This window comes from Ramlibacter sp., from assembly GCF_036383835.1.
Classification (GTDB): domain Bacteria; phylum Pseudomonadota; class Gammaproteobacteria; order Burkholderiales; family Burkholderiaceae_C; genus Ramlibacter.
In genome coordinates, this window is record NZ_DASVNN010000143.1 from 1 (window position 1) to 56,841 (window position 56,841).

53 protein-coding genes (1 of these 53 only partly in view) are annotated in these 56,841 nt (G+C 69.6%); 37 read left to right on the top strand and 16 right to left on the bottom strand.

Translation table 11 applies throughout. The features are described from left to right. On the top strand, positions 1-2,659 hold a 2,659-nt coding region (gene secA, locus VF522_RS21970; protein ID WP_330910460.1), incomplete at its 5' end, for a preprotein translocase subunit SecA. A 134-nt stretch (positions 2,660-2,793) separates the two neighbouring features. After that, positions 2,794-4,044 (top strand): alpha-hydroxyketone-type quorum-sensing autoinducer synthase, encoded by a 1,251-nt coding sequence (gene cqsA, locus VF522_RS21975; RefSeq protein WP_330910461.1) that lies wholly within the window; start codon positions 2,794-2,796, stop codon positions 4,042-4,044. On the opposite strand, the gene VF522_RS21980 is transcribed toward cqsA, so the two are convergent. Further along, positions 4,041-5,018, bottom strand: a complete 978-nt coding sequence (locus VF522_RS21980; RefSeq protein ID WP_330910462.1) for a response regulator — start codon at positions 5,016-5,018, stop codon at positions 4,041-4,043. The two genes, cqsA and VF522_RS21980, sit on opposite strands and share 4 nt — an antisense overlap. Positions 5,019-5,042: 24 nt before the next feature. After that, entirely contained in the window at positions 5,043-6,374 is a 1,332-nt protein-coding gene (locus tag VF522_RS21985; protein WP_330910463.1) for a HAMP domain-containing sensor histidine kinase, read from the bottom strand. Between the two features lie 57 nt (positions 6,375-6,431). Here VF522_RS21985 and VF522_RS21990 point away from each other — a divergent pair, with 57 nt between their 5' ends. Next, complete coding sequence (locus tag VF522_RS21990) at positions 6,432-7,100, top strand: LuxR C-terminal-related transcriptional regulator (RefSeq protein WP_330910464.1); 669 nt, start codon at positions 6,432-6,434, stop codon at positions 7,098-7,100. Between the two features lie 41 nt (positions 7,101-7,141). Next, on the top strand, positions 7,142-7,915 hold the full coding sequence (locus VF522_RS21995; RefSeq protein WP_330910465.1) for a type III pantothenate kinase: 774 nt from the start codon (positions 7,142-7,144) through the stop codon (positions 7,913-7,915). Between the two features lie 69 nt (positions 7,916-7,984). On the opposite strand, the gene VF522_RS22000 is transcribed toward VF522_RS21995, so the two are convergent. Both VF522_RS22000 and VF522_RS22005 read right to left on the bottom strand, forming a co-directional pair. After that, a complete protein-coding gene (locus tag VF522_RS22000) occupies positions 7,985-9,085 on the bottom strand; it encodes a M14 family metallopeptidase (protein WP_330910525.1) in 1,101 nt (366 codons plus the stop codon). Beyond that, positions 9,085-10,278: a M20 aminoacylase family protein gene (locus VF522_RS22005; protein WP_330910466.1), complete on the bottom strand. Its 1,194-nt coding sequence runs from the start codon at positions 10,276-10,278 to the stop codon at positions 9,085-9,087. Before VF522_RS22005 ends, VF522_RS22000 begins: the two co-directional genes overlap by 1 nt. A gap of 87 nt (positions 10,279-10,365) precedes the next feature. Here VF522_RS22005 and argE point away from each other — a divergent pair, with 87 nt between their 5' ends. The 4 genes from argE (at position 10,366) to VF522_RS22025 (ending at position 15,187) form a co-directional block, all read left to right on the top strand. Next, a complete protein-coding gene (argE, locus tag VF522_RS22010; protein ID WP_330910467.1) occupies positions 10,366-11,535 on the top strand; it encodes an acetylornithine deacetylase in 1,170 nt (389 codons plus the stop codon). Positions 11,536-11,623: 88 nt separating this feature from the next. Beyond that, positions 11,624-13,678 (top strand): molybdopterin oxidoreductase family protein, encoded by a 2,055-nt coding sequence (locus VF522_RS22015; RefSeq protein WP_330910468.1) that lies wholly within the window; start codon positions 11,624-11,626, stop codon positions 13,676-13,678. A 17-nt stretch (positions 13,679-13,695) separates the two neighbouring features. Beyond that, a complete protein-coding gene (locus VF522_RS22020; protein ID WP_330910526.1) occupies positions 13,696-14,772 on the top strand; it encodes an aminopeptidase in 1,077 nt (358 codons plus the stop codon). Next, entirely contained in the window at positions 14,765-15,187 is a 423-nt protein-coding gene (locus VF522_RS22025) for a polyhydroxyalkanoic acid system family protein (protein ID WP_330910469.1), read from the top strand. Before VF522_RS22020 ends, VF522_RS22025 begins: the two co-directional genes overlap by 8 nt. A gap of 491 nt (positions 15,188-15,678) precedes the next feature. Here the strand turns inward: VF522_RS22025 and VF522_RS22030 are convergent, their stop codons facing one another. Then, on the bottom strand, positions 15,679-15,933 hold the full coding sequence (locus tag VF522_RS22030; protein ID WP_330910470.1) for an acyl-CoA-binding protein: 255 nt from the start codon (positions 15,931-15,933) through the stop codon (positions 15,679-15,681). 88 nt (positions 15,934-16,021) lie between these two features. Here VF522_RS22030 and VF522_RS22035 point away from each other — a divergent pair, with 88 nt between their 5' ends. After that, a complete protein-coding gene (locus tag VF522_RS22035) occupies positions 16,022-17,461 on the top strand; it encodes a wax ester/triacylglycerol synthase family O-acyltransferase (protein ID WP_330910471.1) in 1,440 nt (479 codons plus the stop codon). Here VF522_RS22035 and VF522_RS22040 read toward each other — a convergent pair. The 5 genes from VF522_RS22040 to VF522_RS22060 all read right to left on the bottom strand — a co-directional run bounded on the left by VF522_RS22040 (position 17,445) and on the right by VF522_RS22060 (position 21,014). Beyond that, on the bottom strand, positions 17,445-17,903 hold the full coding sequence (locus VF522_RS22040; RefSeq protein WP_330910472.1) for a hemerythrin domain-containing protein: 459 nt from the start codon (positions 17,901-17,903) through the stop codon (positions 17,445-17,447). The two genes, VF522_RS22035 and VF522_RS22040, sit on opposite strands and share 17 nt — an antisense overlap. A gap of 66 nt (positions 17,904-17,969) precedes the next feature. Next, complete coding sequence (locus VF522_RS22045) at positions 17,970-18,743, bottom strand: hypothetical protein (RefSeq protein ID WP_330910473.1); 774 nt, start codon at positions 18,741-18,743, stop codon at positions 17,970-17,972. A 28-nt stretch (positions 18,744-18,771) separates the two neighbouring features. Then, positions 18,772-19,431 carry a TetR/AcrR family transcriptional regulator gene (locus VF522_RS22050; RefSeq protein WP_330910474.1) on the bottom strand — a complete coding sequence of 220 codons (660 nt, stop codon included), beginning with the start codon at positions 19,429-19,431 and terminating at the stop codon, positions 18,772-18,774. A gap of 1 nt (position 19,432) precedes the next feature. Then, a complete protein-coding gene (locus tag VF522_RS22055) occupies positions 19,433-20,446 on the bottom strand; it encodes a patatin-like phospholipase family protein (RefSeq protein WP_330910475.1) in 1,014 nt (337 codons plus the stop codon). Between the two features lie 34 nt (positions 20,447-20,480). Continuing rightward, on the bottom strand, positions 20,481-21,014 hold the full coding sequence (locus VF522_RS22060; RefSeq protein ID WP_330910476.1) for a phasin family protein: 534 nt from the start codon (positions 21,012-21,014) through the stop codon (positions 20,481-20,483). A gap of 114 nt (positions 21,015-21,128) precedes the next feature. Here VF522_RS22060 and VF522_RS22065 point away from each other — a divergent pair, with 114 nt between their 5' ends. The 28 genes from VF522_RS22065 (at position 21,129) to VF522_RS22200 (ending at position 50,423) form a co-directional block, all read left to right on the top strand. After that, positions 21,129-23,114, top strand: a complete 1,986-nt coding sequence (locus tag VF522_RS22065) for an SDR family oxidoreductase (protein WP_330910477.1) — start codon at positions 21,129-21,131, stop codon at positions 23,112-23,114. A gap of 66 nt (positions 23,115-23,180) precedes the next feature. Further along, complete coding sequence (gene rfbB / locus VF522_RS22070) at positions 23,181-24,242, top strand: dTDP-glucose 4,6-dehydratase (protein WP_330910478.1); 1,062 nt, start codon at positions 23,181-23,183, stop codon at positions 24,240-24,242. Between the two features lie 4 nt (positions 24,243-24,246). Further along, the gene (gene rfbD / locus VF522_RS22075) at positions 24,247-25,155 is read left to right on the top strand and encodes a dTDP-4-dehydrorhamnose reductase (protein ID WP_330910479.1); all 909 of its coding nucleotides are present in this window, start codon (positions 24,247-24,249) and stop codon (positions 25,153-25,155) included. Further along, on the top strand, positions 25,152-26,039 hold the full coding sequence (gene rfbA, locus VF522_RS22080) for a glucose-1-phosphate thymidylyltransferase RfbA (protein WP_330910480.1): 888 nt from the start codon (positions 25,152-25,154) through the stop codon (positions 26,037-26,039). The genes rfbD and rfbA overlap by 4 nt, the downstream gene beginning before the upstream one ends. Continuing rightward, positions 26,036-26,593: a dTDP-4-dehydrorhamnose 3,5-epimerase gene (rfbC, locus tag VF522_RS22085; protein WP_330910481.1), complete on the top strand. Its 558-nt coding sequence runs from the start codon at positions 26,036-26,038 to the stop codon at positions 26,591-26,593. The genes rfbA and rfbC overlap by 4 nt, the downstream gene beginning before the upstream one ends. Positions 26,594-26,658: 65 nt before the next feature. Further along, entirely contained in the window at positions 26,659-27,942 is a 1,284-nt protein-coding gene (locus VF522_RS22090) for a nucleotide sugar dehydrogenase (RefSeq protein WP_330910482.1), read from the top strand. 12 nt (positions 27,943-27,954) lie between these two features. Continuing rightward, positions 27,955-29,010, top strand: a complete 1,056-nt coding sequence (locus tag VF522_RS22095; RefSeq protein ID WP_330910483.1) for a Gfo/Idh/MocA family oxidoreductase — start codon at positions 27,955-27,957, stop codon at positions 29,008-29,010. Next, the gene (locus VF522_RS22100; protein WP_330910484.1) at positions 29,010-29,588 is read left to right on the top strand and encodes an acyltransferase; all 579 of its coding nucleotides are present in this window, start codon (positions 29,010-29,012) and stop codon (positions 29,586-29,588) included. The genes VF522_RS22095 and VF522_RS22100 overlap by 1 nt, the downstream gene beginning before the upstream one ends. 46 nt (positions 29,589-29,634) lie before the next feature. Continuing rightward, the gene (locus VF522_RS22105) at positions 29,635-30,732 is read left to right on the top strand and encodes a DegT/DnrJ/EryC1/StrS family aminotransferase (protein WP_330910527.1); all 1,098 of its coding nucleotides are present in this window, start codon (positions 29,635-29,637) and stop codon (positions 30,730-30,732) included. A 10-nt stretch (positions 30,733-30,742) separates the two neighbouring features. Beyond that, on the top strand, positions 30,743-31,819 hold the full coding sequence (gene wecB / locus VF522_RS22110) for a non-hydrolyzing UDP-N-acetylglucosamine 2-epimerase (RefSeq protein WP_330910485.1): 1,077 nt from the start codon (positions 30,743-30,745) through the stop codon (positions 31,817-31,819). Position 31,820: 1 nt separating this feature from the next. After that, positions 31,821-33,251, top strand: coding sequence for an oligosaccharide flippase family protein (locus VF522_RS22115; RefSeq protein ID WP_330910486.1), 1,431 nt, complete (start codon positions 31,821-31,823; stop codon positions 33,249-33,251). Continuing rightward, positions 33,251-33,880 (top strand): imidazole glycerol phosphate synthase subunit HisH, encoded by a 630-nt coding sequence (gene hisH, locus VF522_RS22120; RefSeq protein ID WP_330910487.1) that lies wholly within the window; start codon positions 33,251-33,253, stop codon positions 33,878-33,880. The genes VF522_RS22115 and hisH overlap by 1 nt, the downstream gene beginning before the upstream one ends. Beyond that, a complete protein-coding gene (locus tag VF522_RS22125; RefSeq protein ID WP_330910488.1) occupies positions 33,874-34,647 on the top strand; it encodes an AglZ/HisF2 family acetamidino modification protein in 774 nt (257 codons plus the stop codon). Before hisH ends, VF522_RS22125 begins: the two co-directional genes overlap by 7 nt. Beyond that, a complete protein-coding gene (locus VF522_RS22130) occupies positions 34,644-35,768 on the top strand; it encodes an N-acetyl sugar amidotransferase (RefSeq protein ID WP_330910489.1) in 1,125 nt (374 codons plus the stop codon). The genes VF522_RS22125 and VF522_RS22130 overlap by 4 nt, the downstream gene beginning before the upstream one ends. After that, positions 35,765-37,030, top strand: a complete 1,266-nt coding sequence (locus tag VF522_RS22135) for a hypothetical protein (RefSeq protein ID WP_330910490.1) — start codon at positions 35,765-35,767, stop codon at positions 37,028-37,030. Before VF522_RS22130 ends, VF522_RS22135 begins: the two co-directional genes overlap by 4 nt. Position 37,031: 1 nt before the next feature. Further along, a complete protein-coding gene (locus tag VF522_RS22140; RefSeq protein ID WP_330910491.1) occupies positions 37,032-38,135 on the top strand; it encodes a glycosyltransferase family 4 protein in 1,104 nt (367 codons plus the stop codon). Positions 38,136-38,141: 6 nt separating this feature from the next. Beyond that, the gene (gene asnB / locus VF522_RS22145; protein WP_330910492.1) at positions 38,142-40,043 is read left to right on the top strand and encodes an asparagine synthase (glutamine-hydrolyzing); all 1,902 of its coding nucleotides are present in this window, start codon (positions 38,142-38,144) and stop codon (positions 40,041-40,043) included. Then, on the top strand, positions 40,040-41,272 hold the full coding sequence (locus VF522_RS22150) for a glycosyltransferase family 4 protein (RefSeq protein WP_330910493.1): 1,233 nt from the start codon (positions 40,040-40,042) through the stop codon (positions 41,270-41,272). The genes asnB and VF522_RS22150 overlap by 4 nt, the downstream gene beginning before the upstream one ends. Beyond that, the gene (locus VF522_RS22155; protein WP_330910494.1) at positions 41,269-42,189 is read left to right on the top strand and encodes an NAD-dependent epimerase/dehydratase family protein; all 921 of its coding nucleotides are present in this window, start codon (positions 41,269-41,271) and stop codon (positions 42,187-42,189) included. Before VF522_RS22150 ends, VF522_RS22155 begins: the two co-directional genes overlap by 4 nt. Before the next feature lie 120 nt (positions 42,190-42,309). Then, positions 42,310-42,924, top strand: a complete 615-nt coding sequence (locus tag VF522_RS22160; protein WP_330910495.1) for a sugar transferase — start codon at positions 42,310-42,312, stop codon at positions 42,922-42,924. A 35-nt stretch (positions 42,925-42,959) separates the two neighbouring features. Next, a complete protein-coding gene (locus tag VF522_RS22165) occupies positions 42,960-44,936 on the top strand; it encodes a nucleoside-diphosphate sugar epimerase/dehydratase (protein WP_330910496.1) in 1,977 nt (658 codons plus the stop codon). 56 nt (positions 44,937-44,992) lie between these two features. Next, the gene (gene argB / locus VF522_RS22170) at positions 44,993-45,883 is read left to right on the top strand and encodes an acetylglutamate kinase (protein WP_330910497.1); all 891 of its coding nucleotides are present in this window, start codon (positions 44,993-44,995) and stop codon (positions 45,881-45,883) included. Positions 45,884-45,890: 7 nt separating this feature from the next. Continuing rightward, positions 45,891-46,592 carry a response regulator transcription factor gene (locus tag VF522_RS22175; RefSeq protein WP_330910498.1) on the top strand — a complete coding sequence of 234 codons (702 nt, stop codon included), beginning with the start codon at positions 45,891-45,893 and terminating at the stop codon, positions 46,590-46,592. Positions 46,593-46,684: 92 nt separating this feature from the next. Further along, positions 46,685-48,016, top strand: coding sequence for an ATP-binding protein (locus VF522_RS22180; protein WP_330910528.1), 1,332 nt, complete (start codon positions 46,685-46,687; stop codon positions 48,014-48,016). A 101-nt stretch (positions 48,017-48,117) separates the two neighbouring features. After that, entirely contained in the window at positions 48,118-48,756 is a 639-nt protein-coding gene (slmA, locus tag VF522_RS22185) for a nucleoid occlusion factor SlmA (protein WP_330910499.1), read from the top strand. A gap of 92 nt (positions 48,757-48,848) precedes the next feature. Beyond that, positions 48,849-49,535: a ligase-associated DNA damage response endonuclease PdeM gene (pdeM, locus tag VF522_RS22190; RefSeq protein WP_330910500.1), complete on the top strand. Its 687-nt coding sequence runs from the start codon at positions 48,849-48,851 to the stop codon at positions 49,533-49,535. Between the two features lie 106 nt (positions 49,536-49,641). After that, positions 49,642-49,977 (top strand): hypothetical protein, encoded by a 336-nt coding sequence (locus tag VF522_RS22195; RefSeq protein ID WP_330910501.1) that lies wholly within the window; start codon positions 49,642-49,644, stop codon positions 49,975-49,977. Positions 49,978-50,081: 104 nt separating this feature from the next. Beyond that, on the top strand, positions 50,082-50,423 hold the full coding sequence (locus VF522_RS22200; RefSeq protein ID WP_330910502.1) for a hypothetical protein: 342 nt from the start codon (positions 50,082-50,084) through the stop codon (positions 50,421-50,423). 14 nt (positions 50,424-50,437) lie between these two features. On the opposite strand, the gene manD is transcribed toward VF522_RS22200, so the two are convergent. The 6 genes in view from manD to VF522_RS22230 are tightly spaced (at most 17 nt apart) and all read right to left on the bottom strand, a layout consistent with a single transcriptional unit that may run on beyond the window. Continuing rightward, entirely contained in the window at positions 50,438-51,649 is a 1,212-nt protein-coding gene (gene manD, locus VF522_RS22205; protein WP_330910503.1) for a D-mannonate dehydratase ManD, read from the bottom strand. Next, entirely contained in the window at positions 51,646-53,019 is a 1,374-nt protein-coding gene (locus tag VF522_RS22210) for a mannitol dehydrogenase family protein (RefSeq protein ID WP_330910504.1), read from the bottom strand. The genes manD and VF522_RS22210 overlap by 4 nt, the downstream gene beginning before the upstream one ends. Positions 53,020-53,035: 16 nt before the next feature. Further along, positions 53,036-53,788: an SDR family NAD(P)-dependent oxidoreductase gene (locus VF522_RS22215; RefSeq protein WP_330910505.1), complete on the bottom strand. Its 753-nt coding sequence runs from the start codon at positions 53,786-53,788 to the stop codon at positions 53,036-53,038. Further along, the gene (locus VF522_RS22220) at positions 53,785-54,840 is read right to left on the bottom strand and encodes a malate/lactate/ureidoglycolate dehydrogenase (RefSeq protein WP_330910507.1); all 1,056 of its coding nucleotides are present in this window, start codon (positions 54,838-54,840) and stop codon (positions 53,785-53,787) included. The genes VF522_RS22215 and VF522_RS22220 overlap by 4 nt, the downstream gene beginning before the upstream one ends. A 17-nt stretch (positions 54,841-54,857) precedes the next feature. After that, positions 54,858-56,384, bottom strand: a complete 1,527-nt coding sequence (locus VF522_RS22225; RefSeq protein ID WP_330910508.1) for an altronate dehydratase family protein — start codon at positions 56,382-56,384, stop codon at positions 54,858-54,860. A gap of 16 nt (positions 56,385-56,400) precedes the next feature. Beyond that, positions 56,401-56,841: the final stretch of a TRAP transporter large permease gene (locus VF522_RS22230; protein ID WP_330910509.1), read on the bottom strand. The gene runs 954 nt beyond the window's last position; only the last 441 of its 1,395 coding nucleotides appear in the window; the start codon falls outside the window, past its right edge — the gene reads right to left on this strand; the stop codon is at positions 56,401-56,403.

The following is a 56,841-nucleotide window of genomic DNA, read 5'->3' on the forward strand; positions in this document are numbered from 1 at the left end:
CGAGGCGTTGAAGGGCAAGACGGCCGAATTCCGCGCCCGCCTCGAGCAGGGCCACACGCTGGACGACCTGCTGCCCGAGGCCTTCGCCGTCGTGCGCGAGGCCGGCAAGCGCGTGCTGAAGATGCGCCACTTCGACGTGCAGCTGATCGGCGGCATGACGCTGCACAACGGCAAGATCGCCGAGATGCGCACCGGCGAGGGCAAGACGCTGATGGCCCCGCTGCCGGTGTACCTGAACGCGCTGGGCGGCAAGGGCGTGCACCTGATCACGGTCAACGACTACCTCGCCCGCCGCGACGCCGAGTGGATGGGCCGCCTGTACAACTACCTGGGCATGAGCGTGGGCGTGAACGTGCCCGGCCTCACGCGCGAGGAGAAGCAGGCCGCCTACGGCGCCGACATCACCTACGGCACGAACAACGAGTTCGGCTTCGACTACCTGCGCGACAACATGGTCTACGAGACCGCCGATCGCGTGCAGCGTGGCCTGAACTTCGCGATCGTCGACGAAGTCGACTCCATCCTGATCGACGAGGCGCGCACGCCGCTGATCATCTCCGGCCAGGCCGAGGACCACACCGAGCTGTACGTGCGCATCAACGGCGTCGTGCCGGCGCTCAAGCGCCAGATCGGCGAAGAGGACCCGCGCACCGGCGAAGGCGTCATCGAGCCGGGCGACTTCACGGTCGACGAGAAGGGCCACCAGGTCACGCTGACCGAGTCCGGCCACGAGCGCGCCGAGGAGCTGCTGGCGCAGGCCGGCCTGCTGGTCGCGGGCGCGAGCCTGTACGACCCGGCCAACATCACGCTGATGCACCACGTGTACGCGGCGCTGCGCGCGAACCACCTGTACCACCGCGACCAGCACTACGTCGTGCAGAACGGCGAGGTCGTGATCGTCGACGAGTTCACCGGCCGCCTGATGACGGGCCGCCGCTGGTCGGACGGCCTGCACCAGGCCGTGGAGGCCAAGGAAGGCGTCGAGATCCAGAGCGAGAACCAGACGCTCGCCTCGATCACGTTCCAGAACTACTTCCGCATGTACGGCAAGCTCGCCGGCATGACCGGCACCGCCGACACCGAGGCCTACGAGTTCCAGGAAATCTACGGCCTCGAGACCGTGGTGATCCCGCCGAACCGCCCGAGCAGGCGGGAAGACCAGCTCGATCGCGTCTACAAGACGGCGCGCGAGAAGTACGAGGCGGCGATCCAGGACATCCGCGAGTGCCACGACCGCGGCCAGCCGGTGCTGGTGGGCACCACCTCGATCGAGAACTCCGAGATCATCTCGCAGCTGCTGGAGAAGGCGAAGCTGCCGCACCAGGTGCTCAACGCCAAGCAGCACGCGCGCGAAGCCGACATCGTGGCGCAGGCCGGCCGGCCGAAGATGGTCACCATCGCCACCAACATGGCGGGCCGCGGCACCGACATCGTGCTGGGCGGCAACGTGGAGAAGGCCGTCGAGGCGATCGAGGCCGACGAGACGGTGGATCCCTCGGCGAAGGCGGGGCGCATCGCCGAGATGCGCGCGCAGTGGCAGAAGGACCACGAGCAGATCGTGGGCCTGGGCGGCCTGCGCATCATCGCCACCGAGCGGCACGAATCCCGCCGCATCGACAACCAGCTGCGCGGCCGCTCCGGCCGCCAGGGCGACCCGGGCTCCTCGCGCTTCTACCTGTCGCTGGACGACCCGCTGATGCGCATCTTCGCGGGCGACCGCGTGCGCGCGATCATGGACCGCCTGAAGATGCCCGACGGCGAGGCCATCGAGGCCGGCATCGTGACGCGCTCGATCGAGAGCGCGCAGCGCAAGGTGGAAGGCCGCAACTTCGACATCCGCAAGCAGCTGCTGGAGTACGACGACGTCTCCAACGACCAGCGCAAGGTGATCTACCAGCAGCGCAACGACATCCTAGACGCCGGCAACCTCGGCGCCCAGATCGCCTCGCTGCGCGAAGGCTGCTTCACCGACCTCGTGCACCAGTACGTGCCGGCGGAGTCGGTGGAGGAGCAGTGGGAGCTGGCCGGGCTGGAGAAGGCCCTGGCCGACGAGTGGGGCATCCAGCTGCCGCTCAAGCAGATCGTCGAATCGGCCAGCGCCATCGGCGCCGACGACATCGTCGAGAAGGTGGTGGCGGCCGGCCACGAGGCCTTCCAGGCCAAGGTGACGCAGGTGGGCGAGGACAACTTCACCCACTTCGAGCGCATGGTGCTGCTGCAAAGCATCGACATGCACTGGCGCGAACACCTCGCCGCGCTCGACTACCTGCGCCAGGGCATCCACCTGCGCGGCTATGCGCAGAAGCAGCCGAAGCAGGAATACAAGCGCGAGGCCTTCGAGCTGTTCGGCCAGATGCTCGACGCGGTGAAGAACGAGGTCACCAAGGTCCTCATGACGGTGCGCGTGCAGTCCGCCGAGCAGCTCGAGCAGAGCGCCGACGACATGGAGGAGCGCGCCGAGCGCATCGCCAACGTCACCTACACCGCGCCGACCGAAACCGGCGATGTGCAGAGCACGCTCGACGAGGACACCGCCGTCGCGGTGCGCCAGCGTCCGGCGGCGGCGGCGGCCGGCGGCCAGCCGCGCGTGGGCCGCAACGATCCCTGCCCCTGCGGCAGTGGAAAAAAATACAAGCACTGCCACGGGCAGCTGACTTGATTCTTTCCGCTTAGGGCGTCCGCCTAGAGCGCAACACGGCGAATGCGTCACCCCTGTCAGGAATGACAGGGGTTCGCCTGCGCCTGCTCGACACTTTCTCTTCAATGGCTGCTCTTGCAATTGAGGAGTAGTCCGTGGAAGTCGTTGAGAACCAAGTCACACCTGCAACCGTTCGTTCGCCCGCCGCTGCCGAACCGGGCCTGTCGGATCACCTGCGCCGGCGCATCGCCACCGAATTCAAGACGCGCTGGGAGGACGAATGGCAGCGCAAGTTCGTGACCCATGGCGTCGCCCCGGGCCCGAACGCGGTGCGGCTCGACGGCAACGACTACCTGTCGGTGACCGGCCATCCGGAGATCGTGCAGGCGCAGCTCGATGCGCTGCGCTGCAACCGCGAATTCGTCGTGCAGTCGGGCGTGTTCCAGCTCGATGGCAGCCCCACCTCGCGTTTCGAGGCGGCACTGGCTTCCTACGTCGGCAAGGAAGGGGCGCTGCTGTGCCAGTCCGGCTACACGGCCAACCTGGGGCTGATCCAGGTGGTCGCCGATCCGCAGACGCCGGTGTACGTCGACAGCCTGGCGCACATGTCGCTGTGGGAAGGCGTGCGCGCCTCCGGCGCGACGGGCCATGCCTTCCGCCACAACGACCCGGCGCACCTCGATCGCACGATCGCGCGCAACGGCGGCGGCGGGCTGGTCATCGTCGACTCGGTGTACAGCACCACCGGCGCGCTGTGCCCGCTGGAGGCGGTCGTGGAAGTGGCCGAGAAGCACGGCTGCATGATCCTGGTCGACGAATCGCATTCGCTCGGCACGCACGGCCCGCAGGGCCGCGGCCTGTGCGCCGAACTGGGGCTCTCGCACCGCGTCCACTTCATCACCGCGAGCCTCGCGAAGGCCTTCGCCGGCCGCGCCGGCTTCTTCACCATGCCGGACGAACTGCGGCCCTACCTGATGTGCCACAGCTTCCCGAGCATCTTCAGCTCCTGCCTGCTGCCGCACGAGATCGCGGGGCTGGCGGCCACCCTGGGAGTCGTGCAGCGCAGCGACGAGGCGCGGCGCAGGCTGCGCGAGGTGACGGCACGGCTGCGCGGCACGTTCGGCGAGCTGGGCTATCCGATCCAGCACGGCAGCGAGCAGATCATCGCGCTGGAAGCCGGGCCCGAAGTCGACACGCTCGCACTGCGCGATGCGATCGAGCAGCGCGAAGTGTTCGGCGCCGTGTTCTGCGCGCCGGCCACCAGCCGCAACCGCTCGATGGTGCGGCTCACGCTCAATGCCGCGCTCACCGATGCCGAGCTGGCGCACGTCGAAGGCGTGGCGCGCGAACTCGCGCCCGTGGTGAAGCCCTGGAACTGGCCGATCGCGCGGCGCCTGAAATCCTAATCCTGCACGTGCCGCTTCGGCTGCCGCGACAGCCACTTGCTGTAGCTGTTGTCGGGGTCCGGCCCGTTCGGCGCGTCGACCGGGAACAGCGCGCCCAGCAGCGCGCCGCCTTCGCCGATGGGGATCGCCTCCACCAGCACCGGCGGCTGCGTCGACGAGAGCGCCTGGCGCAGCTCGATGTCGGCGAGCCGCGCGCCGTTGCGGATCTCCTCCACGCCGCCGGACGGCACGCCGGCGACCACCGCGAGTTCCGCCAGCGCATGCAGGCCCTGGCGCGTCTCCAGCTGCAGCCAGCTCACGTTGCCCACCGCATCCATGCCGACGATGCCGAAGGGCGCGCCGATCACCACGTGCTCGACCCATTGCTTGGCGCAGAAGGCCGACAGCCAGGCGTCCACGCCCGGCGCGCGCAGCAGCGCGCTCTGCTCCGGCGTGAGGGTGGAGCGCCAGATCTGCGCATGGCGGGCATGCGCGGTGAACAGCAGGTGCTCCACGGCCTCCACCAGCCGGCGCGAGATGTCCTGCGTCTGCTTGGGGATGAACTGGTCGATCAGGCCGCGGTTGAACGCGCGCACGGCCACCTGCTCGTCGGCCTGGCCGGTGAGCAGCACGCGCGAGCCGGGCCAGTCGCCGAGTTCGGCCAGCACCTGCAGGCCGTCCATGCCGGGCATGGAGAAGTCGACCACGCACACGCGCGACAGCGCGTACCGCTCGGTGTAGCGCGACCAGTAATGCAGGATCTGCGGGATCAGCGGCTTGCCCTCGCGCCACAGCGAGATCAGCTGCTGCTGGTTCCAGGCGTCGGCCTCCCAGAACGGCGGCTCCTGCAGCAGGTGCGCGATGCAGTCCGAAGGGCGCAGGAACAGCCGCAGGTGCCAGTGCCGCGGCAGCACCAGCGCCAGCATCTCCAGGTAGTCCGGGTCGTCGTCGAGGAAGACGACGGTGCCGGGGCGGTGGAACAGGGGGAAGGTCATGTGGGGTCGGTGCGCTGCATTGTGCTACGCCACGGGAAGTTCGATCGTGAACACCGCGCCCTGGTGCGGGACGGACTTCACGCGGATCGTTCCACGGGCGGCATGCACCACGCGCTGGCAGAACGCCAGCCCCAGGCCGTGGCCGGTGCCGCGGTCGGTGGAGAAGAAGGGCTGGAAGATGCGCTTGCGCAGGTCGGCGCCCATCCCCACGCCGTTGTCGGTGAACACGATGCGCCCGCGCAGCCCGAGCGCGCCGATCTCGATCAGCAGGTCGCCCGGCTGGATGCTGGAGGACGCGGCCGCCAGGGAGCGCAGGGCGTTCTTGGTGAGGTTGTCGAACACCTGGGCGAACAGGTCGCGGTTGCCCAGGAAGGGGAAGTCGCCGTGCACCCGCACGACGACGGCCTGCCGCTCCCTGGTGCTGCGGAAAGGGTAGTCGGCGATCGTCGCGTTCACCAGCTGGGCCGCCGAGAGCGTCTCGAGGTGCCCGCCCAGGCGCATCAGGCGCGCATTGGTGATCTGCATGTCGATCTGGTGGTTCATGTTGCGCACGAGGTGCGACAGGCGCTGCCCCAGCTGCTGCAGCCGCTCGCCGCTTTCGCCGCCGTGCTGGGGCGTCTCGTTGCGCACCGCCTCGGCGATCAGCTGCATGGTGGCCAGCGGCGTGCGCAGTTCATGCGCCATGATGCCCATGGTGCCCAGCGTGTAATTGAGCTGCTCGCGCCGCAGGTTGGAGGAGGACAGGCCGAGGATCAGGCCCATGAACCAGCAGAAGGCGAGCACCACCGTGTTGGCGGCCGCCAGCTCGAAATCGATCTCGGGCGCGCGCGGGCCGAAGGCACGGAACAGCACCCAGGCGACCAGCAGGCCCGAAGCGGCGCCCAGCGTGGCCAGGCGCCAGTCGGTCAGGTGGTAGTAGATGAGGAGCATGGCCCCCATGCTGGCGAGCCACACCGCGTTGCCGCCGTTGCAGAAATACATCCACGAGAAGAACAGCGGCAGCGTGATCCAGAAGAGCAGCGAGAAGGTGACGGCCGCGGAGCGGCTCGGCGGCGAGGCCGTCACGCCCGGGAGCACCAGCAGGCTGAGGCCGCATAGCGCCATGAGCACGCGCAGCGTGAGGCTCTCGTAGGGCTGCGGCAGGGCGAGGGCCCACATCAGCCAGAACAGCGGGTGGCCCACCATGGTCGACACCCCGAGCGCGCGGATGCGCCACTGCGAGGGATGCAGAATCGGCTCCATCAGCGGCGGCAGCACCTCCCTCGTCGCCCAATGGCGAACGCGCTGCACCGTCGCTTCGAGCAGGGCGCGCGGCGGCGGGTTGGGATAAGGGGCCCGGTGGAGGTCCTCGTTCATGGGGGTCCGTACGATGGTGATATTGTCACAGCCCGGCGTTGGGCAAAACGAGAGTGCATGGGGATCCCTGTTAACTTTGACAGTGTCAATCTGGACGGCATCCTCAGCGACTGGGTGGCGGCCCTGCGTGAGTTTTCGGTCGAGGCCGTGGTGGTGCTCGGCCCCGACCCGTTCGGCGGGAAAGACGACCGGCAGGTGACGGCCGTGCATCCGCCCCTGGTGGCGGAGGCCGCGGTGGCGCTGGCGGAAAGCCGCGATTTCGGCGCCCGCTGGCGCGACTCCGATGCGCCCCTGGTGGCCTGGCAGACCATCGCCAAGTCCGACCCGGAGGGCACCAGCCGCTGGCGCCTGTTGTGGCTGGCCCACGGCTACCAGACGGTGGTACGGGTCGAATTTTCCCTGCCGGCCGGCCGCGCCTTCGAGTGCTTCATGTTCAGCCCGCGCGAGCTGACCGACCGCAAGGAGGCCGCGCTGCTGGCCTGGTCGGCCCTCAACATCTGGCCGCTGGTGAAGCGCTCGATCGCCGGCGCGCGCTCCATGCTCAGCCCGCGCGAGCGCGAATGCCTGGAGCTCGCCTTCCATGGCATGACGGCGCGCGAGAGCGCGCAGCAGCTCAATTGCGCCGAGCGCACCGTGAATTACCACCTGGCCAACGCGATGGCCAAGCTCAAGGTGGACAACAAGATGGCGGCCATCCAGCGGGCCTGCTGGCTGGGCGCGCTCTAGCAGCGGGCTCCCGGCCCGCCGAAGCGATTACCATCCGCGCCATGTCCTTCCTGGCCGTCGACATCGGCAACACGCGCCTGAAATGGGCGCTGTACCCCCACGCGGCGCCCGGCGCACTGCCGGTCGCGAGCGGGGCGGAGTTCCTCGAGAACATCGACAAGCTGGCCGACGGCGAATGGGCCGGCCTCGTCGCGCCCGGGCGCCTGCTGGGTTGCTGCGTCGCCGGCGACGCCGGGAAGCGACGGGTCGAGGAGCAGATGGAGGAGCTCTGGATCGTGCCGGCGCACTGGGTCGTGTCGAGTGCCGCCGAGGCCGGCGTGATCAACGGCTACGACCATCCGACCCGCCTGGGCGCCGATCGCTGGGTGGCGATGATCGGCGCGCGGCATCGCATGCTGGCGCAGGGGCCGGATCGGCCGATGGTGGTGGTGATGGTGGGCACCGCGGTGACGGTCGAGGCCGTGGACCAGCACGGCCGCTTCCTCGGTGGCTTCATCCTGCCGGGGCACGGCATCATGCTGCGGGCGCTGGAAAGCGGCACCGCGGGCCTGCACGTGCCCACCGGCGACGTGCGCGAATTCCCCACCAACACCAGCGACGCGCTCACCAGCGGCGGCACCTTCGCCATCGCCGGCGCGATCGAGCGCATGGTGCAGCACGTGCGGGATCGCTGCGGCTGCGAGCCGGCGTGCTACATGACCGGCGGCGCGGGGTGGAAGATGGCCCCGCACATGCTGGAGCAGTTCGAGCTGGTGGAGAGCCTGATCTTCGACGGGTTGCTGGTGATCGCGCAGACGCGCGCGATGACGGCTTGATCGCTGGGGTTGCACCCCAGCCTACATGGCACCCGGGCAGTTCGTAGGCTGGGGTGCAACCCCAGCTCCCTAGGCCGCCAACCCCTCGACCGCCTGCGACAGCGCCTCGCGCGCCTGCGCCAGGATCCGCTCGCGCCATGCATCGGTGTCGGTGTAGAACGCGTTCCACACCTGCCGCCGGATCGCGTCCGCCTTCTCCTTCGGCGCGTCCGGGTGCGCGGTCAGCCACTGCTCGGCGCGCAGCGCCTGGAAGCTTTCCATCACCGGCACGGTGCCGTATTCCAGCGCCATCCCCGTGTATTCCGCCTGCGGGCACTCGTCGTAGACCGCGGTAAACATCAGGCCGGACAGCAGCGCTGACGTCGACGAGCCGTCGTAGATCGAGGTCACGCCCTTGCCGTCGGCGCCACCCCACCACCTGCGCGCCCGCGAGAGGCTGGCGGGATCGTCGCGGCCGGCGAAGATGCGCTCGCCGACGCCGCTGGGGCCCAGGCCCGTGTGCACGTCGATCCAGCCGATGCGGGCGGCGCGCCGGCCGTGGGTGCGCAGCACTTCGCGGATCGCCAGGTTGCTCCAGGTGGGCGAGCGGCCGCCGTAGAAAAGGCCGTCGTCGAACGCGTACTGCCCGCCCGACACCGCGGCCTGGTAGGCCCTCTCGCCCACCTTCGCGATGTAGCCCATGATCGCCTGCTCGTTCGCGGCGTCCGGCGGCCACTCCTCGGGCACCAGCAGCGGATGCACGTCGCGGTAGGCGGCGTTCACCGGCAGCGGCTGCGAGAAATCGTGGAAGTTGCGATTGAGGTCGACGTTCTCGTGCGTCGTGCGGCGGATGTGCGAGAAGCCGTAGGGATTGAGGCCGTGGACGTACAGCACCGCCACGCCGTTCTCCGCCGCCTTGGCCCGCCACGCGGCGTCGCGCAGCATGGCGACCTGCACCCCGCTGCCGCAGAAGCCTTCCACGCCATGGCAGGCGCTGCTCAGGATCAGCAGTCGCTGCGCGTTCGGATGGCCGTCGCGGGCGACGTCCATGGCGAGCAGCTCGTCATGGAGCCCGGGCAGCGGATGGGCCTTCGCTTCGACGGCCACGCCGGCGTCGGCGGCGGCCTCCAGGAACTTCTGGCGCGCCTCGGGGTACGAGGCCGCGAACGGCGAACTGCCCGTGCCCGCCATCAGCGCGCTTTCGCCAGCCACTCCTCCGCCAGCCTCACCCAGTAGGTCGCGCCGAGCGGGATGAGGTCGTCGTTGAAGTCGTAGCTCGCGTTGTGCAGCACGCAGGGACCGGCGCCGTGGCCCATCTCGCGGTGGGCGCCGTCGCCGTTGGAGATGAAGCAGTAGGCGCCGGGCTTGGCCTGCAGCATGAAGGCGAAGTCCTCCGCGCCCATGGTGGGTTCCTGCACCTGCACGTTCTGCTCGCCGACGATGGAGGCCATCACCCCGCGGGCGAAGTCGGCCTCGGCGGCGGAGTTGATCGTCGGCGGGTAGTTGCGATGGAACTCGAATTCGCAGCGCGCGCCGTAGGCCGCGCAGGTGTGCTCGGCGACCTCCTGCATGCGTCTGGCGATCATGTCCTGCACTTCGGTGGTGAAGGTACGCACCGTGCCCTGCAGCTCGCAGGTGTCGGGGATCACGTTGGTGGCCTCGCCGGCGTGGATCATGGTCACGGAGATCACGCCCGCGTCGATCGGCTTCTTGTTGCGGCTGATGATGGTCTGGAAACCCTGCACGACCTGGCAGGCGATCGGCACCGGGTCGATGCCCAGGTTGGGCATGGCGCCGTGGCTGCCCTTGCCGCGGATCGTGAGCTTGAACTCGGCGGTGGACGCCATCACGGGGCCGGGGCTCACGGCGAACTGGCCGACCTGGCTGCCCGGCCAGTTGTGCATGCCGAACACCGCTTCCATCGGGAACTTCTCGAACAGCCCGTCGCGGATCATCTCGCGCGCGCCGCCGCCGCCTTCTTCCGCCGGCTGGAAGATCAGGTACACCGTGCCGTCGAACTGGCGGTTCTTCGCCAGGTGCTTGGCGGCCGCGAGCAGCATGGCGACGTGGCCGTCGTGGCCGCAGGCGTGCATCTTGCCGGCGTGCTGGCTGGTGTGGGGGAAGGTGTTGACTTCCTGCATGGGCAGGGCGTCCATGTCGGCGCGCAGGCCGACGGCGCGCGACGAGGTGCCGTTCTTCACGATGCCGACCACGCCGGTCTTGCCGAGGCCGCGGTGCACGGGGATGCCCCATTCGGTGAGCCGGGCGGCCACGAGGTCGGCGGTGCGCACTTCCTCGAAGCACAGTTCGGGATGGGCGTGGATGTCACGGCGCAGGGCGACGATGGAGGCGGCCTCGGTGACGATGGAGTCCAGGAGCTTCATGGGGAGGAGGGGGACTGCTGGGGGAAGGAGGCAGTCTACCCACGCGCCGGCGGGGTGCCTATCGGGGATTCCGCCAGAATGACGAGCATGGCTGCTTCCACCTCCGCGCCGCGCGCGCTGGACCTCGCCCGCACGCTGGTCGGCTTCAACACCGTCAGCGCGAATTCCAACCTCGCGCTCATCCACTGCATCCGCGACGAGCTCGCGCGCCTGGGCGTGAAGTCCCGGCTGAGCTACGACGCGGATCGCAACAAGGCCAACCTGTTCGCCACGCTGGGCGAGGGCAAGCCGGCCGGCCTGATCCTCTCCGGCCACACCGACACGGTGCCGTGGGACGGCCAGGACTGGTCGGTCGATCCGCTCTCCGGCGTGGTGCGCGACGGCCGCCTGTACGGGCGCGGCTCGGCCGACATGAAGGGCTTCATCGCGACCGCGGTGGCGCACGCGAAGCTGTTCCTCGAAAGCGACCTGCCCTTCGCGGTCCACTTCGCCTTCAGCTACGACGAGGAGGTCGGCTGCTTCGGCGTGAAGGAGCTGATCGCCGACATGCGCGACGCCGGCATCCGGCCGCTCGCCTGCGTCGTGGGCGAGCCCACCGGCATGGTGCCGGCGATCGCGCACAAGGGCGTGTACCGCTACCGCTGCTGCGTGCGCGGCAAGGAAGCGCACTCGTCGCTCACGCCGCATTCGGTCAACGCGATCGAGCTGGCCGCGCGCGTCATCGGCCGCGTGCGCGACATGGCCGAGGGCTTCGAGCGCGAGGAACCGCGCTACGAGGGCTTCGACGTCCCTTTCTCCACCGCCAGCGTCGGCCAGTTCCACGGCGGCATCGCCGACAACGTGGTGCCGCGCGAGGCCGAGTTCCGCTACGAATTCCGCGACCTGCCGACCGCCGACGCGCGCGCCATGCAGGACCAGGTGGTGGCCTATGCGCGCTCGCTCGAGCCCGCGATGCAGAAGGTGGCGCCCGGCTCCGGCTTCCGCTTCGAGACGATCTGCGAAATCCCGAGCTTCCTCGGCTCGGCGCAGGACGACGTCACGCGGCTGGCGCTGCGGCTGTCCGGGGAACAGCGCACGACGCAGGTGGCCTTCGGCACCGAGGCCGGCCTCTTCAAGAACGCCGGCATCCGCACGGTGGTCTGCGGCCCCGGCAGCATCGCCCAGGCGCACCAGCCGGACGAATACGTGAGCCTGGAGCAGATGATGCGGTGCCAGGGGTTCATGGAAGGCCTGGCGCGGCTGCGGGAGATCGGCTAGCCGTCTTCCCGGAGGGATGCCCCGTCCGTGGCAGGGCGACGCAGCCCATCCGGGGCACGGGAGACGCCGGGCAGGCCACAATGGGGTCATGGCCGCCCTCCCCGCCACCGCCGCTGCCTCGACCGTGCGCGGCGCCTGCCCGCACGACTGTCCCGATACCTGCGCCCTCGTCACCACCGTCGAGGACGGCGTCGCGCTGCGCGTGCAGGGCAATCCGCTGCATGCGCCGACCGCCGGCGTGCTGTGCAACAAGGTCTCGCACTACACCGAACGGACCTACCACCCCGAGCGGCTGCTGCAGCCGATGCGGCGCGCCGGCCCCAAGGGTTCGGGCCGCTTCGAGCCGGTGTCCTGGGACGCCGCGCTGGACGACATCGCCGCGCGGCTGTCGGCGATCGCGGCGCGCGATCCGCAGGCCATCCTGCCGTACAGCTACGCCGGCACCATGGGCCTGGTGCAGGGCGAAAGCATCGCGGCGCGCTTCTTCCACCGGCTGGGCGCGTCCTTCCTCGATCGCACGATCTGCGCATCGGCCGGCGCCGAGGCGCTGACGCAGACGCTCGGCGGCAAGGTCGGCATGAAGGTGGAGTTCTTCGCCGAAGCGAAGCTGATCCTGATCTGGGGCAGCAACTCGATCGCCAGCAACCTGCATTTCTGGCGCCTCGCGCAGGAGGCCAAGCGCAACGGCGCGAAGCTGGTGTGCATCGATCCGCGCCGCAGCGAGACGGCCGAGAAGTGCCACGAGCACCTCCAGCTGCTGCCCGGCACCGACGCCGCGCTGGCGCTCGCGCTGATGCACGAACTGGTCGTCAACGGCTGGACCGACGAGGACTACCTCGCGCGGCACACCTCCGGCTGGGACGCACTGCGCGAACGCGCGTTGCGCTGGAATCCGCAACGCGCCGCGGCCGTGTGCGGCATCCCCGCGCAGCAGATCCGCGACCTGGCACGCGACTACGGCACGACGAAGCCGGCGGCGATCCGCCTCAACTACGGCATGCAGCGCGTGCGCGGCGGCGGCAATGCGGTGCGCGCGGTCGCCTGCCTGCCCGCGATCACCGGGGCCTGGCGGCATCGCGCCGGCGGCGTGCTGCTTTCGAGTTCCGGCTACTTCCCGTCCGACCGCGCCGCGCTGCAGCGGCCCGACCTGCTGGCCGGACGGAAGCCGCGCACCGTCAACATGGTCACGATCGGCGACGACCTGCTGCGCCCGTCGTCGCCGCAGTTCGGCCCCGCGATCGAGGCCGTGGTCGTCTACAACAGCAACCCCGTCGCGGTGGCCCCGGAATCGGGCAAGGTGGTGCAGGGCTTCGCCCGCGAGGACCTGTTCACCGTGGTGCTCGAGCACTTCCGCACCGACACGGCGGACTATGCCGACTACCTGCTGCCGGCGACCACGCAGCTGGAACACTGGGACATCCACGGCTCCTACGGCCACACCGACGTCCTGCTGAACCAGCCGGCGATCGCGCCACGCGGCGAGGCGCGCACCAACACCGATGTCTTCCGCGCGCTCGCGGCGCGCATGGGGTTCGCCGATCCCTGCTTCCGCGAGAGCGACGAGAGCCTGTGCCGCATCGCCTTCGGCAACAACGTCGACTTCGACGTGCTGCTGGCGCAGGGCTTCGCTTCATTGGACGTGCCGGATGCGCCGTTCGCCAACGGCAACTTTCCCAGCGCCTCGGGCCGCTGCGAGTTCTTCAGCCCGGCGCTCGCGCGCCAGGGCCTCGACGGCCTGCCGGACCACGTGCCGAACTACGAACCGGCCGGCAGCTCGCAGCGCTATCCGCTGGCGATGATCTCGCCGCCCGCGCGCAACTTCCTGAACTCCACCTTCGTCAACCTGCAGAGCCTGCGCGACATCGAGGGCGAGCCGCTGCTGGAGATCAGCGCCGCGGATGCCGTAGCGCGCGGCATCGACGACCGGCAGGTGGTGCGCGTGTTCAACGACCGCGGCGAGTACCTGTGCCGCGCGCGCATCTCGCCGCGGGCGCGGCCCGGCGTCGTCAACGGCCTGGGCATCTGGTGGCGCAAGCTGGGCCTGGCCGGCACCAACGTCAACCAGCTCACCAGCCAGCGGCTCACCGACCTCGGGCGCGCGCCCGTGTTCTACGACTGCCTGGTCGAAGTCCAACCCGCGTGAGGAAGAAGGTACTGCTGATGGGATTGGCGGGCGTGGCAGGACTGGCGTTGGTGTCGACGCTGTGCCTGTCGGGATGCAGCACGGTCGGCTACTACTGGCAATCGGTGGCCGGGCACATGAAGATCATGGGCTCGGCGCGGCCGGTCAACGAGTGGGTCCAGGACGCGGAGACGCCGGAGCGCGTGCGCACGCGGCTGGAACTCTCGCAGCGCATCCGCGCGTACGCGAGCCAGGAACTCAAGCTGCCCGACAACCCCAGCTACCGGCGCTACGCCAACCTGCATCGCAACGCCGCGGTCTACAACGTCACCGCGGCGCCTGCGTATTCGCTGGAGCTCAAGACCTGGTGCTTTCCGGTGACCGGCTGCGTGGGTTATCGCGGCTACTACGACGAGGCACGTGCGCGGGCCGAGGCGAAGGAGCTCGCGGCACAGGGCTACGAGACCAACGTCTATCCGGTCACCGCGTATTCGACCCTGGGCTACATGAACTGGCTGGGCGGCGACCCGCTGCTCAACACCTTCATCCTCTATCCCGAGGGCGAGCTGGCGCGCCTGATCTTCCACGAGCTCGCGCACCAGGTGCTGTACGTGAAGAACGACACCACCTTCAACGAATCTTTCGCGACAACGGTGGAGCGCCTGGGCGGCCAGAAGTGGCTGCAGGCGCACGCCGACGAGAAGGCGCGCGCGGACTACGCCGCCTACGACGGCCGCCGTCGCATGTTCCGCGAGCTGTCGCGGGCCACGCGCGAGCGGCTGAAGGCCGTGTACGAGACGCCCGGCATCGGCTTCGAGGCGAAGGAAGAGGGCAAGCGCAAGGTGATGGAGCAGTTCCGCGCCGAGTACGAGCAGATGAAGGCGGGCTCCGGCATCGATCCGGCGGCCTGGCGCGGCTACGACCGCTGGGTGCGGGAGGCGAACAACGCCTTCTTCGGCGCGCAGGCGGCGTACGACGAACTGGTGCCGGGCTTCGAGGCCCTGTTCCACTCGGTGGGCGACGACTGGCAGCGTTTCTACGCCGCGGCGCGGCAGCTTTCCGAGCTGCCCAAGGAAGAACGGCACCGAAGACTCAAGGAGGCTCCCCGTGGCTGACATCCATATCGTGCGCGAACACGGGCTGGGCCTGGAGCGGGCGAGGAAGCTGGCCTTCCGCTGGGCGGAAGTGGCCGAGAAGAAGCTGCAGATGGACTGCACCTACGAGGAGGGCAAGTCCTCCGACCTGGTGAGCTTCAAGCGGCCGGGCGCCAGCGGCGAACTGAAGGTGACGGCGCACAAGTTCGAGCTGAACGCGCGCCTGGGCATCCTGCTGGGCGTGTTCAAGCACAAGATCGAGACCGAGATCGTGAAGAACCTCGACGAGCTGCTGGCGCACGAGGACCCGCTGCACGCCTTCGAACACGGCCTGGAGCAGCACGAGGCGAAGCGCGAAGCCAGGCATGCGAAGCACGCCAAGCATGCCGAGCCGCACAAGGTGGCGAAGGCGCCGGCGGCGAAGAAGAAGCACTGAGGTTCGTCGTCCCCCCGGCATCGTCATCCCCGCGCAGGCGGGGACCCAGGGCTTCCTGCCCTTGAAGCGGCTGCGCCGCTTTCCGCTTTTTCGCATCGCGCCCGGCTGCCAGCCCACGTGCGGGCGGGGCCGGAGTCGCGCTGGCATGGCGTCCTTCGCGCCTGCGGCGCTTCGGCAAACCTGCGAGGCCCGGGCAGGCGCCATGCCTTCATGCGCGACCCCGGCCCCGCCCGCACGGGGGCTGGCAGCAGGGCAGGGCGGTGGCGCATTGGTGCGTTGCGGGCCGTAGGGTGGGCAAGCTCGCTTGCCCACCATTTCCCGCGGGCCGTCACGGTGGGCAAGCAAAGCTTGCCCACCCTACAGGGATCCCACCTGGTCGATCGGGCAGAGCGCGCACCGCCTGACGCGACGCGCCCCGTTGCTCAAAAGCGGGAAGCGGCGCAGCCGCTTCAATACAAACGCCCTGGGTCCCCGCCTCCGCGGGGATGACGTCAGCCCAGCGACTGGATCAGGTCGATGTACTGCTGCTTCGCGTCGTCGCTCGCCGTGCCCTTGACGCCATTCCACGCATCCCACTTCGCGCGGCCGATCATGTCGCCGAAGCCGGGCTTCTTTTCGGTGACGTCGCCCACGGTGGCCTGCTTGTACAGGCCGTAGATCTTCAGCAGCGTGGTGTTGTCCGGGCGCTGGGACAGCTTCTTGGAATTGGCGACGGCGGCTTCGAAGTCGGCGTTCAGGTCGGCCATGGATGCTCCTCGGGAAAGTGCTCGATCTTAAGGGGGCGGCACCCGCCAGAATAGGGCGGCCCACCGAAAACGACAGGATGGAGGAGCCATGAAGCCCGCCGGCGTGAGCATGTCCAAGGTCGACACCGCGTGGCTGCGCATGGACTGCGCCAGCAACCTGATGATGATCCTCGGCGTGTGGACCCTGCGACCGCGCGTGGGCTACGCCGACCTGTGCCGCCGCGTCGAGGAGCGCCTGCTGCCCTACGACCGCTTCCGCCGGCGCGTGGAGGAAGACGGCGGCGCCGCCCGCTGGGTGGACCACGACGTCGACATCCGCGAGCAGGTGGTGCGCGAGAAACTGCCGCGATCGAAAGGCGGCGCGCAGGCGGCGCTGCAGCAGCGCATCGGCGAGCTCGCGATGACGCCGCTCGATCGCGGCCGGCCGCTGTGGCAGATGCACCTGGTGGAGGACTACGACGGCGGCAGCGCGCTGGTGTTCCGCATCCACCACTGCATCGCCGACGGCATCGCGCTGATCGCCGTGACGATGGCGCTGGTCGACGGCGGTGCGCCGCCGCCGAAGCGTTCGCGCAAGGACACCGGCGACGGCCCCGAAGCCTGGCTCGCCGAACGCCTGGTCAAGCCGCTGGCCGCTGCCGCGATCCAGGCGCTGGAAACCGCCGGCGACGGCGCAGCGAAGTCGCTGTCGCTGCTGCTCGAACCGGCTCGGGGCGTGCACGGTTCCCTCGATCTGGCCCACAACGCCTGGCAGCTGGTGAGCGACGCGGCCACGCTGCTGATGATGCCGGACGACTCGCCCACGCGGCTGAAAGGCACGCCCGGCAACTGCAAGAAGGTGGCCTGGTGCCCGCCCTTGCCGCTGGAGGAAGTCAAGGCGATCGGCAAGGCCCTGAACTGCTCGATCAACGACGTGCTTCTGAGCTGCGTGGCCGGCGCGCTGCGGCAATACCTGCTGTCCAAGGGCGACGAGGTCGCCGGCGTGGAGATCCGCGCGATGATCCCGGTGGACCTGCGGCCGCTTTCCGAAGCGCACAGGCTGGGCAACCAGTTCGGCCTGGTGCCGCTGGTGCTGCCGGTGGGCGTGGCCAATCCGATCGAGCGCGTGTACGAAGTGCGCCGCCGCATGGACGCCCTCAAGGGCAGCACCCAGCCGCTGCTCGCCTTCGCGGTGCTCGCCGTCGCCGGCCTGCTGGTCAAGCCGGCGCAGGACGCGATCCTCGAGCTGTTCGGCAGCAAGGCGACGGCGGTGATGACCAACGTCCCCGGCCCGCGCGAGAAGCTGGCGCTCCTGGGGTCCGCGCTGGAGCAGGTGATGTTCTGGGTGCCGCAGTCCGGCAACATCGGCCTGGGCGTGTCGATCCTCAGCTACGCCGCCAACGTGCAGTTCGGCGTGATGACGGACACGCAGCTGTGTCCCGAGCCGCAGGAGATCATCGACCAGTTCGAGCCCGAGTTCGCCCGGCTCTCGCTGGTGACGCTGATGCTGCCCTGGGGCGACGAGGAGGCCGCTACGCTTCCTGCTTGAGGCGCAGCGTCATGAACTCCGCCTCGTAGTCCTTCGCGAGCTGCACCTTCTGTTCCCCGGACAGCACCTCGCCCGCCTGCGGGAAGAACTTCTGCTCCTCCTCGTCCAGGTGGTGCCCGATCTTGTCGCACAGCTTCTGGCAGCACTCCTGCCATTCGGCCGCGTGCGGGTCCACCTGCTCCAGGTGTTCCACCATCTCGTCCATCTCGTGGTGTTCGGCGATCGCGTGGCGCGAGAGGTCCACCGACTGGTCGAACTCGAACAGCGGCACGTAGAAGCAGCGCTCCTCCGCCGTTTCGTGCGCGGCCAGTTCCGCCTTGAGCTCCTCGAAGACGTGCTGCCGTTCCCCGGTGGCAGGCTTGCTCGCCAGCAGCCGCGCGTACAGCTCGCGCTGCGTCCGGTGGCTCACGAGCAGCGCCTGGAAGATGTTCATTCCGTCCATGCGGCGCGATTGTTCCGGCGGGGCCGGGGCGGCACTGTAGGCTCGCGGCGCGTGGCCCGGTAGGGGTCAGCCTTGCAGTTCGAGGCGCGCGTAATCCACTTCGAGCCGCTCCTTGGCGTCCAGCGGCTGCAGCGCCGCCGCCTGCCGGTACAGGCGCGTCGCTTCCGGCATCTTCTTCTCGCCTTCCAGCATCACGAGGCCGTTGGCGTACTCGATCAGCGCGACCGGCGAGCGCGGATGCAGCCGCAGGGCCTCCTGGAACATCTTCAGGCCCGTTTCCTTCTTGGCGCCGTACGTCATGCCGCCGATCAGCGTGCCGACCTTGTCGATCACTTCCGCATGGAAGGCGCCGAGCGCCACGTGCGCATCGGCATGGCGGGGCTGCAGCGCGATGGTGCGCTCCAGCGCGTCCTTCACCTTGCCGCCCAGTCCCTGCGCCAGCGCCCTGGCCACGCTGATCCCCTGGCTGTAGCGGCCCAGGGCGTAGGCCTGCCAGTACCAGGCGCTGGGATTGTCGGGATGCACCACGGCCTGCACTTCGGCGCGCGTGGCCGCTTCCAGGAGCAGGTCCAGCCGCGCCTTTTCCTTCTTCTCCAGGTAATTGGCGTAGATGCACTGCGCCTTCACGGCCACGGTCAGGCCGGCTTCACCGGCCGCGAGGCCGGCCTCCAGGGCGTCCTGGAACTGGCCGTTGTGGAACAGCATCCAGGCCTGCAGCACGCGCGGGTCGGGCGGCAGCGGTTCGGCGTCGCCGGCGTGCAGCCGGTGCCACTCGCGCGCCACGCTGGCCGCGTCGTGCCGGTACTCGCCGAGTTGCGGGAAGGCCGTCCACTTGGCCATCTTCGTCTCACTCCCTGGCACATCTCCTTCAGCGGCCTTCACCGTAGGCGCCGGCCAGCTGCAGCAGGTGCGTGCGTTGTGCGCTTTCGAGATAGGGTACCAGCAGATGCAGCACGTGGTGTGCGCCGCGCAGCAGGGCCTGCTGCGCCGCTTCGGGTTCCAGGGCACGGCGCGGGTCGCGCACGTACTCGTAACTCAGCCAGTAGGTGAGCACCACCACCATGCTGGCGGACGTGGCCTCGATCTCGCGCGAGTCGATCCGCATCGCGCCGGAGCGGCCCATGCCGTCGAGCAGGGCGCGCACCGCGCGCGTCTTGTTCTTCAGCACGTCCTGGAAATGCGTCTCCAGCCGCCGGTTGCGGGACAACAGGTCGTTCAGGTCGCGGTACAGGAAGCGGTACTGCCAGATCAATTCGAACAGCGTGTGCATGAAGAACCAGGCGTCCTCCACGTCGCGCACGCCGCCGGCGGCGTTCAGCAGTTCGTCGAGCGCCCTCTCGTAGCGGTCGAACAGCGAATTGACCAGCTCGTCCTTGGCGGGGTAGTGGTAGTACAGGTTGCCCGGGCTGATGTTGAGTTCGGCGGAAATCAGGGTGGTCGACACGTTCGGCTCGCCGAAGCGGTTGAACAGGTCGAGCGTGACCTCCAGGATGCGTTCGGCGGTGCGGCGCGGGGCTTTCTTGGCCATGTCAGGCGGGCTGCAGCGTGGCTTCGAGGTCGTCCAGCACCGTGTGCAGGCGCGCCAGCGCGTGCGCGAGGCGGCGCGGAGGTGCGGCCGGCACGAGCGCGCGATGCGGATCGTGCAGCACCTCGCTGCGCAGCGCGATGCCGTGGCGCGCGAAACGCGGCGCGAGCGAGCGTTCCTCGCTGCGCAGCCAGTCGAGGGTCGCGCGGTAGGCATGCCCGGCGATGCGTTTCCGCTGGCCGTAGCCGAAGATCCCGGCCTGCCGCAGTTCGGCGTCGGCCGGGTCGGGTTCCAGCAGCACGATGTCGGTGTTCGGATAGGCGCTGGCGTAGTGCTTCATGGCGAGCGCCAGCCGCGAGTGGATCACGGTGCGCAGGCCCTGGCCGAGCACGGCGGGCAGTCCGCCGGAGGCGAGGTCCCGCGTCGCGAAGGGCACCAGCGGATTGATGCACAGCATCAGGTCCACGCCTTGCTCCAGCGCGACGGAGGCGTGCATCGTCTTCGCCAGCGCGCCGTCGACGAAGGTGCGGCCGTCGATGCGCACCGGCGGGAACAGGCCGGGCAGGGCGCAGCTGGCCTGCACCGCGCGCGAGATCGGCACCGCGTCCCGGCCCGGCGTGCCGAAGGCCACGGCGCGCCCGGTGTCCAGATCCGTCGCCACCACGCTCAGGCGGGCGCGCAGGGCACGGAAGTCGTTGCTGCGTCCCGGCCGCGAGAAGGCTTCGGCCAGGCGGCGGTGGATCGCTTCGCCGGAGAACGGACCGGCGGGCCAGGCGTCCGCGCCGCGGTTCCCGATGAAGGCCGCGCACAGTTCCCGCGGCCGCATGCCGTTGGCCAGCGCCGCGGCGATGAAGCCGCCGGCCGATACGCCCACGTAGTGTTGCGCCCCGGTGAGGTCCAGGCCGTCCAGCGCCTCGTCCAGCGCGCAGAGGGCGCCGATCTCGTAGCTGGCGGCGAGCGGACCGCCGCCGGCCAGCGCCAGCGCGATCCGGGGGGCTTTCCTGGAGGCCGTCCTCATGCGGCGGCAGTGTAGGCGCAGCCGCGCCCTACCGTCACCCCGCCGCCTTGCGGGCCGGCGCGCGCTTGCGGGCGGCCTTGGCCGCCGTACGCTTGGCAGCCACCTTGCGCGCGCCGCCGGGACTCGTGCCGGCACGGCTCGCGCCGGCGGTGCCGCGCATCGCCGCCACGGTGCGATGGAGTTCCTCCACGCGCTGCGCGAGTTCGTCGATCTCGCGCGCGGTCGGCACGCCCAGCTTCTTCAGCGCCCGCGACACCCGCTCCTCGAAGATGCTCTCCAGCTTGTCCCACTGGCCGGAGGCCTTGTTGGACAGGTCGCTGGCCATCGAGGTCATGCGCGAGGTGGCCTCGGCGAGCTTCTCTTCCGCGGCCGACTGGGTGCGCTTCTGGATGCCCATGCCCTCCTTCACCAGGGTCTCGAACACCTTGCCGCCTTCCTCCTGTGCCTTGGAGAAGGCGCCCAGGCCGGCCAGCCAGATCTGCTGCGCCGATTCCTTGACCGTGCTCGCGAGCTGCGCCGACGAGGTGCCGCCGGCTTCGTCTTCGGACTTCTGCAACTTCTTCACCATCGGGGTTCTCCTTCGCGTGATGTCCTGTGACTTTAGGCGCCGTCGCGGGGGCTGTGTAGAGCGGCCCTCCTAATGCAGAATGAACGAGACCACCCACCGCAGGAGGAGACCGCCATGCATTACTTCGTGACCGGCGCCACCGGGTTCATCGGCAAGCGGCTGGTGAAGAAGTTGCTGCAGCGCCAGGGCACCGTCGTCCATTTCCTGATCCGCCCGGAAAGCGGGGAGAAGGTGCCGGCCCTGCGGGAGTACTGGGAGGCGACGGCGGACCGCGCCATCCCGGTGCCGGGAGACCTCACGCAGGAGAAGCTGGGCGTCTCCGCCGGGGACCTGGAGAAGCTCGAGGGCGAGGTGCAGCACGTCTACCACCTCGCGGCGGTGTACGACCTGGGCGCGGACGAGGACAGCCAGATGCGGGTGAACGTCGAGGGCACCCGCAACGCCGTCGAATTCGCCAGGGCGATCGGCGCTGGCCACTTCCACCATGTCTCGTCGATCGCCGCGGCCGGCCTCTACGAAGGCGTGTTCCGCGAGGACATGTTCGGGGAGGCCGAGAACGCGGACCACCCGTACTTCCTCACCAAGCACGAGAGCGAGAAGATCGTGCGGCAGGAGGCGAAGCTGCCGTGGACGGTGTACCGCCCCGCGATGGTGGTGGGCGACAGCCGCAGCGGCGAGATGGACAAGATCGACGGGCCCTACTACTTCTTCAAGCTGATCCAGCGCATGCGGCAGCTGCTGCCGCCGTGGATGCCCGCGATCGGCCTGGAGGGCGGCCGCATCAACATCGTGCCGGTCGACTACGTGGTGGACGCGCTGGACCACATAGGCCACCAGGACGGCATCGCGCAGCGCTGCTTCCACCTCGTCGACCCCGACGGCTACCGGGTAGGGGACGTGCTGGACATCTTCAGCCGCGCCGCGCACGCGCCGCGCATGAACCTGTTCGTCAACGCGGCGCTGTTCGGGTTCATCCCGCGCGGCATCACCAAGGGCCTGCTGGCGATCGGCCCCGTGCGCCGCGTGCGCAACGCGGTGATGAAGGACCTCGGGCTGCCGGAGGACATCCTGCAGTTCGTCAACTACCCCACGCGCTTCGACAGCCGCGAAGCGCAGGCACGGTTGAAAGGCAGCGGCATCCAGTGCCCCGACCTGAAGGACTACGCCTGGCGGCTGTGGGACTACTGGGAACGCCATCTCGATCCCGACCTGCACGTCGACCGCTCGCTGCGGGGCACGGTCGGCGGCAAGGTGGTGCTGGTCACCGGCGGCTCCTCGGGCATCGGCCTGGCCACGGCGCACAAGTTCGCCGAAGCCGGCGCGAAGGTGATCATCTGCGGGCGCGACCAGGACAAGCTCGACGAAGCCTGCCGCGAAGCCGAAGGCAGGGGCTACGCCTTCGTCGCCCATCCCGTCGACATCGCCGACCTGGCGGACTGCGACCGCTTCGTGCAGCAGCTGCTGGCCGACCACGGCGGCGTGGACGTGCTGGTCAACAACGCGGGCCGCTCGATCCGCCGCGCGATCGAGTCCAGCTACGACCGCTTCCACGATTTCGAGCGCACGATGCAGCTCAATTACTTCGGCGCGCTGCGCGTCACCATGGGCCTGCTGCCCTCGATGGTGGCGAAGCGCCGCGGCCACGTGGTGAACATCAGCTCGATCGGCGTGCTGACCAACGCGCCGCGCTTCTCGGCCTACGTCGCGTCGAAGGCGGCGCTCGACGCCTGGACGCGCTGCGCCGCCAGCGAGTACCAGGACCAGGGCATCACCTTCACCACGATCAACATGCCGCTGGTGCGCACGCCCATGATCGCGCCGACCAGGATCTACAACAACGTGCCGACGCTGTCGCCCGAGGAGGCGGCCGACCTGGTCGCCGAGGCCTGCGTCGCCAGGCCGGTGCGCATCGCGACCCGCCTCGGGATCGCCGGCCAGGTGCTGCACGCCCTGGCGCCGCGGGTGGCGCAGATCACGATGAACACCAGCTTCCGCATGTTCCCGGATTCGACCGCGGCGCAGGGCGAGAAGGGCGGCAAGCCGCAGCTGTCGCCGGAAGCGGTCGCGCTGCAGCAGATGATGCGGGGCATCCACTTCTAGGGAATCCCCCGACCGGAGCGGTCGCGCCAGGGGCCACGTCCAACGTACTCCAGTGATAATCGCCGCATGATTCTCGTCACCGGCGGCGCCGGCTTCATCGGCTCCAATTTCGTCCTGGACTGGCTGGCCGTCCAGGACGAGCCGGTCCTCAACCTCGACAAGCTCACCTACGCCGGCAACCTCGAGAACCTCGCCGCGCTGCAGGGCGATGCGCGCCACGTGTTCGTGCAGGGCGACATCGGCGACCCGGCCCTGGTGCGCACGCTGCTGGCGAAGCACGAGCCCCGTGCCGTGCTGAACTTCGCGGCGGAATCGCACGTGGACCGCTCGATCCACGCGCCGGGCACCTTCATCGACACCAACGTGGTGGGCACCTTCCGCCTGCTCGACGAAGTGCGGGCCTACTGGAGCGAGCTGCCGCCGGCGCAGAAGGAAGCCTTCCGCTTCCTGCACGTGTCCACCGACGAGGTGTACGGCTCGCTGGCGCCCGCCGACCCGGCCTTCGGCGAGCAGAACCGCTACGAGCCGAACAGCCCGTATTCGGCGAGCAAGGCGGCCAGCGACCACATGGTGCGGGCCTACCACCACACCTACGGGCTGCCGGTGCTCACCACCAACTGCTCCAACAACTACGGGCCGTTCCACTTTCCCGAGAAGCTGATCCCGCTGGTGATCGTCAACGCGCTGGCGGGCAAGCCGCTGCCGGTGTACGGCGACGGCCAGCAGATCCGCGACTGGCTGTACGTCGGCGACCACTGCAGCGCGATCCGCCGGGTGCTGGAAGCCGGGCGCGTGGGCGAGACCTACAACGTGGGCGGCTGGAACGAGAAGCCCAACCTCGACATCGTGCGCACCATCTGCGCGCTGCTCGACGAACTGCGTCCGCGCGCCGACGGCAGGCGCTACGCGGAGCAGGTCGCCTTCGTGAAGGACCGTCCCGGCCACGACCGCCGCTACGCGATCGATGCGCGCAAGATCGAGCGCGAGCTGGGCTGGAAGCCGGCCGAGACCTTCGAGACCGGCATCCGCAAGACGGTGCAGTGGTACCTCGCGCATGCCGACTGGGTGCAGCGCGTGCAGAGCGGCGCCTATCGCGACTGGATCGCGCAGCAGTACGCGGCGGCGTGAGCGCATGAAGATCCTCCTGTTCGGATGCACGGGGCAGGTGGGCTGGGAGCTGCAGCGCAGCCTGGCGCCGCTCGGGGACGTCGTGGCGCTGGGCACCTCCGGCCAAGGGGCGCTGTGCGGCGACTTCCTCGACGCCGAGGGGGTGGCCCGCACCGTGCGCGAGCTGCGCCCGCAGGCCGTGGTGAATGCCGCGGCCTACACCGCGGTCGACAAGGCCGAATCCGAACCGGACCGCGCGCAGCGGATCAACGCGCTGACGCCTGGCGCAGCCGCGGCCGCGGCCGCGGAACTCGGCGCCTGGTTCGTCCACTACTCCACCGATTACGTCTTCGACGGCAGCGGCACGCGGCCGTGGAAGGAAGACGACGCGCCGGATCCGCTGAACGTCTACGGCCGCACCAAGCTGGCCGGCGAGCGGCAGGTCGCCGCCGCCAATCCGCGCCATCTCGTGCTGCGCACCAGCTGGGTGTACGCGGCGCGCGGCGCCAATTTCGCCAAGACCATGCTGCGGCTGGCGCGCGAGCGCGAGCAGCTCAAGGTCGTCGACGACCAGTTCGGCGCGCCCACCGGCGCGGACCTGCTGGCCGACGTCACCGCGCACGCGCTGCGCAGCGCGCTGGCCGGCCGCGGCCAGGCCGGCACCTACCACGTGGCCGCGGCGGGCGAGACCAACTGGCACGGCTATGCCCGCTTCGTGCTGCAGGCGGCGCAGCGCCATGGAGATATCCTGAAGGCGGGCCCGGAGCAGGTGCTGCCGGTGCCGTCCTCCGCGTATCCGACGCCCGCCCGGCGACCCCATAATTCGCGGCTCGATACGTCCCGCCTGCGGGACGCCTTCGGCCTCGCGCTGCCGCCCTGGGAGCAGGGCGTGGCGCGCATGATCCAGGAAATCCTCCCCACCGCAGCACCATGACCCGACGCAAAGGCATCATCCTCGCGGGGGGCTCCGGCACCCGGCTCCACCCCGCCACCCTGGCGATCAGCAAGCAGCTGCTGCCGGTGTACGACAAGCCCATGATCTATTACCCGCTCAGCACGCTGATGCTGGCGGGCATCCGCGAGCTGCTGGTGATCAGCACGCCGCAGGACACGCCGCGCTTCCAGCAGCTGCTGGGCGACGGCAGCCGGTGGGGCATGGAGATCCAGTACGCGGTGCAGGCCAGCCCGGACGGCCTGGCGCAGGCCTTCCTGATCGGGGAGACGTTCGTCGGCGACGCCCCGAGCGCGCTGGTGCTGGGCGACAACATCTTCTACGGGCACGACCTGTCGCCCCTGCTGAAGGAGGCCGACGCGCAGCGCGAGGGCGCCACGGTGTTCGCCTACCACGTGCAGGATCCCCAGCGCTACGGCGTGGTGGCCTTCGGCGACGACGGCAAGGCGAGCAGCATCGAGGAAAAGCCGGCCGCGCCGAAGAGCAACTTCGCGGTCACGGGCCTGTACTTCTACGACCGGCAGGTGGTGGAGATCGCCCGCGCGGTCAAGCCCAGCGCGCGCGGCGAACTGGAGATCACCGAAGTCAACCAGGCCTACCTGGAGCGCGGGCAGCTGTCGGTGCAGATCATGCAGCGCGGCTACGCCTGGCTGGACACCGGCACGCACGACAGCCTGCTGGATGCCGGCCAGTTCATCGCCACGCTGGAGCGCCGCCAGGGCCTGAAGATCGCCTGCCCGGAGGAGATCGCCTGGCGCGAGGGCTTCATCGACGACGGCCAGCTGGAACGCCTGGCCGATCCGCTGAAGAAGAACGGCTACGGGCAGTACCTGCTGAACCTGCTGCACGACGGGGCGCGCGGATGAAGGCCACGCCCCTGGCGCTCCCCGACGTGGTGCTGCTGGAGCCGAAGGTTTTCGGCGACAGCCGGGGCTTCTTTTACGAGAGTTACAACGAGCGCGCCTTCACCGAAGCGACCGGCATTGCCGCGCGCTTCGTCCAGGACAACCACTCGCGTTCGGCGGGCGGCGTGCTGCGCGGCCTGCACTACCAGCTCCAGCAGCCCCAGGGCAAGCTGGTGCGGGTGGTGCGCGGCGCCGTGTTCGACGTGGCGGTGGACGTGCGCCGCGGCTCGCCCAGCTTCGGCCGGTGGGTCGGGGCGGAGCTGTCGGAGGAGAACCAGCGCCAGCTCTGGGTCCCGGAGGGCTTCGCCCATGGCTTCCTCGTCCTGAGCGAATCCGCGGACTTCCTGTACAAGACGACCGACTACTACGCGCCGGAGCACGAACGTTCCATCGCCTGGAACGATCCGGACATCGGCATCGCCTGGCCGCTCGCGGGCGAGCCGGCGTTGTCGGCGAAGGACCGGGAAGCAGGACCCTTGCGCGGCACGCCCGGCATTTCTCCAGGGTCGAGCTGAACTGCGATAATCGCCTGCTTCTGCCGCGGGCTTTTCGCGCCCCTGCGGCAACTTAAGGGACGGAGATGGATAGAAAAATTGCAGTCGTCGGCCTCGGCTATGTCGGGCTGCCGGTGGCGGTCGCATTTGGTCGCACGCACCCCGTGGTGGGTTTCGACATCAAGGCCGCGCGGATCGCCGAATTGCGCGCCGGCCGGGACAGCACCGAGGAGGTCGTCCCCGAGGACCTCGCCGCGGCCAGGATCCGCTTCACGGACAGCGTCGACGACCTGCGCGGCAGCGATTTCTTCATCGTCGCGGTGCCCACGCCGGTGGATGCCGGCAACAAGCCCGACCTGTCGCCGCTGGTGGGCGCCTCGCGCTCCGTGGGGCGCGCGTTGAAAAAGGGCGACATCGTGGTGTACGAATCCACGGTTTACCCCGGTGCGACCGAGGAGGACTGCATCCCGGTCCTGGAGCGGGAATCGGGCCTGAAGTTCGGCATCGACTTCACGGTCGGCTACAGCCCCGAGCGCATCAACCCGGGCGACCGCGAGCACACCTTCACGAAGATCAAGAAGATCGTGTCGGGCTCCGACGCCCGCACGCTGGACATCGTCGCGGACGTCTACGGCTCGGTGGTGACCGCCGGCGTGCACCGTGCCAGCAGCCTGAAGGTGGCCGAGGCCGCCAAGGTGATCGAGAACACGCAGCGCGACCTCAACATCGCGCTGATGAACGAGCTGGCCGTGGTCTTCGAGCGCATGGGGATCGACACCATGGAGGTGCTGGAGGCCGCCGGCAGCAAGTGGAACTTCATGCCCTTCAAGCCCGGCCTGGTGGGCGGCCATTGCATCGGGGTGGATCCGTACTACCTCACCCACAAGGCCGAGAAGCTGGGCTACATCCCCCAGGTGATCCTGGCGGGCCGCCGCATCAACGACAACATGGGCCGCTACGTCGCCCGCAGCGCCGTGAAGCAGATGCTGGTGAGCGGCCTCGACGTGGCCCGCTGCCGCGTGGGCGTGCTGGGCTTCACCTTCAAGGAGAACTGCCCCGACGTTCGCAACTCCAAGGTGGTCGACATCGTCCGCGAGCTGCAGAGCTACGGCATCGACGTGGTCGTGGCGGACCCGCACGCGGACCCGCACGAGGTGCAGGAGGAGTACGGCATCCAGCTGGGCAAGGTGGACGCCGACCACCCGGTGGACACGCTCATCGTCGCGGTCTCGCACAGCGAATACCGTGCGCTGCCGGCGTCGAAGCTGCGTGCCATGGCGCGCGGCAAGGCCCCGGTTCTGGTGGACGTCAAATCCATCTTCAACCGCGCCGAACTGGAGTCCCAGGGCTTCACCGTCTGGCGCCTGTAAGCGAGCAAATTCATGACTCATGCCATCGTGGACCGGAAGATCCGCTTCGCCCTCGTGGGCTGCGGACGCATCTCGAAGAACCACATCCAGTCCATCCGCGAGCATGCGGCCGACGCCGAGCTCGTGGCCGTGTGCGACATCGACCCGGAAGCGCTCGAGGCGGCGGTGCGGGAAACCGGCGCGAAGGGCTACGCGGACATCGACGACCTGCTGGCGGAGACGAACGCCGACATCGTCATCCTCACCTCGCCCAGCGGCGTCCATCCGGGCCATGCCGTGAAGTGCGCGCACGCGGGCTTCCACGTGCTCACCGAGAAGCCGATGGCCACCAAGTGGGAGGACGGCCTGCGCATGGTGCGCGAGTGCGACGAAGCGGGCGTGCACCTGTTCGTGGTCAAGCAGAACCGGCGCAACGCCACCCTGCAGATGCTCAAGCGCGCCGTGGAGCAGAAGCGCTTCGGCCGCATCTACATGGTGACGCTCAACGTGTTCTGGCAGCGCCCGCAGGTCGGCTACTACGACCAGGCCGCCTGGCGCGGCACCTGGGAAATGGACGGCGGCGCCTTCATGAACCAGGCCAGCCACTATGTCGACCTGCTCGAATGGCTGATCGGGCCGATCGAGAGCCTGCACGCCTACACCGGCACGCTGGCGCGCGACATCGAGACGGAAGACACCGGCGTGCTCACCTGCAAGTGGCGCAGCGGCGCCATGGGCTCGCTCAACGTGACCATGCTGACCTACCCGAAGAATTTCGAGGGCAGCATCACCATCCTCGGCGAGAAGGGCACGGTGCGCGTCGGCGGCGTGGCCGTCAACGAGATCCAGCACTGGGATTTCGCGGAGAAGCGGCCGGAGGACGAGAACGTCCGGTCCGCCAGCTACGAGACGACCAGCGTGTACGGCTTCGGCCATCCGCTGTACTACCGCAACGTGATCGACGTCATGCGCGGCAAGGCGGTGCCGGAGGTCGACGGCCGCGAGGGCCTGAAATCCCTCGAGGTGCTGATCGCGGCGTACCGGTCGGCCCGCGACGGCAGCCGCGTCAACCTGCCCCTGGAGCTCTGATGGGGTTCACGGCACATCCTTCCGCCATCGTGGACGAGGGAGCGCAGATCGGCGACGGCTCGCGGGTCTGGCACTTCGTGCACGTGTGCGGAGGCGCGCGCATCGGCGGGCGCTGTTCGCTCGGCCAGAACGTCTTCGTCGGCAACGACGTGCGCATCGGCGACAACGTGAAGATCCAGAACAACGTGTCCGTGTACGACGCGGTCACGCTGGAGGACGACGTGTTCTGCGGCCCGAGCATGGTGTTCACGAACGTGTACAACCCGCGCTCCGCCGTGACCCGCAAGGACGAGTACCGCCGCACCCTGGTGAAAAAGGGCGCGACGCTGGGCGCCAATTCCACCATCGTGTGCGGCACGACGATCGGCGAATATGCCTTCGTGGGCGCCGGCGCGGTGGTCAACCGCGACGTCCCGGCCTTCGCGCTGATGGCCGGCGTGCCGGCCCGCCAGCTGGGATGGATGAGCCGCTTCGGCGAACGCCTCGAGCTGCCGCTGAAGGGCGACGGCGAGGCCACCTGCGCCCATACCGGCGAACGCTACCGCCTTCGCGGCGGCGTCTGCACCCTGGAACAGTAAAGGAACCAGCTTGAACGCGATCCTCAAGGAAGCCGCCGGCGGCAAGATCGAATTCATCGACCTGAAGGCGCAGTACCGCGCGCTGAAGACCTCCATCGACGCCCGCATCCAGAAGGTGCTGGACCACGGCCAGTACATCCTGGGCCCGGAGGTCGCCGAGATGGAGCAGAAGCTCGCGGCGTTCGCGGGCGCGAAGCACTGCATCAGCTGCGCCTCCGGCACCGAGGCCCTCCTCATGTCGCTGCTGGCGCTCGGCATCAAGCCGGGCGACGAGGTCATCACCACGCCCTTCACCTTCGCCGCGACGGCGGAGATGATCGTGCTGGCGGGCGCGAAGCCGGTCTACGTGGACATCGAGCGCGACACCTGCCTGATCGACGCGAGCCAGATCGAGGCGAAGATCACGCCGCGCACCAAGGCGATCATGCCGGTGTCGCTGTACGGCCAGGTGGCGGACATGGACGCGATCCATGCGATCGCCGCCCGCCACGGCAACATCCCCGTGATCGAGGACGCCGCCCAGAGCTTCGGCGCCACGTACAAGGGCCGCAAGAGCTGCAACCTGTCGACCATCGGCTGCACCAGCTTCTTCCCGAGCAAGCCGCTCGGCTGCTATGGCGACGGCGGCGCCGTCTTCACCAACGACGACGCGATCGCCAAGGCGCTGCGCGAGATCCGCGTGCACGGCCAGGAACGCCGCTATTACCACACGCGCATCGGCGTGGGCGGGCGCATGGACACCATCCAGTGCGCGGTGGTGCTCGGCAAGCTGGAGCGCTTCGAGTGGGAGATCGAGCGCCGCCTCGCGCTCGGCGAGCAATACCGCGCGCTGCTGCAGAAGGCCGGCGTGAAGGCGGGCCTGCTGCAGGTGCGTCCCGACCGCGACTGCGTGTGGGCCCAGTACACCGTCTTCGTGGAGAAGCGCGAAGCGGTGCAGAAGGCGCTGCAGGAGCTGGGCGTGCCGACGGCGGTGCATTACCCGCTGTCGCTGAACCGCCAGCCGGCGTATCGCGACGACGCCTCCGCCGCCGAGACCGTGAACAGCCATTGGGCCGCGGAACGCGTGATGAGCCTGCCCATGAGCGCCGACCTGAACCCGCAGCAGATGGAACGCGTCGTCGCCGCGCTGCAAGGCGTTCTGTGAGAGGGACGTCTTGAAGATCGTCACCGTCGTCGGGGCCCGCCCGCAGTTCATCAAGGCCGCGGCCGTCTCGCGCGTGATCCGCGGCGAGTACGCCGGGCGGGTCGAGGAAGTGCTGGTGCACACCGGCCAGCATTACGACAGCAACATGTCCGCCGTGTTCTTCGAGGAACTCGGCATCCCCGCGCCCGGGCACCACCTGGAGATCTCCGGCGGCGGCCACGGCGCGATGACCGGCCGCATGCTGCAGGCGCTGGAAGGCGTGCTGGCGCAGGAAAAGCCGGACTGGGTGCTGATCTACGGCGACACCAATTCGACGCTCGCCGCGGCGCTGGCCGCGGTGAAGATGCACATCCCCGTCGCGCACGTGGAAGCGGGCCTGCGCTCGTTCAACATGCGCATGCCGGAGGAGGTCAACCGCATCGTCGCCGACCGGGTGTCGACCCTGCTGTTCTGCCCGACCCGGGTGGCCGTCGACAACCTGCGCGACGAGGGGGTGACGCGGGGCGTGCACCTCGTGGGCGACGTGATGTTCGACGTGTCGCTCTACTACCGCGACCTGGCGCGCCGCAGCAGCGATGCCCTGCAGCGCTTCGGCTTGCAGGAAGGCGGCTACGTGCTCACCACCTGCCATCGCGCCGAGAACACGGACGATCCGCAAAGGCTCGCGGCCATCCTGGGTGCGCTCGGCGAAGTGGCCGAGCACCTGCCCGTCCTCCTGCCGGTCCACCCGCGCACGCGCAACATCATCCGCGAGCGCGACCTGGCCTCGCTCCTGGGGAAGGTCCAGGTCGTGGAGCCGCTGTCCTTCATGGACATGGTGCGGCTGGAGCAGTCCGCCCGCGTGGTGGTCACCGATTCCGGCGGCGTGCAGAAGGAAGCCTTCTTCTACCAGGTGCCCTGCGTGACCATGCGCGACGAGACCGAGTGGACGGAAACGGTGGACCTGGGCTGGAACCGGCTGGTCGGCGCCGACCGGCAGCGCATCGTCGCGGCGGTGCGCGAAGCGAAGCGTCCTTCGGGCGCGCAGGCCCGTCCCTACGGCGACGGCCAGGCGAGCCGCGCCATCATCGAGCAACTGCTGGGGTAGCGTGAGCTTCCGGTCGAATGCCGTCGCGATGCTGACGGGGACGGTGATGGCGCAGGCACTGCCCCTGCTCGCTTCCCCGCTCCTGGCCCGCCTGTACTCGCCCGAGGCCTTCGGCCTGCAGACCCTGTTCATGGGCCTGGCCGCGAGCCTGGCCGTGCTGGCGACCTGCCGCATGGACCTCGCCGTGGTGCTCCCGGAAGACGATTCCGAGGCGCTCGCCCTGGTGGGGCTGGTCGCCCTCAGCACCCTGGCCGTCTGCGCGCTGACGTGGGCGGCGGTGCCGCTCGCCAGTGCGCTCGCCGGGCGCGCGCTGCCGCTGCAATGGCTGGCCATGCTCCCGCTCATGGTGCTCGCGACCGCGGTGTTCCAGCTCGCCACCGGGCTCGCTTCGCGCAAGCGCGCCTTCCGCGGCGTGGCGATGGCCAGCGTCGCCAACCAGGCGGTCTATGTCGGCAGCGCCCTGGCCATGGGCTTCGCGGGCGCCTGGTCGCAGGGACTCGTGCTGGCCAAGCTCGCCGGCCAGGCGGTCGCCGCGCTGCTGCTGGGCCGCGCCTCGCTGGGCGAGATCGTGGCGGCCGTTCGCGGCTGGTCGCTGCGGGCGAGCCTCTCGGCCGCGCGCAAGTACCGCCAGTTCCTGGTCTTCAACACGCCCTACAGCCTGGTCGGGTCGGTCGCGCGCGACGCGCCCGTCTACACCTTTTCCGCCCTCGCGGCCGTCGGCCTCGCCGGCTTCTTCGGCCTGGCGCGCGCCGTGCTGCTCGCCCCGACGCTGCTGGCGTCGAATGCCTTCAGCCAGGTCTTCTACCGTGAAGCCGTGGCGCTGAAGGGCACGTCGCGCCTGCAGGACCTCACGGCAACCCTGCTGCGCTTCGGCCTGCTCGCCACCGCGCCGCTGTTCGCGTTCTGCGCGGTGTGGGGCGACAACCTGTTCGTGACCCTCTTCGGCGAGTCCTGGCGGACCGCCGGCGTGTTCGCCATGGCGCTGGCGCCCGCCGCCTGGATGTCCGTTCAGACCGGCTGGCCCGAGCGCCTCTTCGAAGTCAACATGCGGCAGGACGCCTCCTTCGTGGTGCAGCTCGGTTCCGACGCCGTCACGGCCCTGGCGTTCGCCGGGACCTACCTGCTCACGCACGACGGCGTGCAGGCCGTCATCGTGTTCGCCGCCTGCAACGTGCTGTACCACCACGTCTACCTGGCCGCCATCTTCCGGATCTCGGGCTTTTCGGCCGGGGTGCTGGGGCGCAACCTGCTCGCGGGCTGGCTCCTATTCGGCGCCTGCTGCCTCGTGCTCGGCGCGATCCGGCTGCAATCCGGCGTCACCGGTGCGGCGGGCTGGGTCCCCGCGCTGGTGCTGGCCGGCGGCCTGGCGGCCGTCATCGGCTGGTCCCTGGCCCGGCGCGGGCTGCGCAGCGCGCTCGCAGGAGAAGCGTGATGACCATCGCGGTGGTGGACTACGACACCGGCAACGTCGGCTCGGTGCTGAACATGCTGAAGAAGGTCGGCGCGCAGGCGGTGGTCTCGCGCGACCCGCAGGTGCTGCGCGACGCCGACAAGCTGGTGTTGCCGGGCGTCGGCGCCTTCGACGAGGCCATGGGCAACCTGCACCGCTTCGGCCTGCTGGACGTGCTCAACGAACTGGTGCTGGAACGGCGCCGCCCGATCCTGGGCGTCTGCCTGGGTGCGCAGCTGATGGCGAAATCCAGCGAGGAGGGCGAGCAGCCCGGGCTCGGCTGGCTCGATGCGCGCCTGGTGCGCTTCCGCGCCGGCGAAGGCCGGATGCTGCGCGTGCCCCACATGGGCTGGAACGTCGTGGAGCCCCAGGCCGAGGGCGGGGGCATCTTCCACGACGTGCCGCGGCCGATGCGCTTCTACTTCGTGCACTCCTTCCACATGGTGACGGAGGAACCGGGGCTGGAGCTCGCGAGCAGCAACTACGGCTACCGCTTCACGAGCGCCATGGCGCGCGGCAACATCCTGTCGATGCAGTTCCACCCGGAGAAGAGCCACAAGTACGGGCTGCAGGTCTACCGCAACTTCGTCGAGAGGTTCCAGTCGTGCTGAAGCCGCGCGTCATCCCCTGCCTGCTGCTGCGCGGCCCCGGCCTCTACAAGACCGTCCGGTTCGCCGAGCCGAAGTACGTCGGCGATCCGGTCAACGCGGTGAAGATCTTCAACGAGAAGGAAGTCGACGAACTCCTGCTCCTGGACATCACCGCCACCGCCGACAAGCGCGAGCCGAACTACGACCTGATCGGCGACATCGCCGGCGAATGTTTCATGCCGCTCGGCTACGGCGGCGGCGTGGGCTCCATCGAACAGATCCGCAGGCTGCACCGCATGGGCGTCGAGAAGGTGTCCCTCAACTCCGCGGCCTTCCGCGACCGGCGCTTCGTGGAGGAAAGCTGCGACGTGTTCGGCAGCTCGAGCATCGTGGCGGCGATCGACGTGAAGAAGACCCTGTTCGGGAAGCACGAGGTCTGGATCGACGACGGGCGCACCAATACCAGGGAGGACCCCGTCCGCTACGCCGAGCAGCTCGCCGCGCTGGGCGTGGGCGAGATCCTCGTCAATTCCGTCGATCGCGACGGCACCATGGGCGGCTACGACACCGCGATGCTCAAGAAGGTGGCCGCCGCCGTCGACACGCCGGTGATCGCCTGCGGCGGCGCCGGCAGCCTCGCCCACATCCAGGAAGCGCTCGCCGCCGGCGTGTCCGCCTGCGCAGCCGGAAGCATGTTCGTGTTCCACGGCAAGCACCGCGCCGTCCTGATCAACTATCCCACCCCCGATGCCCTGGCCCAGCTGCAGCTGGCGCCCAACGACCGATGAACACGCGCCCCTACCAGATCTGCACCCGATGTGTGATGGACACCTCGGATCCGGACATCGCCTTCGACGAGCAGGGCGTGTGCAGCCACTGCAGCAGCTACGACAGCATGGTGCGCGACACCGTCGACCGCGCCTCGCGCGGCGAGCGCCAGGCCGAACTGGACGCGATCGTCGCGCGCATCCGCGAGGCCGGGAAGGGCCGCGAGTACGACTGCATCATGGGCCTCAGCGGCGGCGTCGACAGCTCCTACGTCGCCCATCTCGCCCACAAGATGGGCCTGCGCCCGCTGGCGGTGCACTTCGACAGCGGCTGGAATTCCGAGCTGGCCGTCAACAACATCGAGAACATCGTCAAGAAGCTGGGCGTCGACCTCCACACCCACGTGGTGGACTGGGAAGAGATGCGCGACCTGCAGCTGGCCTTCTTCAAGGCCTCGGTGGCCAACTGCGACACGCCGACGGACCATGCGTTCCCCGCGGTGCTGTATCGCGAGGCGGCCCGCCACGGGATCAAGCACATCCTGTCGGGCACCAACTACGCCACCGAGTTCATCCTGCCGTCGGCCTGGGGCTACTCCTCCAGCGACAAGCGCCAGCTGATGGACATCAGCCGCAAGTTCGGCAAGCAGCGCCTGCGGCAGTACCCCACCATCGGCTTCTTCGCGCAGTACGCGTGGTACCCGTATGTCCGCGGCATCAAGACCGTGCGCCTGCTCAATTACGTGCCCTACGACAAGGCGCAGGCGAAGCAGACCATCGCCTCCGAACTGGGCTGGCGCGACTACGGCGGCAAGCACTACGAGTCCGTCTTCACGCGCTTCTTCCAGGGCTACTACCTGCCGGTGAAATTCGGGTACGACAAGCGCCGCGCCCACCTGGCGACCCTGATCAATTCCGGACAGATGACCCGCGAGGAAGCGTTGGCCGAACTGGCCCACCCCACCTACGACGCTGCCCTGCAGCAGCAGGACAAGGAGTTCGTGGCCAAGAAGCTGGGGGTGCGCCCGCAGGAGCTCGACGCGATCTTCGCGCAGCCGAATCGCCATTACTCCGAGTACAAGTCCAACGACTGGCTGCTGAAGACGGCCCTGCGCCTGAAGCGCGCCGTGATCGGCGTATGAAGGTGCGCGCCGCCCTGGGGCGGCTGCGGCCGCACAGCCTGTTCCTGCTCTATGCCTTTAGCCTGCTCTGGCTGCTGGCGGCGTGCGTCTACTTCGCCGACAGCAGCGCGACGGAGCTCGACTTCGTCCGGCCGCTGCTGGTGTTCGGCAGCGTGTTCGTCACGGGCTACCTGCTGCTGACGCGCGTGCTGGGGCGCCGCATCGAAGAGCTGCCCGCATCCCCCCTGCCGCAGGAACACGTCCGCCTGCTGCTCGTGCTGCTCTTCGGCGTGTTCACTGCGGTGGCCATCATGCACCTGGCGACCCTGGGCCACCTGCCGATGGTGGAAGCCAGGCGTTCGACCAACGACTACGAGATCGCGCGCATCCGCCAGGAGGGCTACTACAACCTGGCGGTGTGGCAGCGCTACGCCTCCGACTACGCCATCAAGGGCGTGGGGCCGATCCTGCTCGTGCTGGCCGCCCACACCCGTTCCCGGCTGCTGTGGCCGGCGATCGTCGTCGGCCTGTTCTACACGGTCTCCCTGTTCGTCAAGGCGAACCCGGTGTACCTGCTGCTGCCGCTGGTGCTGTATTACGCCTTCACCCGCCAGGCCCGGCGGGCCTTGCTGATGGCGCTGCTGATGGTCGGCGCGGTCGGCGTGAACTGGACGTCCTCCAGTCCCGACGTGCGCAACGATTTCGGCCGCATGGTGGACTTCGCCACCGGCAAGCCGGTCCGCCAGGTGTCCGGGGCCAGGTCGATGAACATGGACTATCCCGGTGCGAGGGTGGTCGCTTCGGTGCGCGAACGGCTGGTGATCGTGCCGGCGCAGGTCACCGCGCAGTGGTACTTCAATTACGAGGACCCGGCGCGCCGCGAGGCCGGATGCGGCTACCGCCTGCTGGCCCGGGCGATCGGCTGTGAGTACCAGCACATCCCGACCAAGCTCTACGCGATGTACTACCCGGAGCTCGTGAAGGAGCGCGGACTGACCGGCAGCCTCAACTCGGGTTCGTACATCCACGACTTCGCCAACTTCGGCTATGCGGGCGTGGCCGTCGGGGCGCTGGCTTTCGCGCTGCTGTTCTCCTTGCTGCGGTTTGCCTGCAGCAACTCCGCGCCGCTGCTCTGCCTCAGCCTGATGCCCGTGCTGAGCCTCTCCGAAATGCCGATCTCCACCGTGCTCAATTCCGGCGGCTGGCTGCTGATCCTGTTCGTCTCCGTGCTGCTGCAGCAGGGAGGCCGGCTCCTGCAGCGCCGCCGGCCCGCCAGCGCCTGACATGGCCCGCATCTGTCATTTCTCCACCGCCCACCGGGCAGGCGACATCCGCATCGTGCGCAAGGAGGCCCGCGCGGCAGCGCTCGCCGGCCACGACGTGAGCGTCGTGATCCAGGGCGACATGCCGGCCGATTGCGCGATGGTGCGCCACGTCCGCGTGGTGCCCCCCGCGGGCGGCCGGGTCGGCCGCTTCACGCTGCTCGGCTGGCGCGTGTATCGCGCGGCCCTGGGCGAGCGCGCCGACATCTACCACTTCCACGATCCGGACCTGCTGCCCTACGCCCTGCTGATGCGGGCGGCCGGCCGGCGCGTGATCTACGACGCGCACGAGGACGTGCCGCGCGACATCCTCTCGAAGGAATGGATCCCCGCCGGCATGCGGCGTGCGATCGCCGGGGTGTTCGAGGTGTTCGAGGACTTCGCCGCGCGCCGCATGACCGCGGTCGTGACCGCCACCCCCTTCATCGGGGAACGCTTCGGTCGCCTGAACGGGCGCACCGCCACGGTCAACAACTATCCGATGATGGATGAACTCGCGCCGCCGGCCGAGGGCTCGCCCGGAGAGCGCAGCGGCTTCTGCTACGTCGGCGGCATCTCCGGCATCCGCAGCGCGCGCGAGATGGTGCAGGCCTGCGCGCTGAGCGGCCAGTCGCTCGTGCTGGCCGGGCCGATGGAAACACCGGCCCTCGCGCAGCAGCTGCAGGCCGTCGAGGGCTGGTCGCGCGTGGACTATCGCGGCACCCTCGGCCGCAGCCAGGTCGCCGAGCTGCTCGCGCGCAGCATCGCCGGCCTGGTGCTTTTCCATCCCGAGCCCAATCACATCAATTCGCAGCCGAACAAGCTGTTCGAATACATGTCGGCCGGGCTCCCCGTGATCGCGTCGGACTTCCCCATGTGGAAGGCGATCGTGGAGAAATTCGACTGCGGCATCTGCGTGGACCCGCTGGACCCGGGCGCCATCGCAGGGGCCATGACGGCGTTGGCGGCAGACCCGCAGCGCGCGCGCCGCATGGGCGCGAACGGCCGCCGGGCCGTGCTCGAGAAATTCAACTGGGAGCGGGAGCAGCACGTGCTGCTCGACGTCTACCAGCTTTGCGGGAGTTGACAGCAGATGTGCGGAATAGCGGGCCTCGTCTCCGGCCAGCCGGCGGACCTGGGCGATGTCTTCGCGATGACCCGGGTGCAGGCGCACCGGGGGCCGGACGGCAGCGGCCATGCCTTCTTCGGCAGGGACGGCGGCGTGGCGTTGCAGGCGGAATCCCCGGGGCGGGACGCGCCGGCGCCCGCCGTGGTCGCCTTCGGCCACCGGCGGCTGGCCATCATCGACTGCACGGAAGGCGGCCACCAGCCCATGGCGTACGGGCAGGGGCGCTACTGGATCACCTACAACGGCGAGGTCTACAACTACCGTGAGCTGCGCGAGGAACTGCGCGCGCTGGGGCACCGCTTCGCCTCGGAGTCCGACACCGAAGTGATCCTGGCCGCGTACGCGCAGTGGGGCACCGGCTGCTTCGCGCGCTTCAACGGCATGTGGGCGCTGGCCATCTGGGATGCGCTGGAGCGCACCCTCGTGCTGTCGCGCGACCGTTTCGGCGTGAAGCCGCTGCACGTGGCCACGCGCGGCGGCATCTTGGCGTTCGCCTCGGAGATCAAGGGCATCCTCGCGCACTGGCGCACGCGCCCGCAGGCGGCGCCGGTCGCGATCCACGACTACCTGATGCACGGCGTGGTGAACTCGGGCGACGACACCTTCTTCCAGGGCATCACGGCGTTTCCGCCGGGCTGCTACGCGGTGCTGCGGCCGGAGCAGTCGCTGGAACTGCGGCCGGTCGCCTTCTGGCGGCTGGATCCGGAGCGCGAATCGGACCTTCCCTTCGAGGAGGCGTGCGCGAGCTTCGCGGAGCTGTTCCGCTCGGCGGTGCAGCTGCGCATGCGCAGCGACGTGCCGGTGGGCGCCTGCCTCTCGGGCGGCCTGGATTCGTCCTCGATCGTCTGCGCGATGCGCCTGCAGGAAGAGCAGTCCTCGATCCACACCTTCACCGCGCGGTTCCCGGAACCGCAGTTCGACGAGTCGCGCTGGGCGCGGCTGGCGGCCGAGCGGGCCCGCGCGCAGGCGCACTTCTCCGTTCCCACGGAGGAAGGCTACCTCTCCGAGCTGGGCGACCTGGTCTGGCACCAGGAAGAGCCGTTCTCCACCGCCAGCATCTATGCGCAGTGGCTGGTGATGAAGCAGGCCCGCGAGGCCGGCATCCCCGTGCTGCTCGACGGCCAGGGCGCCGACGAGATCCTGGGCGGCTACAAGAAGTTCTACGCCTTCCACATCCTTTCGCTCGCCCGGCGCGGACGGCTGGTCGCGGCCGGCCGCGAGGCCGCCTCGGTGGCCCTGCGCGGCGACCGCGGTTACCTGCGCTGGCGCGAGGCAGTGCGCTACATGCCCCGTTTCCTGCAGCCGAAGGTGGGCACGGCGCGCGACTGGCTGGGCGAGGCGGTGCAGGCGGCGGGCGGCGAGTCGTCGGTCCAGCTGGGCGCGTCGGGCGGCCTGCGCCAGCGGCAGGTGCAGGACCTGCGCCGCTACAGCGTGCCGAGCCTGCTGCGCTACGAGGACCGCAATTCGATGGCCTGGTCCATCGAGAGCCGCGTTCCCTTCCTCGACTACCGGCTCGCCGAGTTCGCGCTGGCGCTGCCCGTGCGCCACAAGCTGCGCGACGGCCGCACCAAGGCGCTGCTGCGCTCGGGCCTGCGCGGCATGGTGCCCGACGAGATCCTGGACCGCCGCGACAAGATGGGATTCGTGACGCCGCAGTCGGTCTGGATGCGCGGCGCACTCGGCGCCCGCCTGCAGGACCTGCTGGCGTCGTCGCCCGGGCCCCTGCGGAACTGGATCGACGTGGACGGCATGCTGGCCGCCTGGCGCAGCGCCGGCGACCGCCAGCGGCAGACGATGGAGCCGCTGCTGTTCCGCGCGGGCGTGCTCGCGCACTGGGCGCAGCGCTTCGACCTGGCGGCGCCGTGAGCAAGGCCGGCAGCATCTGGTACATCCACCCCTATGCCGGCGGGCCCGGCATCGGGCGGTACGACCGGCCCTACCACCTCGCGCGCGAGTGGAACGCGCTGGGGCGCCGCAGCGTGATCCTCACGACCTGCAACCACCACCTGCTGGACGTGCCGCGCACGAGCGGCGTGGAGCAGGTGAACGGCGTCGACTACGAGTTCCTGCAGGCCCCCGCCTACCGCGGCAACGGGCTCGGCCGCATCGTCAACATGACGGCCTTCACGCTGCAGCTCGTGCGGCAGGCCGACCGGCTCGCGCGCGAACACGGCGCGCCGGCGATGGTGGTCACGTCCTCGCCGCATCCGTATGCCTTCCTCGCCGGGCGGCACCTGGCCCGGAAGTTCGGCGCCCGCTGCGTGTTCGAGGTGCGCGACCTCTGGCCCCTGAGCCTCGTGGAACTCGCCGGCGTGGCGCCCTCGCATCCGCTGGTGCGCTTCACCGGCTGGCTGGAGCGCGTCGCGTACCGCACGTCGGACCACGTGGTCTCGCTGCTGCCCTGCACCCTGGACCACATGCGCTCGGTGGGCCTGGACCCCCGGAGGTGGCGCTACATCCCCAACGGCGTCGCGACCGAGACCGAAGCCGGCGAGCTGCCGGATTCCGAGGCGGCGCGGCAGGCGCGCGAATGGCGCGCGACAGGCCGCACCGTGGTCGTCTATGCCGGCGCGCTCGGCCGCCCCAATCACGTGGAGAGCCTGGTGCGCGCGATGGCGCTCGAGGGTCCGAGGCGCGGCGCGTGCGCGGTGATCGTCGGCCGCGGCGAGCTGCAGCCGGAGTTGCGCGCCCTGGTGCAGTCGCTCGGGCTGCAGGACTCCGTGCGCATCCTGGACCAGATCCCCAAGGCCGCGGTGCTGCGGCTGCTGCGCGAAGCGAGCGTCGGCTACATCTCGCTGCGCCCGGAGCCGATCTTTCGTTTTGGCGTGAGCCCGAACAAGCTCTTCGACTACATGCAGGCCGCCCTGCCGGTGATCTTTGCGGTGCGCGGCGGCAACGATCCCGTGGCGGAGGCCGGTTGCGGCTTCAGCGCCGATCCCGGCGATCCGGCATCGATCGCCGACGCGGTCACCCGCATGGCGGCCCTCGGCGAGGCACGGCGGCGCGAAATGGGCGCCCGCGGGCGGCAGTACGTGCTCGAAAAGCACGGCTACGACCGGCTGGCACGGTCTTACCTGGAGCTCGCGACGGCATGATCGCGGTGACTGGCGCCAGTGGCTACATCGCCCGCAGGGTGCTGGACCGCCTCGCGGGCCAGGGCGTCCCCGCGGTGGCGTTCTCCCGCACCCCGTCGCCCGTGTCCGGCGCGGCGCGCTGGCACGCCGGCGCGGACGGCGTCCCGACGCCGGGCCAGCTCGCCGGCTGCAGCAGCGTCATCCACCTGGCGGGCCGCGCGCACACGCGGGTAGCCAACGAGGGCGGCCGCGACCTGTTCGACGAGGCCAACCGCGTGCACGCCCTGCGCTGCGCGCAAGCGGCCCGGACGGCGGGCGTCGCGCGCTTCGTGTTCGTCAGCACGCTGGGCGTGCACGGGAGCTGGTCGGCCGAACCGGTGCGGGCCGACAGCCCGATCCGGGCGAACACGCCCTACGCGCGCTCGAAATTCGCGGCGGAACGGGAATTGCAGGCCATGCTCGCGGGCGGCTCGATGCAGCTGTGCATCGTGCGCCCGCCGATGGTGTACGGCCCCGGCTGCCCGGGCAACCTGCCGCGCCTGGTCAGGCTGGTCCGCTCGGGCGTGCCGCTGCCGTTCGCGAGCGCGCGCGGCGTGCGGTCGTTCATCCACGTGGATGGACTCGCTTCGTTCCTGGTGCGCTGCGCGGCCGACGGGGCGCCGGCCGGCACGTTCGTGATCGGCGACGGCTCCGACTGGACGCTGCCGGACCTGGTCCGCGCCATCGCGTCCGCCCAGGGACGTGCGGCCAGGCTCATCCGTTTTCCCTTGCCGATGCTCCGATTCGCAGCGGCAGCGGCCGGCCGGCGCCGCGAGATCGAGAGCCTCACGCGGCCGATGCAGGTGGACGCCGGCGTGGCCTGGGAGGCCTTCGGCTGGCGCCCGGCGATCGAGCCGCGCCAGGCCTTGAAGGACACCGTGCTGGCGCTGGGGGCCTGAGGCGTCAAATTCCCGCGGGGGCCCGCACGGCCGTCGTGTTTGAGCGTCGCTCCGGGCCCGGCGGGCAGGAGCGAAGATAATCCGGATTGCCCGACAATGAGCAACATTCCCCAACCCTCCATGACCCAGCAGACCGATGACGCGGCAGCGGCGGTGCGGCCGCGCGGCGCCCTGGCCAAGCGGGCGGTGGACCTGTCGCTGGCGCTCCTCGCGGCCGTGGTGCTGGCAGTTCCGCTGGTGCTCGTGGCGCTCCTCGTTCGCCTGACGTCCCGCGGTCCCGCGCTGTACTGGTCCGACCGCGTCGGCCGCAGGAACGCGATCTTCCGCATGCCCAAGTTCCGGAGCATGAAGATCGAAACGCCCGCCGTCGCCACGCACCTGCTGGCGGACCCGCAGGCGCACCTCACGCCGATCGGCGGCTTCCTGCGCAAGACCAGCCTGGACGAACTGCCGCAGCTGTGGAGCGTGGTGAAGGGCGACATGAGCCTGGTGGGCCCGCGGCCCGCGCTGTTCAACCAGCATGACCTGGTCGCCCTGCGGACGGAGCGCGGCGTGGACGCCCTGCTGCCGGGCGTGACGGGCTGGGCCCAGATCAACGGGCGCGACGAACTGCCGATCCCGCAGAAGGTCGCCCTGGACGTCGAATACTTGCAGCGCAGGTCGCTCGCGATGGACATCGCGATCCTGTGCCGTACCGTGCTGAAGGTGATCCGCCGTGACGGCGTGTCCCACTGAGCGGCTCGCGCCCCGACGCCGCCTGAAGGATAGCCATGTGGACTAGCTCGCTGGCTTGGCCGCGTCTCGCCAAGGTCCTGACCGTCCTGGTCCTGGACCTCCTGATCTCGGTCTTCGCGACGTGGCTGGCGTTTTCGGTGCGCCTGGACACGCCCTACCTGCCCACGAAGATCGCCTATGGCGTCTTCCTCCTGGCCTTCGCGACGCAATTCGCCTCCTTCCTGCACTTCCGCCTTTACCGGGTGGTCTTCCGCTACGTGAGCCTGGGCTCCTTGCTCGGGATGGTGCGGGCCGTGGCCCTGCACGCCGCCGTGCTGCTGGCGGCGCTGGTGGTGCTGCGGCTGCCGGAGATCCCGCGCAGCCTGGGCCTGATCCAGCCGATCATCGTCCTGGTGCTGGTGGCCGCCAGCCGCGCGGTGGCCGGCGCGCTGCTGCGCGACGAGGCGCTGAACGAACTCATCGAGCCGGGCAACCGTGCGCGCCTGCTGATCTACGGCGCGGGCCCGGCCGGCGTCCAGACCGGGATGGCGATCGCGCATTCCCGCAACTTCCGCCTCGTCGGTTTCGTCGACGACGATCCGCAGAAGAGGGGGCGCACGATCAACGGACACCACGTGTACCCGTCCGAGGAGATCGCGGAGGCGGTCGAAGTCCAGAAGGTGACCGACATCCTGCTGGCGCTGCCGGGCATCACGCGCGCGCAGCGCAACGAGATCATCGACGGCCTGCGGCAGTTGCCGGTGCACACCCGCACGGTGCCCGCCATGTCCGACCTCGCGTCCGGCCGCGTGGCGGTGCAGGACATCCAGGAACTCGACCTCGAGGACCTGCTGGGCCGCGAGCCCGTGGCGCCCGATCCCGAACTGCTGGCGATGAACCTCGCCGGCAAGGTGGTGCTCGTCACGGGCGCGGGGGGCAGCATCGGCGGCGAACTGTGCCGGCAGATCGTCTGCGAACGGCCCACGCACCTGCTGCTGGTGGAGCACAACGAGTTCGGCCTCTACTCGATCCACAACGAATTGCAGGCCCTGTGCCGCAACCGCGGGCTGGACGTGGAGCTGGTCCCCCTCCTGGGCAGCGTCCGCAACCTGCGCCGGATCGAGGAGATCTTCAGCTTCTACCGCCCGGAGACCGTGTACCACGCCGCCGCCTACAAGCACGTGCCGATGGTGGAACACAACTCGGCGGAGGGCATCGACAACAACGTGTTCGGCACGCTGAACGTCGCCGCCACGGCGATCCGCACCGGCGTTCGCCGCTTCGTGCTGATCTCCACCGACAAGGCGGTGCGGCCGACCAACGTGATGGGGGCCAGCAAGCGCATGGCCGAACTGATCCTGCAGGCGCTCGCGGCGGCGCACCAGGTGGATTTCGGCGACCTGGCGCCGGGCGGCGTGCCGGTGGACAACCGCACCTGCTTCGCCATGGTGCGCTTCGGCAACGTGCTCGATTCGAGCGGCAGCGTGGTGCCCCTGTTCCGCAAGCAGCTGGAGATGGGGGGGCCGCTCACCGTCACGCACCCGGAGGTCACCCGCTACTTCATGACCATCCCCGAGGCGGCGCAGCTGGTCTTGCAGGCCGGCGCGATGGCCGTCGGCGGCGACGTCTTCGTGCTGGACATGGGCGAGCCGGTGCGCATCTTCGACCTCGCGCAGCGGATGGTGTCGCTGTCGGGCCTCTCGGTGCGCGACGACGAGCATCCCTGGGGCGACATCGAGATCGCCATCACCGGCCTGCGCCCGGGCGAGAAGCTCTACGAAGAGCTCCTGATCGGCGACAATCCGCAGGCAACCTCGCACCCGCGCATCATGAAGGCGCGCGAGGAGCTGGTCGAGTGGCAGGAACTGGCGCGGCAGCTGCGGGTCATGCGCTCTGCAGTGGAAGGCAACGACATCGCCCAGATCCGGGCGGTGTTGAAGGCGCTGGTCGCCGGCTATTCGGGCAGCAACGACATCGTCGATCACCTGACGCCGGCGGCGGCCACGCGGCAGGAAGCCGCGATGCTCGCCTAGGCAGGGCGGCCGCGACGCCGGTGGTCCCGCACCAGACCGTTTGGAGCCAAGCACGCATGGTCAACACCCAGAACATCACCCCCCGCGACAAGGCCGAGATCCTCGCGCAGGCGCTGCCCTACATCCGCAGGTTCCATGGCAAGACCATGGTGATCAAGTACGGCGGCAACGCGATGACCGATCCCGAGCTGCAGGCCGACTTCGCCGAGGACGTCGTGCTGCTGAAGCTGGTGGGGATCAACCCCGTGGTGGTCCACGGCGGCGGCCCGCAGATCGAGCAGGCCCTCAACCGCCTGGGCAAGAAGGGCGAGTTCGTCCAGGGCATGCGCGTGACCGACGCCGAGACCATGGAAGTGGTCGAGTGGGTGCTGGCGGGCGAAGTGCAGCAGGACATCGTGGGCTTCATCCACAAGGCGGGCGGCCGCGCCGTGGGCCTCACCGGCCGCGACGGCGGGCTGATCCGCGCGAAGAAGCTCAAGATGGTCGACACCAAGGACCCGCAGAAGGAACACGACGTCGGCCAGGTCGGCGACATCGTGGAAGTCGACCCGGGCGTGGTGCGCGCGCTGCTGGAAGACCACTTCATCCCGGTGGTGAGCCCGATCGGCTTCGGCGACGAGAACGAGAGCTACAACATCAACGCCGACGTGGTGGCGAGCAAGCTGGCCGAGGTGCTGAAGGCCGAGAAGCTGGTGCTCCTGACCAACACGCCGGGCGTGCTGGACAAGGCGGGCAACCTGCTGACGGACCTCACGGCCAAGCAGATCGACGGCCTGTTCGCCGACGGCACCATCTCCGGCGGCATGCTGCCCAAGATCAGCGGCGCGCTGGACGCTGCGAAGGCCGGCGTGAACGCGGTCCACATCATCGACGGGCGGGTGCCGCACGCGATGCTGCTGGAGATCCTGACCGACCAGGCCTACGGCACCATGATCCGGAGCCATTGAGACTGCGATGCGTTTGTTGTTGGTCGAAGACGATGTGATGGTCGCCAGCGGCATCAAGCTGGGGCTGGCCAATGCCGGTTACGCGGTCGACTGGGTCGGCAGCGGCGAGCGCGCCGAGGAGGTGCTGCGTTCGGAAGTCTTCGACGCCGCCATCATCGACATCGGGTTGCCGAACATGGACGGCCTGGAGCTCACGCGCCGGCTGCGCCGCCCCGAGATGGCCAGCCAGAACATGCCGGTGCTGATCCTCACCGCGCGCGACGCGCTGCACGACCGCGTGCAGGGCCTGGACCTCGGCGCCGACGACTACATGGTCAAGCCCTTCGAGCTGCCGGAGCTGCTCGCGCGCCTGCGCGCGCTGCTGCGGCGCTCGCAGGCGGCGACGTCGGCGGTGCTGTCCTTCGGCCCGATCGAGCTCGACACCGCCAACCGGCGCGCGAGCGCGCAGCGCAACGGCGCTTCGGTCCCGATCGAGCTGGGCCCGCGCGAGTGGACGGTGATGGAGTACCTCCTGATCAACGCGCCCAAGCCGGCCAGCAAGGACAAGCTGCTGCAGGCCCTCACGGGCTGGGACAAGGAGATCACGCCCAACGCGGTGGAGGTCTACATCTCGCGGCTGCGCGGCAAGCTGGAACCGTACGGCGTCGCCCTGCGTTCCATCCGCGGCTTCGGCTACCGCCTCGAGCTGCGTCCGCCCGAGTCCGAGTGATCGCGTTCTTCCGTCCCGGCGCGCCGCGCTCGCGCAGCCGAGGCGGCGACGTGCTGGGCGTCACCTCCGGCCTGCGCCGGCGCCTGCTGGTGATGCTGATCGCGCCGCTGATCCTGCTGGCGGTGCTCAACGCCTGGTTCGACTACCAGTCCGCCGGCAACGTGGCGACGCAGCAGGACCAGCGGCTGCTCGCCCTGGTGCCGCTGCTGGCCGACTCCGTGATCGGCGACGTCGACGACCGCCCGCTGCTGATGCTGGCGCCGCCGATGGAGGACTTCCTCAAGGAGCGCCGCTCCGCGAGCTACGCGGTGCTGGACCTCGATGGCAAGGTGCTGCAGGGCGCCGACTGGCTGGGCGGCCTGCCGCCGTCGGACAACGAGCCGGAGTTCCACAGCGAGGAGCATTCCGGCACCACCTGGCGCATCGTGCGCCAGCGCCAGCGCACCGTGTTCGGCGACGTCGTGGTGGCGCTCGGCGACGGCTCCGACCCGCGCCAGCAGTGGGCCCGCGCGGTGCTGTACAAGGTGCTGCTGCCGAACCTGGTGCTGCTCGCGGGGGCGGCCTTCGCCGTGCGCTGGGCGGTGGAGCGCGCGCTGGCGCCGCTGCTCGCGCTGAAGGAAGCGGTGGAGCGCCGTTCGCCGCGCGACCTGAGCGCGATCGACGCGCAGGCCTCGCCGGAGGAAGTGCGGCCGCTGGTGGATTCGCTCAACCGCCTGTTCGGCCTGGTGAATGCGCAGGCCGAGAGCCAGCGGCGCTTCGTCGCCGACGCCGCGCACCAGCTGCGCACGCCGCTCGCGGGCCTGCAGGCGCAGGTGGAGGCCTGGGCGCAGGCGGCCGGCGCGCCGCCGTCGGCGGGCACGCTGGCGCTGCCCACCGAGCAGGTCTACAAGCTGCGCAACGCCACCCGCCGCACCTCGCAGCTGGCCAACCAGCTGCTGGCGCTGTCGCGCGCGGATGCGCGCGCGATGCAGTCGCAGCCGCAGCAGCGCGTCGACCTCAAGGCGCTGTGCGAGGACAGCCTGCAGGCGCACCTCGACGCCGCCTCCGCGCGCCACATCGACCTCGGGCTGGACGCCGACCCGGTGCTGGTGATGGGCCACGAGTGGCTGCTGCGCGAGCTGCTGTCGAACCTGGTGGACAACGCCGTGAAGTACACCCACGAAGGCGGCGCGGTGACGATCCGCTGCGGCCGCCGCGGCGCGCAGCCCTACCTCGAGGTGGAGGACGACGGTCCCGGCGTCGCCGCACAGGAGATGCCGCGCATCCTCGAGCGCTTCTACCGCGTGCAGGGCACGCAGGGCGAGGGCACGGGGCTGGGGCTGGCGATCGCCGAGGAGATCGCGCGCGTGCATCACGGCCACCTGCAGCTCCAGGCGGGCGCCGGCGGTCGTGGCTTGAAAGTGACACTGCCGCTCCCTGGGTAAGCACCTACTCGGCCCGCTGCCTGCGTTTCGTGTGGATCAGTTGGCGGGGAGCGCATGGTCGGGTATGCGAGAATGGCCCGAACCGCTGACCTTGCCGCCTTATGTCCCACGCCGAGCTCGACGCCCCCGAACCCACGCCCGGAGGTGAAACGCCTGCCGCCGCCCCCGCGGCGCGCAAGCGGCCCAAGCCCGGCGAGCGGCGCGTGCAGATCCTGCAGGCGCTGGCCACGATGCTGGAGCAGCCCGGCGCCGAACGCATCACCACCGCGGCGCTCGCCGCGCGGCTGGAGGTGAGCGAAGCCGCCCTGTACCGGCACTTCGCCAGCAAGGCGCAGATGTTCGAGGGCCTGATCGAGTTCATCGAGCAGAGCGTCTTCACCCTGATCAACCAGATCACCGAGCGCGAGGCCGCGGGCCCGTCGCAGGCCGGCCGCATCGTGACGATGCTGATCCAGTTCGCCGAGAAGAACCCCGGCATGACCCGCGTGATGGTGGGCGACGCGCTGGTGTTCGAGAACGAACGCCTGCAGCAGCGCATGAACCAGTTCTTCGACAAGGTCGAGGCTTCGCTCAAGCAGTGCCTGCGCGCCGCGGACGGCGCCACGCCGACGGTCGATGCCCAGGTGCGGGCGTCGGTGATGACGGCGTTCATCGTCGGACGGCTGCAGCGCTTCGCGCGCTCCGGGTTCAAGCGGGTGCCTTCGGAACACCTGGAAGCTTCCCTCAGCCGCATGTTGTAGCTGTAGGCTGGGGTGCAACCCCAGCGAAGCGCGAAGCGCTGGGGTTCCGCTCCGCTCCACCACCAGCCTACGAATCCCGCCCGCGTCCTTCCGTGCTGAGAATCCGCCTCGCCGGCGAAGATGCCCTGCTGCATCCCACCGGCACCCTGTTCCTTTCCGCGCGGCGCACGCTGCTCGTCGCCGACGCGCACTTCGGCAAGGCCGTGAGCTTTCGCAAGCTCGGCGTGCCGGTGCCGCGCGGCACCACCGCCGAAACCCTCGCCAGGCTCGACGCCGCGATCGCCGACACCCAAGCGGAGCACGTCGTGTTCCTCGGCGACTTCCTGCACTCGGTGCGCTCGCATGCCGCCGGCACGCTCGGCGTGCTGCACGACTGGCGCGAGCGCAACGCGGCTTTGCAGCTGACCCTCGTGCGAGGCAACCACGACGATCGCGCCGGCGATCCTCCGGCGAGCCTCGGCTTCACGGTGGTCGACGAGCCGCTGAGGCTCGGCCCGTTCGCGCTGTGCCACCATCCGCGCCCGGTGGACGAAGCGTACGTCCTCGCGGGTCACTGGCATCCCTGCATCAGCGTCGGCGGCCGAGCGTTCGAGCGGCTGCGCCTGCCGTGCTTCTGGCTCGGCGACGACAGCGGGCAGCTGCCGCGCCAGGCGGTGGGCATCCTGCCGGCCTTCGGCAGCTTCACCGGCATGCACCGCATCGAGCCGCGCGCCGGCGACCGCATCTTCCCCATCGCCGGGGACGTGGTGCGGGCGCTCCCGCCGCTGCCTGTGCCGTAAAGGACGTGTCGGCGGCTGGCCGACACGGGCCATCGACACGGGCCGTCGCGTCCGTCATCCCGCATGCCCTGCAATACGGGGATCACCATCGCAAGGAGTTCGCAGCATGAACACCCGCCAGCTTGGCTGGGCCGTCGCCGCCCTGGTCCTCTCCGCTCCCGCGTTCGCCCAGACCGCGGTGCAGTCCTTCACCGGCGCCGCCGTGACCTCGGGCACCGGCGTGGTCGTCACGCCCGGCGCGCCTTCGGCCACGGTCGTGGCGCCCGCGGGGACCGTCGCGGTCCTGCCCGCTGCCACGATCTCCGGCGCGGTGCTGGTTCCTGCCGGCACGACCGAGACCGTCAGCGCCAACAGCAAGACCATCGTGACGCGCTACTGGGTGAACGTGCCCGCCGGCGTGGAGCGCGACCCCGAGTTCCAGCGCTGGATGCGTCTGCGCTGAGCGACGTCGGTGCGGAGCCGACAGCGTCCGGCGAATGCGTCGGGCGCGCGGGCGCCCAGGCGGGGATTTCAATGGATCCACACCCATCCATCTCAGGAGTCCCTATGAAACGCCTCGCCCTCGTCGCCGCTGCCGCCGCCCTGGCCGTCCCCGCCGTCTTCGCGCAAACCGTCATCGTGTCGCAGCCCATGAGCCATGTCCTGGACCACGGTGCCGTGGCCATTTCGCCGCCCGTGGACGGACTGCCCGGTTCCACTGTGTTGATCGCCCCGGTCGCCCTCGACTCCAGCAACACCACCATCCTGGGCGGCCCCGCGGCCACCATCACGACCGGCTCCACCATGACCCTCGGCGGCACGGCGCTGCTGGATGTGCCGGCCTACGCCACCTCGCGCCCGGACTTCCGCCGCTGGCTGGCCTGGGAAGGCTCGCACATGACCCGTTGATTCGGGTGCTTGCCTTACCAGTGCCAGAGCGTGCCGTCGTGGGCCAAGCGGTTCACGGGCAGGTAGGCGCGCTGGTAGGGATAGCGGGCGGCGAGGTCCTCGTCGATCTCGACGCCGTGGCCGGGCTTCTCGCCGCAGTGCATGAAGCCCGCCTCGAAGCGGTAGTCGTGCGGGAACACTTCCTCCGTCGCTTCATTGTGCGGCATGTGTTCCTGCACGCCGAAGTTCGGCACCCAGGTGTCGAAGTGCAGCGCCGCGCCCATGCAGACCGGTGACAGGTCGGTCGCGCCGTGGCAGCCGGTGCGCACCTGGTAGATCGACGCGAAGTCGGCGATCCGCCGCAGGTGCGTGATGCCGCCCGCGTGGACCACCGTCGCGCGGATGTAGTCGATCAGCTGGTTCTCGATCAGCGCCTTGCAGTCCCACAGCGTGTTGAACACCTCGCCCACCGCGATCGGTGTCGTCGTGTGCTGGCGGATCAGGCGGAAGGCGTCCTGGTTCTCCGCCGGCGTGGCGTCTTCGATCCAGAACAGGTGATGGGGCTCCAGTGCCTTGCCCAGGCGTCCGGCCTCGATCGGCGTGAGCCGGTGGTGCACATCGTGCAGCAGGTGGATGTCGGGGCCGACCGCCTCGCGCACCGCTTCGAACAGCTTGGGCGTGTGCAGCAGGTACTTCTCCGAACTCCAGTCGTGCTCGCCCGGCACGCTGCCGTCCGCCGGCTCGTACATGCGGTTGCCCGTGGCGACGCCGTACACCTTCTGCAGGCCAGGCACGCCGCTCTGCGCGCGGATCGCCTGGTAGCCCATTTCCTTGTGGCGCAACACCTCTTCCACCGTGTGCGCGATGTCCTTGCCGTTGGCGTGCGCGTACACCATCACGCGCGTGCGGCTGCGCCCGCCCAGCAGCTGGTACAGCGGCAGGCCCGCGGCCTTGGCCTTGATGTCCCACAGGGCCGTGTCCACCGCGGCGATCGCGCTCATGGTCACCGGGCCGCGGCGCCAGTACGCGCCGCGATAGAGGTACTGCCAGATGTCCTCGATCTGGTGCGCGTCGCGCCCGATCAGGCAGGGAATCACGTGCTCGGTGAGATAGCTCGCCACGGCGAGTTCGCGGCCGTTGAGCGTGGCGTCGCCGATGCCGGCGAGGCCTTCGTCCGTCTCGATCCTGAGCGTCACGAAATTGCGGCCGGGGCAGCAGACGATGACGCGGGCGCCGGTGATCTTCATGCGGTGCCTTCCACTTCCTCGAGCGCGGGCAGCAGGCCGATCGCATCGATCCGCTCCAGCCGGCGCTGCACGCGGGCGAGCCACGCCGTCTCCTTCGGCAGCGTCGCGCCCCAGATCTCCGGCAGCGTGCCCAAGGCACGCACGGTCGCCGCCGCATCGCCCGCGGTCGCGCGCGCGAGTTCCTGCAGGCGCGATGCGAGCGGATCGTTGAGCGCGTAGGCCTGGCCCTTCTCGTCGCTGCCGCGCAGGTAACGCATCCACGCAGCCGCCGCGAACGCCAGGCGCTCGGGCATGCGGCCCTGGCGCAGGCCGCCTTCGATGGAAGCCGGCCAGCGCTGCGGGATCTTCTGCGAGGAGTCGGTGGCGATCTGGTGCACGCTGTGCTTGAGCTGCGGATTGGCGAAGCGCGTCAGCAGCGCGTCGCGGTAGGCCGGCCAGTCGGAGCGGCTGACGTGCGGCCCGACCTCGTGCGTCATCAGCCCGTGCACGAAGGCGCGGATCGCCGGCACGCCGACGCAATCGCTGATGAAGGGCAGTCCCGCGACGGCGCCCAGGCAGGCCATCGCGGTGTGGCTGCCATTGAGCATGCGCAGCTTCGCTTCCTCGAAAGGCGCGACCTCGTCGACGACCGTCACGCCGGCCGCGGCGAGCAGCCGACCATCGGCCGGATCGACGAAGCGCCCCTCGATCACCCATTCCCAGAAGGCCTCGGTGGCGAGCGCGGACGCGTCGCCGACGCCCAGCGCGGTTTCGGCCGCGGCGATCGTGGCGGGCGTGGCCGCCGGCACGATGCGGTCCACCATGCTGTCGGGGAAGGTGCAGGCCTCGCGCATCCACTGCACCAGCGATGCGTCCGGGGTCGCCGCCTCGCACAGCGCCTGCAGCTTGCGGCCGTTGCGCGAGAGGTTGTCGCAGGACGCGACGGTGAGGCCACCGAGGCCGGCGGCGCGGCGTGCGGCCAGGCCCTGCACGACCAGCGCGGCGAGCTCCGGCGTGTAGCCCTTCTCGGTGACGGTCAGCGTCAGCCAGCGGGTGGAGGGTGCCGCGATCGCGGCGGCCACCTGCTGCGGCTCGCGCGCCGCGATGCTGGTTTCCCAGATCGCCGCGCCGAGTTGCCAGAAGACGCCGGACTGGCTCGCGACCTGCACCGTGTAGAGATGGTCCTGCGGGACGAGCGCATCCACGACTGCCGTGCTGCGCATCGCCACGCCGAACACGCCCCAGCGCCCGTCGCCGTCGCGCAGCAGCCGGTCGTACACCAGCGCCTGGTGCGCGCGGTGGAAGGCGCCGAGGCCGAGGTGCACCACGCCGGGCGCGCCGTCGCGCGGATATTTCGGGATGGAAACGTTGCGCGCGGCGAGCGCGGACAAGGAAGCGGTGGCGAGCCTAGTCAAACTGGATGCCTCCGTTGAGGTCCAGCACCTCGCCGGTGATGAAGCCGCTCATGGGATGCGCGAGGAACAGCACCGTGTGCGCGAATTCCTCAAGCTCGCAGAAGCGGTTCACCGGGATCATCTTCCGCAGCTCCTCCTGCCGCTCCCTGCTCACCTGTTCCGTGAGCATCTGCGTCTTCACGAAGGTCGGGGCGATCGCGTTGCAGGTGACGCCGAAGGGCGCGTACTCGCGCGCGAAGCTGAAGGTCAGCGAGATGACGCCACCCTTGCTCGCCGCATACGCCGGCAGCGGAGACAGTCCGCCGGTCTTCGCTGCATAGGAAGCGATGTTGACGATGCGCCCGAAGCCGCGCGCCTTCATGCCCGGGGCGACGCGCTGGCTGACGTGGAACACGCCGTCCAGGTTCACGCCCAGGGTCTTGCGCCACAGCTCCGGCGTGGTCGTCTCGCAATTGGCGTACTGCAGGAAGCCGGCGTTGTTGACGCAGACGTCGATGCGGCCGAAGCGTTCCTCGACCGCGCTGCAGGCCGATTGCACCTTCTCCGCATCGCTCACGTCCATGGGCAGGCAGTACACACGCTCGCCATGCGCGGCGAGCGTCTCCTGCACCTGGCCCACCTGCAGGTCCGTGGCGGCGACGCGATAGCCCGCTTCCAGCAGCGCCTTCGCGGTGGCGAGGCCCATGCCGGCGTTGGCGCCGGTGACGAGCGCGACCTGGTCGCGGATGGCGGGAGCGGGGGTCATTCCTTCATCCCCACCTTGCGGGCGGCGCCCCCGATCTCGGCCCAGGTGGTGTCGTCCACCACGACGCCGTCACGCTCGCGGGCGACCCGCGCCTTGCGCTCCGGGTCGCCGGCCACCATCACGCCTTCGAAGCCCGGCGCCGCGGGCGACTGCTTCACCCAGTCGACGAAGGCCTGCGCTTCCTGCGAAAACGATTCCTGCGTGCCCAGGCGCTTGGGATCGATCAAAACGGTGAGCATGCCGTTGATCACGGCGCGCTTGGCATCCGGCGCGCGGTGCCAGGTGCCGCTGCCGGTAAGGGCGCCACCCAGCAGCTCGCAGGCCACCGCCATGCCGTAGCCCTTGTGTTCGCCGAAGGTCATGAGGGCACCGAACAGGCCGTTCGATTGCGGCACCACCACTACGCCGGGGTTGGTGGTGGGACGGCCGAATTCGTCGATCAGGTAGCCGGTGGGCACCTCCTTGCCCTCGTTGTGCGCGACGCGCATCTTGCCTTGCGCCACGCGGCTGGTCGCGAAGTCCAGCAGGAAGGGCTCGCGGCCCTGCACCGGGATGCCGATGCAGCAGGGATTGGTGCCGAAGCGGCCGTCGCCGCCCGCCCAGGGCGCGACGACGGGGCGCGACAGCACGTTGACGAAGTGCATCGCGACGAGACCCTGCGACACGGCCATCTCCGCCCAGTGGCCGATGCGGCCCAGGTGGTGCGAGTTGCCGAGCGCCACGATGCAGTTGCCGTGCTGCTTCGCGCGCTCGATGCCCAGGCGCATGGCCTGTTCGCCGATCACCTGGCCGTAGCCGCGCTGGCCGTCCAGCGTGAGCAGCGTGCCGAGATCGACGACGGTGCGCACCGAGGCGTTGGGCGTGAGGCCCTTCTCGAGCACCGCATCGATGTAGCGCGGCACCATGCCCACGCCGTGGGAATCGTGCCCGCTCAGGTTGGCCATCACCAGGTTGGCGGCGACGGTGTTCGCTTCCGCCTCGCTGGAGCCGGCGGCACGGATGATGGAGGCGACCCGCTGGCGCAGGTCGGCGGCCTGGATGGTCTTCGACATAGGGGAATTGCTGGGAGTTACATCACCGCGCCGACTTGCCACGGCACGAATTCGTTCTGGCCGTAGCCGTGCTGCTCGGACTTGCTGTGCTCGCCGGAGGCGGTGGCCAGCACCAGGCGGAAGATCCGCTCGCCCATCTCCTGGATGGACGCCTTGCCGTCGATGATCTCGCCGCAGTTGATGTCCATGTCCTCCTCCTGCCGCTGCCACAGCGCCGAGTTGGTGGCGATCTTCAGCGAGGGGGAGGGCGCGCAGCCGTAGGCCGAGCCGCGGCCGGTGGTGAAGCAGATCATGTTGGCGCCGCCGGCCACCTGGCCCGTGGCGCTCACCGGGTCGTAGCCGGGCGTGTCCATGTAGACGAAGCCGTGCGCGTCCACGGTCTCCGCGTATTCGTACACCGCCTGCAGGTTGGTGGTGCCGCCCTTGGCGACGGCGCCCAGCGACTTTTCCAGGATGGTGGTGAGGCCGCCCGCCTTGTTGCCCGGCGAGGGGTTGTTGTTCATCTCGCCTTCGTTGACCTCGGTGTAGTGCTCCCACCACTTGATGCGCTGGATCAGCTTCTCGCCGACTTCGCGCTTGACCGCGCGGCGCGTGAGCAGGTGCTCGGCGCCGTAGATCTCGGGCGTCTCCGACAGGATCGCCGTGCCGCCGTGCGCCACCAGCAGGTCCACCGCCGCGCCCAGCGCCGGGTTGGCGCTGATGCCGGAGTAGCCGTCGGAGCCGCCGCACTGCAGGCCGATGGTGATGTGCGATGCGCTGCAGGGCTCGCGCTTGACGCGGTTGGCCGCCGGCAGCATCTGCTTGACGAGCGACACGCCCTTTTCCACGGTCTTGCGGGTGCCCCCGGTGTCCTGGATGTTGAACACCTGCAGCGTCTCGCCTTCGCGCAGGCTGCTGTGCGCCAGCCAGGCGTTGATCTGGTTGGCCTCGCAGCCGAGGCCGACGACGATCACGGCGGCGAAGTTCGCGTGCGTGGCATAGCCCGCGAGCGTGCGCTCCAGGATCTGCATGCCCATGCCTTCGGTGTCCATGCCGCAGCCGGTGCCGTGGGTGAGCGCGACGACGCCGTCGACGTTCGGGTAGGCCTCGAGCGCCTTCGGGTTGGTCTGGCGCGAGAAGTGGTCGGCGATCGCGCGGGCGGCGGTCGCCGAGCAGTTCACGCTGGACAGCACGCCGATGTAGTTGCGCGTCGCCACGCGGCCGTCGGCGCGCTGGATGCCCATGAAGGTGGCTTCGCGTTTCGCCGGCTCGGGTTTCACGTCGGCACCGAAGGCGTAGTCGCGCGCGAAGGCGCCCCCGGCGGGGCCGCAATCCAGGTTGTGCGTGTGCACGTGCTCGCCGGCGGCGATGGCCTTGCTGGCAAACCCGATGATCTGGTTGTAGCGCCGCACCGGCTGGCCGGCGGCGATGTCGTGCACCGCGATCTTGTGGCCGGGCGGGATCAGGCCCCTGGCGGTGACGCCGTCGACGACGGCGCCGCCCACCAGCTGCGAACGCGCGATCAGGACGTCGTCGGCGGGATGGAGTCGGATGAAGGGGGTCATGTCGTGACGCCTTTCCTCAATAGAACAGTTTCGGCAGCCACAGCACCGGCTTCGGCAGGTACGTGATCAGCACCAGCGACACCAGCAGCGGGATCAGCCAGGGCAGGATGGCCACCGTGGTGCGCTCGACCGAGAGCTTCGCGATGCGCGCCAGCACGAACAGCACCATGCCCATGGGCGGGTGCAGCAGTCCGATCATCAGGTTCAGCACCATGACCAGGCCGAAGTGCACCAGGTCGATGCCCAGGTGCTGGCAGATCGGCACGAGGATGGGCACCAGGATCGTGATGGCCGCGGTCGGCTCGAGGAAGCAGCCCACGAACAGCATCAGCAGGTTGGCCAGCAGCAGGAACACCCACGGCGAGTTGGTGAAGGACAGCACCCAGCCCGAGATCGCCGCGGTCACGCCGGTGGCCGTGAGCATCCAGCCGAAGATGCTCGCCGCCGCGACGATGAA

Excerpts from the sequence above, each read along its gene's own strand:
- VF522_RS22050 (WP_330910474.1), bottom strand. The coding sequence starts at position 19,431 with ATGGCCAAGAAAGCCCCGCGCCGCACCGCCGAACGCATCCTGGAGGTC.
- VF522_RS22135 (WP_330910490.1), top strand. The coding sequence starts at position 35,765 with ATGAAGGTGCGCGCCGCCCTGGGGCGGCTGCGGCCGCACAGCCTGTTC.
- rfbA (WP_330910480.1), top strand. The coding sequence starts at position 25,152 with ATGACCCGACGCAAAGGCATCATCCTCGCGGGGGGCTCCGGCACCCGG.
- VF522_RS22155 (WP_330910494.1), top strand. The coding sequence starts at position 41,269 with ATGATCGCGGTGACTGGCGCCAGTGGCTACATCGCCCGCAGGGTGCTG.
- VF522_RS22140 (WP_330910491.1), top strand. The coding sequence starts at position 37,032 with ATGGCCCGCATCTGTCATTTCTCCACCGCCCACCGGGCAGGCGACATC.
- rfbD (WP_330910479.1), top strand. The coding sequence starts at position 24,247 with ATGAAGATCCTCCTGTTCGGATGCACGGGGCAGGTGGGCTGGGAGCTG.
- VF522_RS22220 (WP_330910507.1), bottom strand. The coding sequence starts at position 54,840 with ATGTCGAAGACCATCCAGGCCGCCGACCTGCGCCAGCGGGTCGCCTCC.
- VF522_RS22035 (WP_330910471.1), top strand. The coding sequence starts at position 16,022 with ATGAAGCCCGCCGGCGTGAGCATGTCCAAGGTCGACACCGCGTGGCTG.
- VF522_RS22215 (WP_330910505.1), bottom strand. The coding sequence starts at position 53,788 with ATGACCCCCGCTCCCGCCATCCGCGACCAGGTCGCGCTCGTCACCGGC.
- VF522_RS22005 (WP_330910466.1), bottom strand. The coding sequence starts at position 10,278 with ATGAAGCTCCTGGACTCCATCGTCACCGAGGCCGCCTCCATCGTCGCC.
- rfbB (WP_330910478.1), top strand. The coding sequence starts at position 23,181 with ATGATTCTCGTCACCGGCGGCGCCGGCTTCATCGGCTCCAATTTCGTC.
- slmA (WP_330910499.1), top strand. The coding sequence starts at position 48,118 with ATGTCCCACGCCGAGCTCGACGCCCCCGAACCCACGCCCGGAGGTGAA.
- VF522_RS22020 (WP_330910526.1), top strand. The coding sequence starts at position 13,696 with ATGGGATTGGCGGGCGTGGCAGGACTGGCGTTGGTGTCGACGCTGTGC.
- rfbC (WP_330910481.1), top strand. The coding sequence starts at position 26,036 with ATGAAGGCCACGCCCCTGGCGCTCCCCGACGTGGTGCTGCTGGAGCCG.
- VF522_RS22045 (WP_330910473.1), bottom strand. The coding sequence starts at position 18,743 with ATGGCCAAGTGGACGGCCTTCCCGCAACTCGGCGAGTACCGGCACGAC.
- VF522_RS22055 (WP_330910475.1), bottom strand. The coding sequence starts at position 20,446 with ATGAGGACGGCCTCCAGGAAAGCCCCCCGGATCGCGCTGGCGCTGGCC.
- asnB (WP_330910492.1), top strand. The coding sequence starts at position 38,142 with ATGTGCGGAATAGCGGGCCTCGTCTCCGGCCAGCCGGCGGACCTGGGC.
- argB (WP_330910497.1), top strand. The coding sequence starts at position 44,993 with ATGGTCAACACCCAGAACATCACCCCCCGCGACAAGGCCGAGATCCTC.
- manD (WP_330910503.1), bottom strand. The coding sequence starts at position 51,649 with ATGAAGATCACCGGCGCCCGCGTCATCGTCTGCTGCCCCGGCCGCAAT.
- VF522_RS22130 (WP_330910489.1), top strand. The coding sequence starts at position 34,644 with ATGAACACGCGCCCCTACCAGATCTGCACCCGATGTGTGATGGACACC.
- VF522_RS22200 (WP_330910502.1), top strand. The coding sequence starts at position 50,082 with ATGAAACGCCTCGCCCTCGTCGCCGCTGCCGCCGCCCTGGCCGTCCCC.
- VF522_RS22100 (WP_330910484.1), top strand. The coding sequence starts at position 29,010 with ATGGGGTTCACGGCACATCCTTCCGCCATCGTGGACGAGGGAGCGCAG.
- VF522_RS22180 (WP_330910528.1), top strand. The coding sequence starts at position 46,685 with ATGCTGATCGCGCCGCTGATCCTGCTGGCGGTGCTCAACGCCTGGTTC.
- VF522_RS22040 (WP_330910472.1), bottom strand. The coding sequence starts at position 17,903 with ATGGACGGAATGAACATCTTCCAGGCGCTGCTCGTGAGCCACCGGACG.
- VF522_RS22015 (WP_330910468.1), top strand. The coding sequence starts at position 11,624 with ATGGCCGCCCTCCCCGCCACCGCCGCTGCCTCGACCGTGCGCGGCGCC.
- VF522_RS22065 (WP_330910477.1), top strand. The coding sequence starts at position 21,129 with ATGCATTACTTCGTGACCGGCGCCACCGGGTTCATCGGCAAGCGGCTG.
- VF522_RS22195 (WP_330910501.1), top strand. The coding sequence starts at position 49,642 with ATGAACACCCGCCAGCTTGGCTGGGCCGTCGCCGCCCTGGTCCTCTCC.
- VF522_RS22000 (WP_330910525.1), bottom strand. The coding sequence starts at position 9,085 with ATGGCGGGCACGGGCAGTTCGCCGTTCGCGGCCTCGTACCCCGAGGCG.
- VF522_RS22225 (WP_330910508.1), bottom strand. The coding sequence starts at position 56,384 with ATGACCCCCTTCATCCGACTCCATCCCGCCGACGACGTCCTGATCGCG.
- VF522_RS22090 (WP_330910482.1), top strand. The coding sequence starts at position 26,659 with ATGGATAGAAAAATTGCAGTCGTCGGCCTCGGCTATGTCGGGCTGCCG.
- VF522_RS21995 (WP_330910465.1), top strand. The coding sequence starts at position 7,142 with ATGTCCTTCCTGGCCGTCGACATCGGCAACACGCGCCTGAAATGGGCG.
- VF522_RS22160 (WP_330910495.1), top strand. The coding sequence starts at position 42,310 with ATGACCCAGCAGACCGATGACGCGGCAGCGGCGGTGCGGCCGCGCGGC.
- VF522_RS22165 (WP_330910496.1), top strand. The coding sequence starts at position 42,960 with ATGTGGACTAGCTCGCTGGCTTGGCCGCGTCTCGCCAAGGTCCTGACC.
- VF522_RS22095 (WP_330910483.1), top strand. The coding sequence starts at position 27,955 with ATGACTCATGCCATCGTGGACCGGAAGATCCGCTTCGCCCTCGTGGGC.
- VF522_RS21990 (WP_330910464.1), top strand. The coding sequence starts at position 6,432 with ATGGGGATCCCTGTTAACTTTGACAGTGTCAATCTGGACGGCATCCTC.
- VF522_RS22060 (WP_330910476.1), bottom strand. The coding sequence starts at position 21,014 with ATGGTGAAGAAGTTGCAGAAGTCCGAAGACGAAGCCGGCGGCACCTCG.
- VF522_RS21985 (WP_330910463.1), bottom strand. The coding sequence starts at position 6,374 with ATGAACGAGGACCTCCACCGGGCCCCTTATCCCAACCCGCCGCCGCGC.
- VF522_RS21980 (WP_330910462.1), bottom strand. The coding sequence starts at position 5,018 with ATGACCTTCCCCCTGTTCCACCGCCCCGGCACCGTCGTCTTCCTCGAC.
- VF522_RS22175 (WP_330910498.1), top strand. The coding sequence starts at position 45,891 with ATGCGTTTGTTGTTGGTCGAAGACGATGTGATGGTCGCCAGCGGCATC.
- hisH (WP_330910487.1), top strand. The coding sequence starts at position 33,251 with ATGACCATCGCGGTGGTGGACTACGACACCGGCAACGTCGGCTCGGTG.
- VF522_RS22030 (WP_330910470.1), bottom strand. The coding sequence starts at position 15,933 with ATGGCCGACCTGAACGCCGACTTCGAAGCCGCCGTCGCCAATTCCAAG.
- argE (WP_330910467.1), top strand. The coding sequence starts at position 10,366 with ATGGCTGCTTCCACCTCCGCGCCGCGCGCGCTGGACCTCGCCCGCACG.